This is a genomic window from Kitasatospora sp. NPDC032757, from assembly GCF_055579305.1.
Window position 1 is genome coordinate 115,343 of sequence record NZ_JBVINN010000009.1, and the last position, 56,925, is coordinate 172,267.

45 protein-coding genes and 3 pseudogenes (2 of these 48 only partly in view) are annotated in these 56,925 nt (G+C 72.2%); 23 read left to right on the forward strand and 25 right to left on the reverse strand.

The features are described from left to right. Positions 1-496 carry the 3' portion of a DUF6271 family protein gene (locus tag ACZ5WK_RS14235; RefSeq protein WP_465547615.1) on the forward strand. It extends 830 nt beyond the left edge of the window, so 496 of the gene's 1,326 nt are visible here — the last part of the coding sequence; its start codon lies beyond the left edge, outside the window; its stop codon occupies positions 494-496. Between the two features lie 165 nt (positions 497-661). Here the strand turns inward: ACZ5WK_RS14235 and ACZ5WK_RS14240 are convergent, their stop codons facing one another. Next, positions 662-2,149, reverse strand: a complete 1,488-nt coding sequence (locus ACZ5WK_RS14240) for an alpha/beta hydrolase family protein (protein ID WP_465547616.1) — start codon at positions 2,147-2,149, stop codon at positions 662-664. A 325-nt stretch (positions 2,150-2,474) separates the two neighbouring features. On the opposite strand from ACZ5WK_RS14240, the gene ACZ5WK_RS14245 reads away from it, so the two are divergent. The 11 genes from ACZ5WK_RS14245 to ACZ5WK_RS14295 all read left to right on the forward strand — a co-directional run bounded on the left by ACZ5WK_RS14245 (position 2,475) and on the right by ACZ5WK_RS14295 (position 21,367). After that, the gene (locus ACZ5WK_RS14245; RefSeq protein WP_465547617.1) at positions 2,475-3,764 is read left to right on the forward strand and encodes a sensor histidine kinase; all 1,290 of its coding nucleotides are present in this window, start codon (positions 2,475-2,477) and stop codon (positions 3,762-3,764) included. Beyond that, positions 3,761-4,423, forward strand: a complete 663-nt coding sequence (locus tag ACZ5WK_RS14250; RefSeq protein WP_465547618.1) for a response regulator — start codon at positions 3,761-3,763, stop codon at positions 4,421-4,423. The genes ACZ5WK_RS14245 and ACZ5WK_RS14250 overlap by 4 nt, the downstream gene beginning before the upstream one ends. 216 nt (positions 4,424-4,639) lie before the next feature. Next, a complete protein-coding gene (locus tag ACZ5WK_RS14255; RefSeq protein WP_465547619.1) occupies positions 4,640-5,827 on the forward strand; it encodes a cytochrome P450 family protein in 1,188 nt (395 codons plus the stop codon). Positions 5,828-6,253: 426 nt separating this feature from the next. Then, positions 6,254-6,661 carry a hypothetical protein gene (locus ACZ5WK_RS14260; protein ID WP_465547620.1) on the forward strand — a complete coding sequence of 136 codons (408 nt, stop codon included), beginning with the start codon at positions 6,254-6,256 and terminating at the stop codon, positions 6,659-6,661. Between the two features lie 811 nt (positions 6,662-7,472). Continuing rightward, positions 7,473-8,771, forward strand: a complete 1,299-nt coding sequence (locus ACZ5WK_RS14265; RefSeq protein WP_465547621.1) for an alpha/beta fold hydrolase — start codon at positions 7,473-7,475, stop codon at positions 8,769-8,771. After that, the gene (locus ACZ5WK_RS14270; protein WP_465547622.1) at positions 8,768-10,360 is read left to right on the forward strand and encodes an alpha/beta fold hydrolase; all 1,593 of its coding nucleotides are present in this window, start codon (positions 8,768-8,770) and stop codon (positions 10,358-10,360) included. The genes ACZ5WK_RS14265 and ACZ5WK_RS14270 overlap by 4 nt, the downstream gene beginning before the upstream one ends. A 340-nt stretch (positions 10,361-10,700) precedes the next feature. Continuing rightward, the gene (locus tag ACZ5WK_RS14275; RefSeq protein ID WP_465547623.1) at positions 10,701-11,027 is read left to right on the forward strand and encodes a MazG-like family protein; all 327 of its coding nucleotides are present in this window, start codon (positions 10,701-10,703) and stop codon (positions 11,025-11,027) included. A gap of 458 nt (positions 11,028-11,485) precedes the next feature. Then, positions 11,486-12,478 carry an XRE family transcriptional regulator gene (locus tag ACZ5WK_RS14280; RefSeq protein ID WP_465547624.1) on the forward strand — a complete coding sequence of 331 codons (993 nt, stop codon included), beginning with the start codon at positions 11,486-11,488 and terminating at the stop codon, positions 12,476-12,478. Between the two features lie 864 nt (positions 12,479-13,342). After that, a complete protein-coding gene (locus ACZ5WK_RS14285) occupies positions 13,343-13,816 on the forward strand; it encodes a hypothetical protein (protein ID WP_465547625.1) in 474 nt (157 codons plus the stop codon). Beyond that, entirely contained in the window at positions 13,813-18,954 is a 5,142-nt protein-coding gene (locus ACZ5WK_RS14290) for a tetratricopeptide repeat protein (RefSeq protein ID WP_465547626.1), read from the forward strand. Before ACZ5WK_RS14285 ends, ACZ5WK_RS14290 begins: the two co-directional genes overlap by 4 nt. 277 nt (positions 18,955-19,231) lie before the next feature. Beyond that, on the forward strand, positions 19,232-21,367 hold the full coding sequence (locus ACZ5WK_RS14295; RefSeq protein WP_465547627.1) for a SpoIIE family protein phosphatase: 2,136 nt from the start codon (positions 19,232-19,234) through the stop codon (positions 21,365-21,367). A gap of 115 nt (positions 21,368-21,482) precedes the next feature. On the opposite strand, the gene ACZ5WK_RS14300 is transcribed toward ACZ5WK_RS14295, so the two are convergent. The 5 genes and pseudogenes from ACZ5WK_RS14300 to ACZ5WK_RS14320 all read right to left on the reverse strand — a co-directional run. Next, complete coding sequence (locus tag ACZ5WK_RS14300; protein ID WP_465547677.1) at positions 21,483-21,740, reverse strand: hypothetical protein; 258 nt, start codon at positions 21,738-21,740, stop codon at positions 21,483-21,485. Between the two features lie 47 nt (positions 21,741-21,787). Continuing rightward, positions 21,788-21,844: pseudogene (locus ACZ5WK_RS14305) on the reverse strand (hypothetical protein); the annotation flags it as partial. Between the two features lie 240 nt (positions 21,845-22,084). After that, positions 22,085-22,738, reverse strand: a complete 654-nt coding sequence (locus ACZ5WK_RS14310) for an Rv1733c family protein (RefSeq protein WP_465547628.1) — start codon at positions 22,736-22,738, stop codon at positions 22,085-22,087. A 96-nt stretch (positions 22,739-22,834) separates the two neighbouring features. Next, a complete protein-coding gene (locus ACZ5WK_RS14315; protein WP_465547672.1) occupies positions 22,835-23,284 on the reverse strand; it encodes a pyridoxamine 5'-phosphate oxidase family protein in 450 nt (149 codons plus the stop codon). A 418-nt stretch (positions 23,285-23,702) separates the two neighbouring features. Continuing rightward, positions 23,703-23,820: pseudogene (locus ACZ5WK_RS14320) on the reverse strand (alcohol dehydrogenase); the annotation flags it as partial. Positions 23,821-24,219: 399 nt separating this feature from the next. On the opposite strand from ACZ5WK_RS14320, the gene ACZ5WK_RS14325 reads away from it, so the two are divergent. Continuing rightward, a complete protein-coding gene (locus ACZ5WK_RS14325; protein WP_465547673.1) occupies positions 24,220-25,221 on the forward strand; it encodes a zinc-dependent alcohol dehydrogenase family protein in 1,002 nt (333 codons plus the stop codon). A 71-nt stretch (positions 25,222-25,292) separates the two neighbouring features. Here the strand turns inward: ACZ5WK_RS14325 and ACZ5WK_RS14330 are convergent, their stop codons facing one another. From ACZ5WK_RS14330 to ACZ5WK_RS14355, 6 genes are all read right to left on the reverse strand, one after another. Further along, positions 25,293-27,032, reverse strand: coding sequence for a GAF domain-containing sensor histidine kinase (locus tag ACZ5WK_RS14330; RefSeq protein ID WP_465547629.1), 1,740 nt, complete (start codon positions 27,030-27,032; stop codon positions 25,293-25,295). 136 nt (positions 27,033-27,168) lie between these two features. Then, positions 27,169-29,787 (reverse strand): cation-translocating P-type ATPase, encoded by a 2,619-nt coding sequence (locus ACZ5WK_RS14335; protein WP_465547630.1) that lies wholly within the window; start codon positions 29,785-29,787, stop codon positions 27,169-27,171. 37 nt (positions 29,788-29,824) lie between these two features. Then, complete coding sequence (locus tag ACZ5WK_RS14340) at positions 29,825-30,496, reverse strand: DUF4389 domain-containing protein (protein WP_465547631.1); 672 nt, start codon at positions 30,494-30,496, stop codon at positions 29,825-29,827. A 184-nt stretch (positions 30,497-30,680) separates the two neighbouring features. Beyond that, complete coding sequence (locus tag ACZ5WK_RS14345; RefSeq protein ID WP_465547632.1) at positions 30,681-31,682, reverse strand: Acg family FMN-binding oxidoreductase; 1,002 nt, start codon at positions 31,680-31,682, stop codon at positions 30,681-30,683. A gap of 24 nt (positions 31,683-31,706) precedes the next feature. After that, complete coding sequence (locus tag ACZ5WK_RS14350) at positions 31,707-31,988, reverse strand: SHOCT domain-containing protein (protein ID WP_465547633.1); 282 nt, start codon at positions 31,986-31,988, stop codon at positions 31,707-31,709. 103 nt (positions 31,989-32,091) lie between these two features. After that, positions 32,092-32,790 carry a response regulator gene (locus ACZ5WK_RS14355; protein ID WP_465547634.1) on the reverse strand — a complete coding sequence of 233 codons (699 nt, stop codon included), beginning with the start codon at positions 32,788-32,790 and terminating at the stop codon, positions 32,092-32,094. A gap of 178 nt (positions 32,791-32,968) precedes the next feature. Between ACZ5WK_RS14355 and ACZ5WK_RS14360 the strand changes: the two genes are divergently transcribed. After that, complete coding sequence (locus tag ACZ5WK_RS14360) at positions 32,969-33,730, forward strand: MIP/aquaporin family protein (protein WP_465547635.1); 762 nt, start codon at positions 32,969-32,971, stop codon at positions 33,728-33,730. A gap of 78 nt (positions 33,731-33,808) precedes the next feature. On the opposite strand, the gene ACZ5WK_RS14365 is transcribed toward ACZ5WK_RS14360, so the two are convergent. The 3 genes from ACZ5WK_RS14365 to ACZ5WK_RS14375 are packed head-to-tail and all read right to left on the reverse strand — an operon-like array spanning position 33,809 to position 35,518. Then, positions 33,809-34,411 (reverse strand): CBS domain-containing protein, encoded by a 603-nt coding sequence (locus ACZ5WK_RS14365; RefSeq protein WP_465547636.1) that lies wholly within the window; start codon positions 34,409-34,411, stop codon positions 33,809-33,811. Beyond that, complete coding sequence (locus tag ACZ5WK_RS14370; protein ID WP_465547637.1) at positions 34,383-34,874, reverse strand: CBS domain-containing protein; 492 nt, start codon at positions 34,872-34,874, stop codon at positions 34,383-34,385. Before ACZ5WK_RS14370 ends, ACZ5WK_RS14365 begins: the two co-directional genes overlap by 29 nt. Then, positions 34,856-35,518 (reverse strand): OsmC family protein, encoded by a 663-nt coding sequence (locus ACZ5WK_RS14375; RefSeq protein ID WP_465547638.1) that lies wholly within the window; start codon positions 35,516-35,518, stop codon positions 34,856-34,858. The genes ACZ5WK_RS14370 and ACZ5WK_RS14375 overlap by 19 nt, the downstream gene beginning before the upstream one ends. 250 nt (positions 35,519-35,768) lie before the next feature. On the opposite strand from ACZ5WK_RS14375, the pseudogene ACZ5WK_RS14380 reads away from it, so the two are divergent. Beyond that, positions 35,769-36,194, forward strand: a pseudogene (locus ACZ5WK_RS14380) (PEP/pyruvate-binding domain-containing protein); the annotation flags it as partial. A 27-nt stretch (positions 36,195-36,221) separates the two neighbouring features. On the opposite strand, the gene ACZ5WK_RS14385 reads toward ACZ5WK_RS14380, so the two are convergent. From ACZ5WK_RS14385 to ACZ5WK_RS14395, 3 genes are read right to left on the reverse strand one after another with little or no spacing between them, the layout of a single operon-like run. Next, a complete protein-coding gene (locus ACZ5WK_RS14385) occupies positions 36,222-36,992 on the reverse strand; it encodes an ABC transporter permease subunit (RefSeq protein WP_465547639.1) in 771 nt (256 codons plus the stop codon). Positions 36,993-37,039: 47 nt separating this feature from the next. Beyond that, positions 37,040-37,960, reverse strand: coding sequence for an ABC transporter ATP-binding protein (locus tag ACZ5WK_RS14390; protein WP_465547640.1), 921 nt, complete (start codon positions 37,958-37,960; stop codon positions 37,040-37,042). A 25-nt stretch (positions 37,961-37,985) separates the two neighbouring features. Further along, positions 37,986-38,495, reverse strand: coding sequence for a flavodoxin domain-containing protein (locus ACZ5WK_RS14395; RefSeq protein WP_465547641.1), 510 nt, complete (start codon positions 38,493-38,495; stop codon positions 37,986-37,988). A 325-nt stretch (positions 38,496-38,820) separates the two neighbouring features. On the opposite strand from ACZ5WK_RS14395, the gene ACZ5WK_RS14400 reads away from it, so the two are divergent. Further along, positions 38,821-39,462: a PhoU domain-containing protein gene (locus ACZ5WK_RS14400; protein ID WP_465547642.1), complete on the forward strand. Its 642-nt coding sequence runs from the start codon at positions 38,821-38,823 to the stop codon at positions 39,460-39,462. 159 nt (positions 39,463-39,621) lie between these two features. Here the strand turns inward: ACZ5WK_RS14400 and ACZ5WK_RS14405 are convergent, their stop codons facing one another. Continuing rightward, positions 39,622-40,788 (reverse strand): Rossmann-fold NAD(P)-binding domain-containing protein, encoded by a 1,167-nt coding sequence (locus ACZ5WK_RS14405; RefSeq protein ID WP_465547643.1) that lies wholly within the window; start codon positions 40,786-40,788, stop codon positions 39,622-39,624. A 137-nt stretch (positions 40,789-40,925) separates the two neighbouring features. Between ACZ5WK_RS14405 and ACZ5WK_RS14410 the strand changes: the two genes are divergently transcribed. Further along, complete coding sequence (locus ACZ5WK_RS14410) at positions 40,926-44,543, forward strand: hydantoinase B/oxoprolinase family protein (protein ID WP_465547644.1); 3,618 nt, start codon at positions 40,926-40,928, stop codon at positions 44,541-44,543. A gap of 72 nt (positions 44,544-44,615) precedes the next feature. Here the strand turns inward: ACZ5WK_RS14410 and ACZ5WK_RS14415 are convergent, their stop codons facing one another. Further along, a complete protein-coding gene (locus tag ACZ5WK_RS14415; protein WP_465547645.1) occupies positions 44,616-45,473 on the reverse strand; it encodes a universal stress protein in 858 nt (285 codons plus the stop codon). A 299-nt stretch (positions 45,474-45,772) separates the two neighbouring features. Between ACZ5WK_RS14415 and ACZ5WK_RS14420 the strand changes: the two genes are divergently transcribed. Then, positions 45,773-46,651 (forward strand): universal stress protein, encoded by an 879-nt coding sequence (locus tag ACZ5WK_RS14420; RefSeq protein WP_465547646.1) that lies wholly within the window; start codon positions 45,773-45,775, stop codon positions 46,649-46,651. Continuing rightward, positions 46,648-49,587, forward strand: a complete 2,940-nt coding sequence (locus tag ACZ5WK_RS14425) for a cation-translocating P-type ATPase (RefSeq protein ID WP_465547647.1) — start codon at positions 46,648-46,650, stop codon at positions 49,585-49,587. The genes ACZ5WK_RS14420 and ACZ5WK_RS14425 overlap by 4 nt, the downstream gene beginning before the upstream one ends. Before the next feature lie 26 nt (positions 49,588-49,613). Here the strand turns inward: ACZ5WK_RS14425 and ACZ5WK_RS14430 are convergent, their stop codons facing one another. The 5 genes from ACZ5WK_RS14430 to ACZ5WK_RS14450 are packed head-to-tail and all read right to left on the reverse strand — an operon-like array spanning position 49,614 to position 54,231. Continuing rightward, on the reverse strand, positions 49,614-50,993 hold the full coding sequence (locus ACZ5WK_RS14430; RefSeq protein WP_465547648.1) for a Ni/Fe hydrogenase subunit alpha: 1,380 nt from the start codon (positions 50,991-50,993) through the stop codon (positions 49,614-49,616). After that, positions 50,990-51,778 (reverse strand): NADH-quinone oxidoreductase subunit B family protein, encoded by a 789-nt coding sequence (locus ACZ5WK_RS14435; RefSeq protein WP_465547649.1) that lies wholly within the window; start codon positions 51,776-51,778, stop codon positions 50,990-50,992. The genes ACZ5WK_RS14430 and ACZ5WK_RS14435 overlap by 4 nt, the downstream gene beginning before the upstream one ends. A 1-nt stretch (position 51,779) precedes the next feature. After that, positions 51,780-52,613, reverse strand: coding sequence for an FAD/NAD(P)-binding protein (locus ACZ5WK_RS14440; RefSeq protein ID WP_465547650.1), 834 nt, complete (start codon positions 52,611-52,613; stop codon positions 51,780-51,782). Continuing rightward, positions 52,610-53,080: a Crp/Fnr family transcriptional regulator gene (locus ACZ5WK_RS14445; RefSeq protein WP_465547651.1), complete on the reverse strand. Its 471-nt coding sequence runs from the start codon at positions 53,078-53,080 to the stop codon at positions 52,610-52,612. The genes ACZ5WK_RS14440 and ACZ5WK_RS14445 overlap by 4 nt, the downstream gene beginning before the upstream one ends. Further along, a complete protein-coding gene (locus tag ACZ5WK_RS14450) occupies positions 53,077-54,231 on the reverse strand; it encodes a 4Fe-4S dicluster domain-containing protein (RefSeq protein WP_465547652.1) in 1,155 nt (384 codons plus the stop codon). The genes ACZ5WK_RS14445 and ACZ5WK_RS14450 overlap by 4 nt, the downstream gene beginning before the upstream one ends. A 173-nt stretch (positions 54,232-54,404) precedes the next feature. Here ACZ5WK_RS14450 and ACZ5WK_RS14455 point away from each other — a divergent pair, with 173 nt between their 5' ends. The 4 genes from ACZ5WK_RS14455 to ACZ5WK_RS14470 all read left to right on the forward strand — a co-directional run. Beyond that, positions 54,405-54,908 carry a hydrogenase maturation protease gene (locus ACZ5WK_RS14455; RefSeq protein ID WP_465547653.1) on the forward strand — a complete coding sequence of 168 codons (504 nt, stop codon included), beginning with the start codon at positions 54,405-54,407 and terminating at the stop codon, positions 54,906-54,908. 232 nt (positions 54,909-55,140) lie between these two features. Further along, entirely contained in the window at positions 55,141-55,584 is a 444-nt protein-coding gene (locus ACZ5WK_RS14460; RefSeq protein ID WP_465547654.1) for a universal stress protein, read from the forward strand. A gap of 213 nt (positions 55,585-55,797) precedes the next feature. Then, positions 55,798-56,079 carry a dsRBD fold-containing protein gene (locus ACZ5WK_RS14465; protein WP_465547655.1) on the forward strand — a complete coding sequence of 94 codons (282 nt, stop codon included), beginning with the start codon at positions 55,798-55,800 and terminating at the stop codon, positions 56,077-56,079. A 69-nt stretch (positions 56,080-56,148) separates the two neighbouring features. Next, a protein-coding gene (locus ACZ5WK_RS14470) for an Acg family FMN-binding oxidoreductase (protein ID WP_465547656.1) crosses the window boundary here: on the forward strand, positions 56,149-56,925 show its 5' portion. Its footprint extends 240 nt past the window's final position; 777 of the gene's 1,017 nt are visible here — the first part of the coding sequence; its start codon is at positions 56,149-56,151; the stop codon falls past the right edge of the window.

Below are 56,925 nucleotides of genomic sequence, written 5' to 3' on the forward strand. Positions count from 1 at the left end.
CTACGCCCTGTTGCACGCCATGGTCCACGCCCGGCTGCCCGGCGTCGTCCACAACCGCCACATCGTCAACTACTACACGCCCGAGCGCCGCATCGGCGCCGGCTTCCTCTCCTACCAGATGCGCTTCGTCAAGTTCCTGCTCTCGATGCTGTACCTGTACCCGGTCTACGGCGGGATGATCGACCTCGGCCGCGGGATGCTGGACGAGCGGCACGGGCTGAAGGTCGAGCCGATCCTCGACCTGGTTCGGGGCAGCGTCGACTGGGACCGGGCCGGGAACGAGCACTGCCTGGACGTCCTGGACCGCTCCTACCGCAAGCTGGGCGGCAAGTACGCCGAACTCGCGGACGTGGTGGCCGGGAAGCGGCAGCAGCTCCTGGACGAGGCGCAGGAGGACGCCGGGCGCTGGGCGGTCCTGGTGGAGGCCTGGGCGGGGATGGTGGCCGCCGCCCGCGCAGAGGGCCTCCGCCCCGGCGTGGACGGGGCGGCCGGGTGAGCGAGGACTTCCTGATGCGGCGGCCGGCCGACGACGACCGGGACGCCGGGTCGCGCCGGAACACGACGCCTACGCGGCCGACGGCCTGTCGAATGGCCGGGAGGCACTGCAGTCCCGTGCTCTCGGCTCGCCGGAGACCTGTCGTGCCGGAGCAGCGCGGCACGGTCAGCTGTTGTCCGGGGGGTAGACGCTGAGGTCGCCGTAGGCGGGCAGGACGCCGGCCAGGTCGCCGGGTTTGCCTTGGAGAACGGCGTCCAGGAAGGCGAGAGTGGCTGCGGCGACGACGCGCGGGCTCTCGGTGCGGCCCAGGGAGCCGACTATCGAGGGCACGGGCGGCAGGTACAGGGGGCCGTCCATGAAAGTGAGATGTGCGGCGCCGGGGATGGTGAGCCGGTAGCTCGTCGCGGCGCCGGACTCGAGCACCTCGGTGAGGCGGGGTATGTAGCGCGGGTCCGTTCCCGGGGTGATGGCCTGGGTGAGCGCGAGCGTCGGCTGGCCGAGGGAGGGCGAGGTGGGGCCGTGGGGGTAGCCGTCCAGATCGATGACGGCGTCGAACCGGCGGTCCTGCCGGGCTGCCTGCAGGGCGGCAGCGCCACCCATGGAGTGGCCGGCCACCGCGACCCGGCCGGTGTCCAGGCGTCCGGTCAGCGGGCCGGCGATCTCACCTCGGTCCAGGCTTTCCAGCCGGGTGAGGACGAAGCCGAGGTCGGCGGCTCGAACCGCTGTCCAGCCGGCCGCCAGCTCGTCGTCCTTGTCCGGGTCGCCGGTGGAGGCGGTCTCGGTGTCGATGGTCCGGCCGTCGGCGAGGACGACGGCGGCGGAGTCGTACGGGTGGTCGAGGGCGGCGACCACGTAGCCGTGGCTGGCCAGTTCCTCCGCCCAGGCGGTGTTCTGGGTGCGCACTCCGCCCGACCCGGGAGAGAACAGCACGACGGGGAACCGTCCCCCCTTGCTGTCCACCGGGGCGTCGACGACCGCATGGGTGCGGGCACGCGGAACACCGTCGACCAGGAAGCCGGGCAGGCCGACTCCGCGGGCGAGGGCGTCGGAGACGGTGCGCGCCTCCTGCTCCGTGCGTCCGAGGTACTGGGCCCGCTGCGCGCCTGCGGGGCTCTTCTGGGCGGGGTACCAGAGCTGGACCACGACGGTGCGCCGGTCGTCCGGATCGGCGGTGAAGGTCTCGGGGCGGCGTGGGTCGGTCCACTGCACCACGCGGGTGCCGACCGCGAAGTCGCCCGACGGTTCGGGGAACACGGGCACGGGAAAGGCCCAGGCGGCCACCGGGCCCGTGGCGATCATGCCGATGCAGGCCACCGATCCCGGCAACGCCAGCCACCAGCGGGCCCGCCACGCCGGCCGGCCGGCACGGCGTCGCAGCACGGGGGCCAGGGCGAACGGCAACGCGAAGGCGGCGCCTGCCAGTACCGGCAGCATCTGCCAGCGGATCCCCGCCACACTCAGCACGAGCGCGGACAGCACGAGAACCGCCCCGGCCGCAGTCGTGACGCGTGGGCGGGCGGCGGGGGGAAGCCAGCGCGCCACCACCAGCGCGACGGCAGCCGGCACGGCAAGAAATTCCAGAGGGGACATGGACAGTCCCGCGATGATCTCGGTCACCCGGCCATACTCGGCGCCGGGGATGCGCTGCCACATCGATCCCGGGTCGCCATCGTGTGCAACCGGGGTCGCAATCCGTGGCAGGTCCCCGTACAACCGGGGTCGCAATCGAGCACGCCGGATCAGCGGCCGCCCTACGACCACGGGAGGTAGCGGGACTCCTCCTGCGGTCGTATCGCGGCACGGTGCCATCAGCCGGTGGACTCATGTGCTTCGCGGGCCCGCGGCCTACCGTGACAGGGCTGCGGTACGTGCCGGGCAGCGCGGAGGCGTACGTGCCCCGTACGCGACCGGGGCGCGGCTGTACGCGGTGGTGGCCCCGGCCGGGGCCGCCATGACGCTGAACCGACAGGGACGTGCGATGACCGAGGCGGCCGCGGAACCCGGCAGGGCCCACCGGGCACGCCACCGGGACCGGGACCGGTGGGCGAGGACAGCCTTACGACTGACGAGGTACGCCGGCCTGGCCTCCGCGCGAGCGGCGCGACCGGTGAGAGCCGCCCGGCGCTGGGGCCTCCGGCTGCCGCCCATGGTGTGGGACTCGCTGTTGCCGGCGCTGCTCCTCCTCAACGTCGTGACCACACGGGCGCCGCAAGAGCTGCCGGCGGCCGTGGCCCTCACCGCCGCCCTTGCGCTGCCCCTGGTGTGGCGGCGCCGGGCCCCACTCACGGTGTTCGGCGCCGTGGCAGCCGCGGCCTTCGGCCAGTGGCTGATGGACGTCCAACTGCCGGCGGACATCGCCTTGCTGGTGGCTCTCTACACGGCGGCCGCGAACTCGGGCCGGCGCTGCACGCTCGTCGCCGGTGCCGTCGTGGAGGCAGGGGTCCTGCTGGCCTGTCTGCGCTGGACGACGGAAGGCGCATTCCTGACCCCGTTCGTCGCGGTCACCGCGATGGTCGCCGCCGCCGCCGTCCTGGGTGTGAATGTGCGGACCACGCGCGCCTACCTCGGGGCCCTGGAGGAACGGGCCGCCCGCCTGGAGCAACAGCAGGACCAGCAGGCGCGACTGGCCGTCGCCGAGGAAAGGACACGCATCACCCGGGAGATGCACGACATCGTCACCCACAACCTGTCCGTCATGGTCGCGCTCACCGACGCCGCCGTCTACGCGCAGCACCGGTCACCCGACAAGGCCACCACCGCGATGCTCCAGGTCTCCGAGACGGGCCGGCAGGCCCTGACCGACATGCGGCGCTCGTTGGGCATTCTGCGGACCGACGAACCGGACGCGGAGCGCCACCCGTTGCCCGGCATCGCTCAACTGGAGACCCTCGCCGACCAGATGTGCGCCGCCGGGCTGCCGACCCGCCTCGAGGTCCACGGCGGCCACACCCACATACCCGCCACCGCACAACTCACCGTCTACCGCCTGGTACAGGAAGCCTTGACCAACGCCCTCAAACACACACCCACCGGCACACGCGCGAAGGTCCGGATACGGTGCTCAACCGAGTCCGTCACCGTGGACGTCACCGACGGCGGCCCCTGCCCACCACTTCCCGCCGCCACACCATCCGGCCACGGCATCCCCGGCATGCGCGAGCGCTCGGCCGCCTACGGGGGGACGTTGCAGGCCGGCCCCCTTCCGGGCGGCGGCTGGGCAGTCCGTACCCGCCTCTCCCTCGGCAGCGGCGGAGCGGCGTCCGCATGACGATCCGCATCCTGATCGCCGACGACGAAGCGCTGCTCCGCATGGCCTTCAGCACGGTCCTGGAGGCCCAGCCCGACATGGCACCGGTCGGCGAAGCCGCGGACGGCATCCAGGCCGTACGCCTCGCCCGGGAGCTGCGCCCCGATGTCGTCCTCATGGACGTCCGGATGCCCGGGACCGACGGGATCGAGGCGACCCGACAGGTCATCGGGGTCTCCCCGCAGAGCAGGGTGCTGATCCTCACCACCTTCGACCTGGACGAATACGCCTTCGCCGGACTCAACGCCGGAGCGTCGGGCTTCCTGCTGAAGAACACCAGGCCCGAGGAGCTGCTCACCGCGATACGCAGCGTCGCCGCGGGCGACGCGGTGGTCTCCCCGCGGATCACCCGCCGCCTGCTGGAGCACCTGCGCCCGCACATCCCCGACGGCAGCAGCGCCGACCGCGACGAGCGGCTGAGCCGGCTCAGCGCCCGTGAACGCGAGGTGCTCGTCCAGGTGGGCTGCGGCCTGTCCAACACCGAGATCGCGGCCACCCTGTATCTCGCGGAGGCGACCGTGAAGTCCCATCTGGGGCGAATCCTGCAAAAGCTCGAACTCCGCGACCGGATACAGGCCGTGGTCTTCGCCTACGAAAGCCGCCTCATCCACCCGGCCTGACGCCGCCGGAGGCCTCGGGGCTCCCCTCCGCCCCGTGCGCCACATCCGCGCCGACCCGGCAGCAGGCGACCGGCGAGTCCGCCCGCGCGGGGGCCTCCGCGCCGAGGTGCGCTGTGGCTACGCTCGGTCTCTCAGCACTACACGACCGATGACATCGTCCGCACCGCCGTGGCTGCCCAGCGGCAGACGGCATGTGTAGCGGCATAGGGACCGACCATGACCTCCTCCCCCTTCGCCGACCCGGCGTTCCACTCCGACCGCTACCCCACCTACGCCGCCCTGCGCGCGGCCTCTCCCGTCCTGCAAGTGTCGTTGGACGGCGGTGCCACCACCGCGACGGTCGTCACCGGCTACGACGAGGCTCGGCAGGCATTCACCGCCCCGCTGTCGAAGGACACCGGCGCGTACTTCGCCGACAGACCGCCCCTGCGGTCCCTGCATCCAGCCGTCGCACGCACCATGCTCGCAACCGACCCGCCAGAGCACACCCGGCTCCGGCAGCTGGTGACCAAGGCGTTCACGCCGGCCCGGGTCGACGGTCTGCGCCCCTACATCCGTTCGCTCGCCGAGCAGCTCGTGGGGATGTGGGAGCCCGGCACCGAGGTCGACCTCGTCGAGGAGCTGGCCGGCCCCCTGCCGGTCACCGTCATCTGCCAGCTCCTGGGAGTTCCCCCGGTCGACCGTCCCTCGATCCGCTCCTGGTCGACCGACTTGTTCGCCACCGGCGACCACCAGCGGATCGACGCTGCGTCCCACGCCGTGGCCGGCTACATGTCGGAGCTGATCAGCATCAAACGCACGCGCCCGGACAGCTCGCTGCTCTCCGACCTGATCGCGGTCCACGACGAGGACGCCGACCGGCTCGGCGAGGACGAGCTGCTCTCCCTCGCCGTGCTGCTGCTGGTCGCCGGCCACGAGACCACCACCGCGGCGATCGGCAACGCCGTGCTGGCGCTGCTCCAGCACCCGGCCGAGCTGGAGCACCTGCACACCAACCCGCACTGCATCCGGACCGCCGTCGACGAGCTGCTCCGGTACGACTCCGCGGTCAGCATCGCCACGTGGCGGTGGGCACCCGACGAGGTGGATCTCAGCGGCACCGCGGTGCCCGCCGGCAGTCCGGTCTTCGTGTGCCCGGGCGCGGCCAACCGCGACCCCGGGAGGTTCCCCGACCCCGGCCGGCTTGACCTCGGCCGCGCGAACGCCGCCAGTCATCTGGCCTTCGGCCACGGGATCCACCGCTGCCTCGGTGCACCGCTGGCCCACGCGGAGGTCGAGATCGTGCTCGGCGTCCTCCTGGAGCGCTTCCCCCGTCTGCAACTGACGTCCCCTGCCGACCGGCTCGTCTGGCGGCAGTCCCGGCTGGTCCGCGGCCTCGTCGCCCTGCCGGTGAGCCTCTGCTGACTCCGCGTGGCGGTCCGGGTGGCGCTTGCGGCGCAGCTCACCGGAACCGGGGCGGCGGACGGGCGGGCACGCCCGGCACAGCAGATCTGGATCAAGCGCGCCCTGATTCGCGAGGCCCTCCGGACGGCGGCCGTGGGCCATCTCGTCGACAATGGCCGGCCGATTCCCGCAACTTCCCCCCCTTTTTTCCGGCGGACGGATTTTGCACGGCGAACCATATACGGATGCGATTGACGTCCGATATACACGGCGTTCACGCGACACCGGGAACACGAGATCAGGGCGACTCCGCGCCACATCACCGTGTCATTTCAGACGTCTGCCAACTCTCCTGACGCCCCGCCTGGAAAAGGACCGCACTATGGGGTGCGGGAACTCCCCGCAATCACCTCACCCTGTCCGATGCGACCACTGGAGAACATCGTCATGCGATCAGCCGTCCGCACGAAATTCACCCGATTCCTGGCCGTCCCCGCCCTTGCCACGGCTGGTGCGATCCTCGCGACCGCGCCCGCGCACGCCGCGACCATCTCGATAGGCGTCAACGGCGCGACCGTCGCGGATGCCGGCCGGACGCTGAACGTCTCCGTGACCTACCGGTGCCTCACGGACTTCCAGTGGGCCGCCATCACCGTGCAGGCCGCACAATCCACCGTGTCCGGCCGGGACTCGGTCCACGTCCCCTGCACCGGCGCTCTGGCGACCGCGACCGTTCCGGTGAGCAGCACCGCACCCGATGGCGCGTGGACCAGGTCCGCGGTGAACCTTTCGGTGTACATCGCCGACGGCGAGCTCAATCGCACCAGGACCACGGCCACGGTCGTCGCCAACTGACCGTGAACCAATGACCCGGTCAGCCCGACACCGTATCGGGTTGACCGGCTCGGGTTCGAGGGCCTGCAGTCCCGCGCTGCAGCAGGTGATCCAAGGCGGCCGGTCCCTCAAGGGCAGCGGGGTCCGCGTGCCGGCCGCCAGACTCGGACAAGCTGTGCTCGAACGGGTGGACGGGGCGGTGTCCAAAGAGCCCGCCCTGCCACGCCTCCGGTGAGAGTGCCCGGGTCCACACCCGGTGAGGACCGCACCGAGCAGCCGAACCACGTCGCCCCGGCAGGGGACGGACCGCGGGGTGATGCCGGGCTGCGCCGAGTGGCGTCCTGAATGGTGGACCTCTCCCCACGAACGCAGGCTGGCTTACGCAGCGCCCGCACCGACCATGCGGAGGCGGGCGGAGCCACCCGGCGTCGTTCCCGACGGGGCGACCGGGGACGACGGCGAGAGGGATCACATGGCGGAACAGGACATCAGTCAGGGTTGCCTGCCGACCGTTCGCGGGATCGGCAGGTCCGCGCGAAGACGGATGCGGCACAGGTGCGCACGGGGGCGTTCCCGGGGCGCGCCCACCGGGGTGGCGCTCGTCGCTGCCGGGCTGGCCTTCCTGGGGGCGGTCGTCGGCCCGACACCGAGTAGTGCCATGTCACCACCGGTCCGTGAGCCCCTGTCAGGAGCTCCGGCGCGGTTCGTGCCCGGTCCCTGCCCGGACACGCCCGAACCGGTCCCCGGGCGGTGCGGGCTCCTGGAGGTACCCGAGAACCGTGAGCGACACGGTGGGCGGACCATCCGGCTGGCCGTCGCGATCATCCCGGCGGTGTCCGCGACGCCGGCCGGGGAGCCGGTGGTGTTCATGGAGGGCGGTCCCGGCGGCGACGCGTTCGGGAGCATTCCCTTCCTGATCGGCGCCGGCGTGAACCAGGACCACGATCTGATCGTCATGGCCCAACGCGGCACCCTCCACTCGGAGCCGAACCTCGCCTGCCCGGAGATCGACCGGTTCTACGCGGGCGCCGTGGGGCTGCCCTTCAACGCGCCCTCCACCGGGGAACTCCTGGTCCGGGCGACGAAGGAGTGCCGGGACCGCCTGACCGCCGGCGGAGTCGAGCTGAGCGCCTACAACACCACCGAGAACGCCGCGGACTTCGCCGACCTGCGCAAGGCGCTGGGCATCGAGCAGTGGAACGTCTACGGGTACTCCTACGGCACCGACCTCGCCCTCACCTACCTGCGCCTGCACCCCGAGGGGATCCGCTCGGTGGCGATCGACTCGGTCGCACCCCCGCCGGTCGTGAACCTCCCCTGGACCTGGGACAGCTTCCGGGAGGGGCTCGACGAGGTGTTCGCGGCCTGCGAGGCCCAGCCCGCCTGCAAGAACCGCTACCCAGGCCTCCCCCGGACCGTCACCGAGCAGGTCCGGCGGCTGGAGGAACACCCCCTGACGCTGACGGCGCAGCCCCCCGGAGGCGGAAACCCGGTGACGGTCGTCCTCGACGGGGGCGCGCTGGTGGACCTGCTGGTCGCCAGGGCCATCCCGTTCGCCGACCTGCCCGCCGCCCTGGACGAACTCGCCCACGGGAATCCCGAGCCCTTCGCGCGCGCCCGCGCCGCGGGTGCGACCCCCGCCGTCGGCGAATTTGCCTACGGGCTGAAGGAGTCGGTGGCCTGCAGCGAGTGGGTGCCGGGCTATTCGCAGGCCGACGTGCTGGAGGCCGGGCGCCGCAACTTCTCCGGGTGGCCGGACGCGGTCCTGGCCCAGGCGCCGCAGCTCCCCTTCCAGTACGACGTGTGCCGGGTCTGGAACGTCCCGGACCGCACAGCCGTCCAGCGGGTGACCACCTTCAGCGACGTGCCGACGCTCGTCATCTCCGGAACCTTCGACTCGAAGACCGGGGCGAGTTGGGGCCAGTACGCGGCCCGCACGCTGTCCCGCTCGACCGTCGTGCGGATTCCCGGAATCGGCCACTGGGTGGTCCCCCAGTCGTGCTGCGCACAGGGCGTCCTTGCTTCCTTCCTGGCGCATCCGACCGCGCCCGACACCGACTGCGTGGCAGACCTCGCGCCCGCACCGTTCACCATCACCCCCGCCCCGGCCCCCGCCCCGGAGAGAACATGATGTCCATCCGCCCGCCCCACCACCGGCGCATCGTGCGACGACTCCGGACCACGCTGGCCGGGGCCACGGCCGCCGGCCTGCTCGTCGGCCTCGCCGCGCTGCCCGCCCAGGCCGAGGACGGCTCGGAGGCGCCGCTCGGCACGGTCGCCCGGACGGCCGGCCACGCCCACTTCGAGCCGGGCCCCTGCCCGCGGACGGCGGATCCGATCCCCGCTCTGGAGAAGGCCCGCTGCGGAACGCTCACCGTGCCCGAGGACCGTTCCCGGCACAACGGGCGAAAGATCACCCTCGGAGTCGCGATCATCCCCGCGGTCACGCACAGAGCAGCACCCGACCCGATCGTGTGGCTCGCCGGCGGGCCCGGCGACGACGCGGTCTCCGAGATCCCGCTGGCGCTCAACGGCAGCCTGAACCGCGACCGCGACGTGATCTTCATGTCCCAGCGCGGGACCTACTCGGCCGACCCACAGCTCACCTGCCCGAACATCGACGAGTTCAACGCACGCGCCCTCGGCCTCGTCTACGGCGCACCGTCCACCGGGCGCCTGCACGTCGAGGCGACGCGGGAATGCCACGACACGCTGGTGAACCGCGGGGCCGACCTCAGTGCCTACGACGGCACCGAGAGCGCCGCCGACTACGCCGAGCTGCGCGTCGCACTGGGCATCACGCAGTGGAACGTGTTCGGCATCTCCTACGGCACCGACCTGGCCCTCCAGTACATGCGCCTGCACCCGGAGGGCATCCGCTCGGTCGGCATCGACGGCGTCCTGCCGCCGTCCCTGGCCGGCGGGGCCGTGACCTGGAAAGCCGCACGGGAAGGCTTCGACGGCCTGTTCGCAGCCTGCGCGGAGCAGCCCGCCTGCGACACCCGCTATCCGGACCTGAAGGCCACCTTCGAGCGCCTCGTCAGCGAGCTCGAAGCCCAACCCGTCACCACCACCGTCACCGTCCCGGGCCACCCGGAGCCGGTGAAGGTCGTGCTGGACGGCGGGGCCCTGGTGAACTGGCTGGTCTCCGCCACCCACGTGGCGGCCGGAGTGCCCCGCTCCGTCGATGACCTGGCCCACGGCAACCCGCAGCGGATCGCCGAGCAGTGGGCGGGTGGCAAGCTGAGCCCGCAGGCCATCGGGAGGGTTTCCCACGGGCTCTCCTACGGCGTCTTCTGCCGCGAATGGACACCGTTCGAGAGCCAGGACGACGTGATCCGGGCGGGGCACCGCGCATTCCCGTCGTTCCCCCGGTCGGTGCTGGCCAACGCTCCGATGCTCGCCTGGCTCCACGACGACTGCCGGGCCTGGGACGTCCCGGCGGCACCACGCTCGATCCGGGACGTGACGCACAGCGACATCCCGACCCTCGTCCTGTCGGGCGGGTTCGACGCCCAGACCGCACCGAGCAGCGGGCCGTACGCCGCCCGCACGCTGAGCCGGTCCACCGAGGTCACCGTCCCCTACGTCGCCCACGTGGTCTTCGCCGACTCGCCGTGTGCGCAGGAGATCACCCGCTCGTTCTTCGACACTCCGACCGCGCCCGACACGGAATGCCTCGCATGTCCCCAGCCGCCTGACTTCGAGATCGGGTCGTAAGGCCGACTGTCCAACCGGTTCAGGAGGAATCCCCACGCGGGAAGACTGCTGAAGATGTCGGGTTCCGGCCCCGCCGCGTGGCCGGCGGGGCCGGACTCGCTTCGTCCCGATGAGGGAATGCCTCTCGACGTACCTCACCACGACGTCGTCAACGGCGGTGACCGTGGCCGTGCTCGAAGACACCTGGCCGGCGACCGGCGACAGCGCGGCGACCGGCGACCGGCGACCGGGGACCGCGAACTCCCGGCATCCGGCATCCGGCGGAAATCGAAAAGACCCGGGCTCGCCGGGAACCGCCCGGCTTGATCGACCCATTCGAACAGGGGCAGGATCCTCACTCATGGAAGAGACCTGGAAGATCGTCAACTCCCTTGCAACAAAGCTTGATTCACACTTCGACCGCAGCGACGAGCAGCGGTGGACCGTGCAGGCGCTGAAGCTCCAGGAGGAAGCCGGAGAGGTCGCCGAGGCCGTCATCGGGGCACTCGGCGCCAACCCCCGCAAGGGTCACTCGCACGACTGGGACGACGTGCGCAAGGAGACCTGCGACGTGGCCCTGTCCGCCCTGGTGATGCTCGCCCGGATGGGCGGCGACGCCCGCAGGTTCTTCGAAGAGCACATCCGCTCGGTCGCCGCCCGCGACACGAAGGACGGCACCGCGGCCTGAGCGCCCAAGTGCAGGTCGTCGGCACGGGTTCGCGCTGCCGACGGCCGCCGGGCATCGACGAGCCGCCCAAGGACCGAACCGGGTGAGCCGCCGGAGGCCGACCTGCGGCAACAGGCCTCCGGCGGACCCGGCATACCCGGAGATCGAGGAGCCCTTCCGATGATCGACTTCGACGTACTGACCGACCAGGCCTTCCGCGAGGGCATCGAGCCCTCGACCGGGCCGCCCGCAAGCACGGGCTCCGCTCCGGCGCGGACAAGACGGCCGTCAGCCGGTGGGAGAACTGGCGTAAGCAGCCGAACCTGGACTCCCAGATCCTGATCGCGGAAGCCTTCGACGTTCCGATCGCCGACATGGAGCTGTTCGGGTGGCCCGATTGGCTGCCCGGTCGCGAGGTTCCGCTGCCACTGGGATCGGCGTACACCGTCCAAGCACTTCGAGATGCACAGAGAGCCGCCATGGACCGCCGCAGCTTCATGACCTTCAGCGCCGTCTCGCTGGCCGGCCTCGCCGCCCAGTGGGCCACGATCGAGCCCGATCGCCTGACGTCCGCCCTCGACGGCAGGACGGCCGTGGACCCCGGGCTCGTGGACTGGCTGGAGGAAACCAGCGCGAAGCTGACGACGCTGTCCACCGAACAGCGCCAGCACACAATCAAGCTGATGGACGCTCATCTCGCCACCGTCACCGACCTGATCGAGGGCGGCGGCCACGCCGAGCCCGTCGCCAAGCGGCTGCACCTCGTGGCCGCGTCACTGGCCACCACCTGCGGCTGGCACCGCTTCGACCAGGGCAAGCACTTCGCCGCGGGAAAGCTCTGGGCGGGGGCCTTGCAAGCCGCCAACGCCGCAGGTGACCGCGACTTCGGCGCCGGTGTGCTCTCCGACTTCGCCTACCAGTCGAACTGGATCGGCCAACCGAACATCTCGGTGGACCAGCTCGGCCACGCACTGTCCGGTACCAAGCACCCCACCGCCCGGTCGCTGCTGTTCCTCCGGCGGGCCAGGGCCTACGCCGCGCTCGGCGAACGCTCCGCGTGCTACCGCGACCTGTCCGACGCCGAGACTGCACTGTCGACGCGGGCCAGCGACCCCGCGCCAGGCTGGTGCGCGTGGATGAGCCCCGCGGACCTCGCGGTCGACTCCGGCCAGTGCCTGCTCGATCTCGGCCGGGCCGACGAGGCGCACGTCAGGATCGCCGAGGGCCTGGCCCTCCTGCCCACGGCCCGGGACAAGACGCGTGGCATCTTCCTGACCTACCAGGCCAAGGGCTTCCTGCAATCCAACGACGTCGAGCAGGCTCTCGCCGTCACCACCGAATCCCTCGATCTGGCCACCCGCATCGGCGCCGAGCGGTGCGTCAGCCTGGTCCGCGAACTCGCGCCGGCGTTCAAGCCGTACCGCCAGGTTGACGGCGTCGCCGATCTCATCGAGCGCGTCCGGGCTGCGTGACGGATGCTCAGATCAGAGTCGCGGTAACCAGCGGCCCGGAGAGGATGATCCGAGCTGCCGTCGCCAGGAGGCTGCCAAGCGCCAGTCTGCGAAGCCCGGCCCCATGCGGGTCGCGGGGCCGGGCTTCGCGCCGCTATCAGCGAGACGTGCTGGATGTACTCGCAGGGGCGCACGTCTTGGGGGTGGCGTCGTGGTGGTGTCCGGCGAGCCAGAGCCCGGCGAGGAGTCCTGCGATCGCCAGGACCTTGTGCCGGTTCTGCTTCCACCATGACGGTGATCCGGCTGCCATGAAGCGCAGTTGCGTGTACTCAGGATGCTCGCGGGGCGGTGTGTCCTTGAACAATCCCATCTCTGGTGAACCTCCTCTCCCCCTTGGGAGGTTCATGACCATACGGCGCTCTCTGCCTTGATCGCAGACATTTAATCCCGCCTCACCATCCCCGGCTGGCCGGTCCGGACGGGTAGCCGGGCCGCACCGGCGGCGGCGCCGGGTTCCGCCTTGGCCTGCTCCAGTTCGAGCGACAGTCCGGCGATGATCCGGCGCATCACCTCGGACCTCGACCGGCTGGCCGGCATGACCGCGCCCGCTCCGACCCGACGACGCCGACCGGCCGCTGCGCAGCGCGGCGGGCCTCTACGAGCTGTCAGCGCGTTGATTCCTGCCTGGGTGATCCAACGTCGGCGGACGCCACCCGGGGAGCCAGGTGGATGCCGCCGACGTCCGAAGCATTCCCGCTACAGCGGTTCCGACGGACAGTCAGAATCCCTTCGCCGAAGGGCCATCGTCGAGGCATGATGGACGGGAACGCGATGCTGGCGGCGGTCCGGAGCGGGCGCCGTGGAGGAACGAGCCGGAGGCTTCTGGTGTCCGACCCAGTGACGGCCCTTGCGATGACCGGTGCGACGACCCTTGTCGCGGCGATGGCCACCAGTACCTGGCAGATGGCCAGAACCAGGGCCGTCGCGTTGTTCCGGCGCCGGGGTGACTCCGAGCAGAACGTCGAGGCGCAGCTGGAGCGCAGCCTGGCTCGTGTGGAGAGGGCGGAAGCGGCAGAGGCCGTCCGCGAGGCGGAGGTCGCCCGGTGGCGGGACGACCTTGTCGACCTGCTGCGCGACCGTCCTGACACCGAGAGCGGTCTCAGGGATTTGATCCAAGAGGTCCAGCCGTTGCTCCCGGCGGTCCGGCACCAGTGGGTGCAGCACGTCGTCGCGCGCGACGGCGGCTCGGCGTACGGTGCGCTCGGCCCCGGCAGCACCGTCAACGTCCACTACCACCCCGGGGTTGTGAGTCCGCCGCCCGCACCGCCTCAGGGAACGGCGGTGGACCACAGCCGATGAAGCCTTCGCCCCCGGGATCCGGGCATCCGGGGGAACCCGCGGACGCGCGGCAGGCGGTGCGGGCGGACAACGGTTTCGCCTACGGTGCGATCGGTGCGGACATCCATGTCTTCGGCGATGGTGTTCCGCTGTACCTCCTGGAGAACTGGCATCCGCCGGAACCGGTGGACCCGGAATTCCTGCGGGAGCTGCCCAGTCGTATGCTCAATGCCCGCTTCGCCGTCGTCGGCTTCACCGGGCGCGAAGCGGAACTCGCCGATCTGTGCCGGTGGCGTGAGACAGGACCGCGAATGGCTGTGCGGTGGTTGCATGCTCCCGGAGGCCAAGGCAAGACCCGCTTGGCGTCCGAGTTCGCGCGGGACTCGCTCGACCATGGCTGGAAGGTCGTTACGGCCACCCACGGTCCGGGCACCGTCTATCCGCCTCCGGGAAGCCAGGATCTGGGTCTTGACGGCGTGTGCGGTCTACTGCTGCTCGTGGACTACGCCGACCGTTGGCCGCTGACGCATCTGACCTGGCTGTTGAGCAACGCCGTGCTCCATCGGCCGACGGTGCGCACACGTGTCCTGATGCTGGCCCGCAGTGCCGATCTGTGGCCCGCCGTACGGGGCGCGCTCGCCAACTATCAGACGGCCGTCTCGGCTCACGTCCTGCCCTCTCTTCCGGACGGCGGTGGCGAGTCGGACCGACGTGCCGAGATGTTCGCCGCGGCCCGCGACAGCTTCGCCGCCCGGTACGCCATCCCGGCTTCCAGCATCTCGTTACCGGGCTTTCTGGACCAGCCGGAGTTCGGACTGACCTTGGCGGTGCACATGGCCGCCCTTGTTGCGGTCGACGCCCGGGACAGCGGTCATCGCCCGCCCAGCGATGCCGCGGGACTGACGGTCTACCTCCTGGACCGCGAACACCTGCACTGGCAGCGGTTGTACGGCGACGCCACCCATGAACTCGATCCCACAGGGCGGACGTTCCGCACGTCACCCGAGGTGATGAATCGAACGGTGTTCGCCGCTGCCCTCACAGGCCCGCTGGACCGGCCCGCCGGCACCGCAGTGCTCCAGGAGCCGCCGCTCCGGACGGCCTCCCAGGGCATCACCGCCGAGCAGATCATCACCGATCATGCCGCCTGCTACCCACCGGCCCGCCCTCTCTCACAGACGGTGTTGGAACCTCTCTACCCCGACCGCCTCGCGGAGGACTTCCTCGCGCTGACCTTCCCCGGTCATCCGGTGGATTATCCGGCGCAAGGGTGGGCCGGACCGGTCGCCACCGTGCTGCTGAACCGCGAAGGGAACGCCGCTCCCGCTCCGTGGGTGCCCCGCGCGGTCACGTTCCTCGCCGCCGCGGCGGAGCGTTGGCCCCACCTCGGTCCCGGGTATCTGTATCCCCTGCTGGAGGAGGACCCGGGGCTCGCCGTCGCCGCCGGCGGCGCGGCTCTCACGGCACTCGCCGCTCTCGATGGCATCAGGCCCGAACTGCTGGAAGCCGTCGAAGAGCACTTCCCCGGACATCGGCATGTCGACCTCGACACGGGAATCGCCGCGGTCGCCAGGCGCCTTGCGCAGCACCGTCTCGCAGGATCCCAGGACCCGGCGAGCCGGGTCGACGTCCTGATCGGTCTCAGCCTGCGCCTGTCCAACGCGGGGTGGCGAGAGGAAGCCCTGTCCGCGGCACAGGAAGCGACCGCCCTGTCCCGGCACCTTGCCGAGACCCAGGGCCGCTCCATCCTCGATCCCGGCTACCTCAGGACGTCCGCCGTTCATGCGGCGAGACTGGCAAGCGCACTGCGGAACCTCGGTACGAGCTTGTCACGGCTCGGGCGGCGCGAGGAAGCACTGACCGCGACCCAGGAGGCCGTGGAACTCCTCCGGGTTTTGGCGTCGCTGGACCCCGACGACTTCGAGCCGGCTCTGGCCGAGGTCCTGAGCAACCTCAACGCGCATCTGGCGTGGGCCGGACGGCCTGAGGAGGGACTGGCCGCGGCCGAGGAGGCCGTCACGGTGCACAGACTCCTGGTGGACGGCAATCCCGACGCGGACGGCAAGGGTCTGGCTGGTGCTCTGGGCAACCTCGCCGCCGGGCTGGCCGATGTCGCCCGGCATGAGGACGCCCTGACCGCCACCCGGGAGGCGGTTGCCCTGTGGCGCCGCCTGGCGTCCGGCAACGCGCCGGCCTACGAACCGGATCTCGCGGCATCTCTGCACAACCTCGCGATCGCTCTGAAGGACACGGGGCGCCCGGCGGAAGCCCTCGCGGTGGCGCGGGAGGCCACGGCACTGCAACGCCGGCTGGCCGAAGTCAACCCGACGGCCCACCGTCGGAACCTTCCTTCAGCGCTTGTCACGCTCGGGTTCGCTCTGGTGGCGACCGGTTGCAGCCATGAGGCAGTGTCCGTGGCAGAGGAGGCCGTGGCCCTCGCGCGGCGCCTCGTCGAAGAAGAGCCCGACGCCCTCACGGAGGCCCTCGTCAACTCGATGAGCTTCATGAGCCTGGCGTTGAACGCGGCGAATCGTTTCCAGGAGGCCGTGACAGCGGCCGAGGAGGCCGTGGCGGTGCGCCGGCGAATGGTTGCGGAACGTCCCGAGGCCAACGCCGCGCCACTCGCCGATGTGTTGGTCCGTCTCGCCGAGTGGCTAGGGACGGTGCATCGCCACCGGGAGGCGGTACGAGCGGCCGAGGAGGCCGTGGCTGTCGGACGGCGCCTGGCCGCCACCAATCCGCCGGCTCATGCGGCGAGGCTCGCCACCGCACTGGTCACCCTCAGCAGCAGTCTGCTCAACGCCGGGGACCAGCCGCAGGACGTCACTGCCGCAGCAGAGGAGGCGGTAGCGCTGCTACGGCCTGCGCTCTTCACCGACCCGATGTCCATCGGGAAACTCGCCGCCGCGCTGCTCACTTCCGCGAATGCCCTCACATTCGCCGGAAACCCGCGAGAGGCCATCGCACGGGCCGAGGAAGCGGTCGGCATCCTGAGTCGACTGGCCGCATCCGATCCGGCCGTCTACGCCACCACCCTGGCGGGAGCACTGCGCGACCTGGCGACCTGTGCGGCCCAGGCACACGAGTGGGAGAAGGCACTCTGCTCCGCCGAGGAAGCCGTTTCCTTGTACCGACAGCACGCCCCGGCGGCACCAGGTCATGAACTGGACCTGGCAGCCGCCCTGCGCGAGCTGAGCACCGCCTGTCTGAACGTCGGGTCCCAAGGCCGGGCACTCGTCTTGGTCGAGGAAGCCGTCGCCCTGCTGCGGCGCCTCGCCGAGTCGGAGCCGGCGGCGGTTGCCCCCCGTCTCGCCGGAGTGCTGATCAGCCAGCTGGGCTCCGCATTGACCGCTATGGGCCGACATGAGGAGGCCCTCGCGGCGACCGAGGAGGGCGTCACGATCCTTCGTTGGCTGTCGGAGGCCGATGAGGAGGCGCACCGTCCGGCTCTTGGCATCGCCTTGTACAACCTGAGCAACGACCTGGCGGCGACGGGACGGCTGCAGGAGTCCCTGGCGGTATGCGAGGACAGCGTGCTGCTTCTCTCGCAATTGGTCGAAACCAATCCGGTCATCCATGAGCCCGACCTGGCCAACGCGCTGAACAACCTCAGCAACAGGCTGGCGGAGCAAGGCCGGGACCGGGACGCCCTGTCCGCGGCCGAAGGAGCGGTACTGCTCTACCGAAAGGTCGCCGAGAGGGGCTCGCCGTATCACCAGCAGCGCCTCGCGATCACCCTGTACAACGTCGGCCTGCGCCTGTCCCACGCGGGGCAGCAGGAGAAATCCCTGACCACGTCCATGGAGAGTCTGGCGCTGCTCAGGCGGCTGGCTGAGGACGCCCCGGAGACGAACGAACCCCATCTGGCCATGGTGCTGCTGCGGCTCGGCACACTCTTGTCAGAGCTCGGACAATCCGAGGCATCGCTGCGCCTGACGCAGGAATCAGTGCTGATATACCGCCATCTGGCCCAGCAGGATCCCGCCACGCATCTCGAATCCCTCGCCATCGCGCTCAACAACCTCGGCGCCGACCTCCTCGAATTGGGAAACGCGCAGGACGCCGTCACGGAGACACAACTGGCCGCGCAGATCCTCCGCCGGCTGGCGGGCAGCGACCCGGCCGGTTTCGGTCCCGTGCTCAGTGCCACGCTGCACGGCCTAGCCGCACGGTTGTGGGCGGCGGGACGGCCTGCGGACGCGCTGAGCGTGACCGTCGAGGCGAGCGCATTGAGGCGGCGGCTGGTGGCAGGCGACCCGGCCGGCGAGGCGGACCTCGCCGACAACCTGCAGATTCTCGCCACGAAGCTGGCTGAGCTCAAACGCCGCGACGAAGCCTCGGCGATCGCCGAAGAGGCCGCGGACCTGCTGGAGAGGCTGGCCCGCTACGATCCCGTCACCTACGAACCGGACCTGGCCGGGGCTCTGCACCTGCTCGGCGACTGTCGTCGCAAAGCAGGCGAACGGGGTGCGGCCCGCGACGCCTTCGGGCAGGCGGTGGCGATCCGTCGACGTCTCGCGCGGTCCGATCCGGCGAAGTACCAGCCTGTGCTGGCCTTCTCGCTGCATGACCTGGGAGCGATATCGGCCGTCGTCGGGGACCTGGAGAGGGCCCGGGCCGATCTGGGGGAGGCGGTGGCAATCCGCCGGGGACTCGCCAACTTCCATCCAGCGGGCCATGAACCTGACCTCGCCTTTTCGCTGGCCGCCCTGGGAGGTGTCCTGGGGACGCTGGAGAGGTTCGACGAAGCCTTGGCAGTCGCGGACGAAGCGGTGGCCGTGCGGCAACGGCTCGCCGAGGAGGACGCGGCGTACTTCGAGGACGCGCTTGCCGGGCTCTTGTCCGCTCTCGGTTTCAATCTGGCCAGGGCGCGTCCGGGGCAGTGTGCGCGCGCCCTCGCGATCACAGAGGAGGCGGTGTCCGCGTACAGGCGCCTGGCGGAACAACACCCTTCGGCCTATCTGCCCGACCTGGCCCAGACGCTGCACGACCTCGGCAATCTCTTCTGGCAGATGCGGCAACCCGACAAGGCCGCAGTGGTGACAGGGGAAGCAGTCGCCATCTGGCGCCGCCTGAATGACTCGGGGCAGAAGTCCGAGCGCCGGCTTGCCGCGGCACTCCGCGACCTCGCAACCTTCCGTGACCGGATGAAAGGCTAGTACTGCAGCGGTGGGAAACACAGGCAGTCGATAACAGCCCGGCTGTGCTCCCGGTCCGTCCGGTCAAGGAGGCCTGAACCACGGCTCGCGCGTCGATGCCGAGCCGGCGGCCCGTGGATAGACTGACCAGGCGTTCCAGGAACGGACCCGGCGCGGGCAGCGGAGCATTCGGCGCCCCGTTGTCGCACGTGCACGCCACTCCCCGTGACCGTACGGCGGCGGCGAGCCTGTCGCGGATGATCCGGCAGCGGGCCATCGATCGGACGGGAGCCCTGCCATGGCGAACACGTCCAGGTCTCCGGGCGGCTACGACCCCGAGATCACCCGCCCCGTGTCCGCCCGTGCTGCCTCGCCGCCGTCGGGCTCCCCCGGTGACAGCGAGCCGACCGCGGCCAACGACCGGCTGGCGCTCAACGGCATGGGCAGCTTCGACTGGGACCTCGACCGGGGCACCTACCACCTCGACGACGTGGGCCTGGAAGTGTTCGACCTACGGGCCGACGAGTTCGACGGAGTGCCCGCGTCACTCTCCGCCAGGGTGCTGCCGACGGACAGCGAGCGGCTCGACGAGGCCGTGTCGCTCGCGCTGCGGGAGGGACACCTGACCTTCGCGTCCTACTTCCGCCTGGTCTGCCGCGACGGAACGCTGCGCTGGGCGCACACGCAGGGGCGCATCCTGCGCGACCCGCAGGCGCACCCGTACCGCATCGTCGGCATCGTCCGCAACGCCGAGGAGGAGCTGGCCCACGCCGAGGGGATGCGGACGCTCGCCGCCGACCGGCGCCGCCAGACCGACTCCGTGCGCGCCACCACCGAAGCCCTCGCCCGCGCCGTCACCGTCCGCGACGTGACCAACGTGCTGACCGACAGCGAAGGGCTGCGACGCTTCGGGGCGGACGGGCTCGCCCTCGGGCTGGTGGACGGGGGCGTCATGCGCCTCGTCGCCGTGACCGAGCAGCCGTCGGCGGAGCTCAGGGCCCAGGACGACCTGTCGCTGACCCACCTGGGGGACGGGCTGCCGCTGTCCGAGGCCGTGCTCACCCGGCGCGCGCGATTCGTCAGCACCAGGGAGGAGCTCACCACCCGCTACCCCCGCCTTCTGCCCTACGCCGAGGAGATGGGGATCGAGGCGGCGGCCTTCCTGCCCCTGGCCGCCCAGGCCCGCGCCCTCGGCGCGCTGGGCCTGTTCTACCGGGACAGGCACCACTTCAGCACCGAGGACCGGAACATCTGCATCGCGCTCAGCAGCGCCGTCGCGCAGTCCCTGCAACGCGCCATGCTCTTCGACCAGGAACGCGAATTCGCGACCACGCTCCAGACCACCATGCTGCCGCGCCGCATCCCCGAGATCAGCGGCGGCGCGGTGGCCGTCCGCTACCGCGCCGGCCGCAGCGGACGCGAGGTGGGCGGGGACTGGTACGACGTCATCCCTCTGCCGGGTCGGCGGGTGGGTCTCGTGGTCGGCGACGTGGAGGGGCATGACAGCCACGCCGCCGCCATCATGGGCCAGTTGAGGATCGCCCTGCGGGCCTACGCCACCGAGGGGCACACTCCCGCCACGGTCATGGCCCGCGCGTCCAGGTTCCTCGCCGATCTCGACACCGAGCGGTCCGCGACCTGCATCTACGTCGACGCCGACCTGGAGACCGGAACACTGCGCCTGGTGCGGGCCGGCCACCTCGAACCACTCGTGCGGCACAGCACCGGCCGTACCAGCTGGGCCAGCGTCCGCGGTGGCCTGCCGCTCGGCGTGGCGACGGTGTTCGGCCAGGACGGCTACCCCGAGACCCGTCTCGACCTCAACCCCGCGGACACCCTGCTTCTGTGCACCGACGGCATGGTCGAACACCCCGGCCAGGACATCGCGGACGGCATCGAAGCCCTCGCCGCCGCCATGCGCGCCGGCCCGCTCGACACCGAGGCGCTCGCCGAGCACCTCTGCGCCGGCCACCCCAACCGCCTCGACAGCAGCGACGACATGGCGCTCCTGCTGCTGCACCGCGCGGCCGTGTCCGGCACCCACGCCACCCGGCAGATGACCCAGCACGTCCACCAGGCCGATCCGGAAGGGCTGGCGGAGACCCGGGCCATGCTCCGGCAGGCTCTGGCCGCGTGGGGTGCGGCCGACCTCCAGTCCGACATCGAGCTCACCGCGGACGAACTGATCACCAACGCCCTGGTCCACACCGACGGGGGCGCACTGCTCACCATAGAACTACGGGCCGGGACCGCCCCCTGCATCCGCCTGGAGATCCGGGACCGCTCCAGCGTCCTGCCGCGCCGCCGGACCCCCGGCGAGACCGCCACCTCCGGCCGCGGCCTGCTGCTGGTGGAGGCGCTCACGGGGAGCTGGGGCGTGGAGCCACTCGGCAGCGGCAAGAACGTCTGGTGCGAATTCCCGCTGGCGTGTTGACGATCCGACGGCAGTTCACGTGTCCGGCCCCTCCTCGATCCACGGGGCTACGTCCGGGAATGCCCTCGACCTGCGGAGGCTCCCGTGTGCGCATGGCCCGGGCGGCGATGGCCGCTCAGGGATTGATGGCGATCCCCAGGCGCTTCAACTTGGCCAGTCTTTCCACGACCCTCTGCATCCCGACGACCTGGGTGCTCCGCTGCTCCAGCTCCTGGGCGGAGGAGGGAATGCCGGACGCCACCGCGTAGTTCTTGCTCTGCGAGGAGAAGCAGTACACGCCGATGACCTGGTGGCCGTCCTCGGCCACGATGGCGGCGCCGCATTCCCCTTGGGCGACGGCGAGGGGCTCGGCGGCCCCGGCTCCTCCACACAACCGCGGTTTCCGCAGGCGCAGTCGGGGCCTTCCGGCTCGATCGGCAGACAGCCGAACTCGACGGCCAGTCCACCCGCGCCGGCGTGGAGGACCCCATGGAACATCAGCGCGCCGCCGACGCCGCGACCGACCGAGATCACCGCGAAGGAGTCGCCCCCGGCACGGCGGCCCCGGCAGCGGTGATGCGCCGGTCGCCCCACCTGCCGCCGGCTCCTCGCGGGTGAGGCAGAGCTGTCGGGATCGCGGCGCGATGCGCTCGGCGACGTATCCCTGAGCGGGCGGGGCCGGTGACGAGGGAAGGCGTCGCTGATCGCTCCGGACCGCGGGCGGCTTCGCGCCGGCCATCACTGGTCGCCGGCCTCCGGGCGACGGCGCGGGTGGCCGGACCACTCGGGTTCGACGCCCTCCCACTCCGTTTCCCAGGCTGCGGTCGTCTTCCGGTTGATCCTGCGGCACCCGAGCGCGTAACCCGCGAGGGCGGCGCCCGACAGCCCGGCCATGGCACCGGTCCCGATCAAGACGGCCGTCGTGGCGATCTCCGTGCCCGGCCGGGTCGGGGATGCCGGCCGCCCCTGGTCATCGACCCAGACGGCGACCGCTGTTCCCACGCCGGCGTCCGGACCGACCTCAACCGGCCCACTGCCGCGCACGGCTGCCGGGAACTGCCAGACCGCCTGCGCGTGGTATCGCCCCGCCCCGGTGAGTTCACCGGGGCCGTCCGGTACCGCCGCTGTGACGGTGGTCGCGGTGGTCCGGTGGCGGTGCTGTCCCTCATCCCGTGCCTGACGCTGGTCGGCCCGCAGAACGAGGAGGGCCGTCAGCAGCGCGCAGGCGAGGGAGACCACCAAGGCGACCATGAGGGCCAGGAAGAGGCGGCTGCGTTGAACGTCGTCGTGACGGCTCAGCGGGTTCGAATCCCGGCCTGCTGCTCTCCGGACGTGTCGTCGGAGGGTGGTCCGGGTGGCGTGCCCTGCGGCTCTGGGATGTCCGGGTGCCATGGTGGCTCCTCCTCGCCGGGGACTGCCGGGGACGACGGGCTTGCCCCCGCCCCCTGGTGGCCGGGGCGAGCGTGTGCCCCAGTGGTGCCGGTCGGGTCAGGGTCCGAACCTTTGGCCGGTCACGAGTTCCGGGTGGATGGTCAAGTAGCCCCTGGCCGGTTGGTGTCCCCACCGGCGGGGGCCCCGGTGGTGCAGGTCCGCGACCATGACCGGGTCGGTCACCAGGTGGGAGCGGCCGACGATGAGCACGGTCCACCCTCGAAGCGTCTGCTCGTCGAAGTGGTCGGCCTGGAATCCGACCACCTCTCCGTCCATCACGTCTGCCCGCCAGCTCGCAGGTACGGGGATGACCAGCTCGCCATGCCCGTCCAGGGTGAAACAGGACGGAGTGACAGCGGGCATCGCATCATCGGTGTGGATGAGACGCCCGATCGCTGTCTGCCGGAGCAGGTCCAGGCTCTGTGCCCGCGTGCACTCGCCGGCTCCGTCGCCATCCGCCGACCGGGTCTCCGGGATACCGCCATGCGGGCTGTCAGAGTGAACCATCGGGTCCACCTCCGAGGGCTTCAGCCGCCGGTCCACGGGCAGAAGCCTCCCTGTCACCGGGGAGCTCAAGCTCCTCGGACCGATGGGAACCTCTCCAACCGGCCGGGAAGTGACCTGTCGCGAGTGCACCAGATCCTGTCGGCCCCGGGGGCAGGCCACCGAGGGAGTTCCTGCGCATGGCGCCGACCTCCTCCGGTGAGTTCATGGGCGGGTGTTCCCGCCCACTGGCCAGCGTGCGCGCCTCCGTCGCCTCGCTACGGGGGCCACTCGGGCCGCAGGGTGTGCCGAACGGCCCCATTTCCTTCTCTCCTTCCCGTCCTTGATCCCGGGAGATCGACAACCTCATGAGTCGCCCCTCATGAGTCACCAGGGGCGCGGCAGGCCGTTCCGGCTCTGATCAGGCGCTGAACGGGACGCCGTCGAGACGGGCGGCGTCGAGGTCGACGGCGATGATCCGGCCGCGTGTAGAGCCTGGCGGTGGTGATCGCTGCGAGTCCGACCGGTCCGGCGCCGACGACCGCCACGGCCTCGCCGGGGGCGGTCGATGATCAGCCGATCCCCCACTGCCGCTTTCAGGCTGGCCTCCTGTCTGCCCGTGTCTGCCCGGGCGCCCGGCAACACAGGCCCGGAGTGCGGCATCCGGGCGAACCGGGTCGGGCCGGATCCGCAGGGCATCCACGAAGCCCCGGCCGCCCGACCTGCCGGACACGGCCCGGCTGCCTCCACCGTCCTCCGCGGCGTGCCGCCGGGCCCTGGGGCTTTCAGGCCCGATCGAGGGCCGTTCGGCCCTGATCCGCCGGGGCCCGGTGCGGTGGACGATGGGATGAGTGGTGAGTCTCGCGCCGTGCCGGCCGTCCTGGTGGGTTCACCGGAACCGGCGGGGGGGCGCGGGGAAGGAGCCGAAGATGCCATCGTCCGACGGCGGCCCGATCCGCATGGTGGCCTGGGTTGTGGAACGTCCGGGCCCGATGGCGTCGGGTCCGCTGAGACGGGTGGAGCGGACGGCTCCGGAGCCGGGGCCGTGGGAGCTGCTGATCGAGGTGTCCGCCTGCGGTGTGTGCCGGACGGACCTCCACCTCGCCGAGGGCGACCTCCGGCCTCGTACGCCGCGGTGCACACCGGGCCACGAAATCGTGGGCCGTGTCGTTCGCGGCGGCCCCGAAGTGCAGGGCTTCTCCCCCGGTGACCGGGTGGGCGTGGCCTGGCTGGCGCGGGCCTGCGGCGAGTGCCGCTACTGCCGGGCCGGCCGGGAGAACCTCTGCCCCCGCTCCCGCTACACGGGCTGGGACATCCACGGCGGCTACGCCCGGTACACGGTGGTCGACGCCCGCTTCGCCTACCGGCTGCCGGAGGGGCCGCCCGACGAGGAACTGGCGCCGCTGCTGTGTGCGGGGATCATCGGCTATCGAGCTCTGGAGCGGGCCGAGCTGCCGTCCGGCGGCAGGCTGGGGATCTACGGATTCGGGGCGTCCGCCCATCTGACCGCGCAGCTCGCCCTCGCCAGGGGCGCCGTGGTGCACGTCCTGACACGGGCCGAGGAGGCCCGGCGGCTGGCGTCGGAGCTGGGCGCGGCCTCCGTCGGCGGCGCGTACGAGTCCCCGCCGGAACCGCTGGATGCGGCGATCCTCTTCGCGCCGGTCGGCGACCTGGTGCCGGTGGCCCTGTCCGCCCTGGACCGCGGTGGAACGCTGGCGGTGGCCGGAATCCACCTCACCGACATCCCGGTGCTCGACTACCAGCGGCATCTCTTCCAGGAGCGGACCCTTCGCAGTGTCACCGCCAACACCCGCGAGGACGGCCAGGCCTATCTGACAGAGGCCGCGCTCCACCGTCCGGTCGTCCACGTGCAGCGGTACGCCATGGACCGTGCCGATCAGGCACTGGCGGACCTGGCAGCCGATCGGGTCACCGGCGCCGCCGTCCTGCTCGCGGACTGACACTGCGTGAGAGTCCAGGTCCGGCGTCGCGTGGGGCTCGACGCCGCCGACCGCACCGACCACTGTGCGGATCAGCTCGATGGCGTCCGGCTTTCCGGCGGCGGAAGCGGCACCCGCCACACCAGCCGGGTCCCACCGTCGGGGCCTGCACCGGCCCGGAAGCTCCCACCGAGGCGCCGCGCCCGCTCCGAGAGGTTGGCGAGCCCGCGGCGCGGTCCGCCCGACGGGAGGCCGACACCGTCGTCGGTGACCGTCAGGTTCAGCTCGCCGTCCGCTCTCAGGTCCACCTCGACCCTGTGGGCGCCCGAGTGACGGACGGCGTTCGACAGGGCCTCCTCCAGGACGGCGACCAGCTCGTCGGCGACCGGCGGGGGCACCCGGAGATCCAGCAGGCCGTCCATCCTCAACCCGGGAGCGAAGCCGAGGCCGGCGGCGGCCCGGTCGACCGCGGCGAGCACCCTGCCGCGCAGCCCGCGGGCGGCGGGTCCCTGCTCCCTCGCCCGCAGTCCGAAGATGCTGGAGCGGATCGTCCGCACCGTTTCGTCGAGGTCGTCGATGGCCCGCAGCACCCGCTCCGACGCCTCGGGGTGCTCGATGAAGCGGATCGCGCCCTGCAGGGTCATCCCGGTGGCGAAGAGCCGCTGGATCGCCAGGTCGTGCAGGTCCCGGGCGATCCGGTCGCGCTCCTCCAGGAGCGCGACCTGCTCGGAGTCCCGGCGGCGCTCGGCCAGCTCCATCGCCACGGCGGCCTGCCCCGCGAAACCTGCCAGCGGGGTGGACTCCTCCGGCTCGAAAGCGGGCCTGCCCGTTGCCCGGGCCAGCATCAGCACACCGCGGACTCCTCCGGCCGTCGTGCCGATGGGTATGGCCACCGCCGGGCCGAGCCCGGCCCATCGGGGTGGCCCGGCCGTGATCCTCGGGTCCTTCTGCACGTCGGGGGTGGTGACCAGCCCGCCGGTCTCGACGGCGGCGCCCACGAAGGACCCCTTTCTCGGCAGGACGAGCCCCCGGTGCGCGTCGGCGTCAAGTCCGACGGCGACCCGCACTTCGAGGCTGCGGTCGTCAGGAAGGGGCAGCGCCACGACGGTCAGGTCCGCGCCGGCGATGTCGGCCGCCCGCGCGATCAGCAGGTCGAGCACCTCCTGCTGCGAGCCGCCCGCCAGCAGGCTGTTGGTGACCTCCGCGTTCGCCGCCAGCCAGCGCTCGCGCAGCCTCGCCCGCGTGTACAGCTGGGCGTTGTCGATCGCCACGCCGGCCGCCACCGCCAGGGTCGCGAGGACGGATTCGTCCTCGGCGTCGAACTGCGCTCCGCCGCGCTTCTCGGTCAGGTAGAGGTTGCCGTAGACCTTGTCGCGGACTCGGATCGGCACCCCCAGGAAGCTGTGCATCGGCGGATGGTGCTCCGGCACGCCGTACGAGGTCGGATGGTCGGAGATCTCTGCCAGGCGCAGCGGCTCGGGATGGCGGATCAGCTCGCCCAGGAGGCCGTGCCCGCGCGGGAACGGGCCGATGCGCTCGATCTGCTCCCGGTCGATGCCGACGGGGATGAACTGCGACAGCCGCTGGTCCTCACCGATGACGCCCAGCGCCCCGTACTGCGCGTCCACGAGCGTGACCGCGGCCTCCACGATGTGCTGGAGCACCTGGCTGAGGTCGAGGCCACGGCCGACGACGAGGACCGCCTCCAGGAGACTGTGGATCCGGTTCCTGGTGCCGTACGCGGTGTCCAGACGCGACTGCAAGGCGCTCAGGAGCTCGTCGAGTCTCGGCTGCGCGGAGCCGGTGGGGCCCGGTTCCGAGGATGAGCCCACCGCATAGCTCCGTTCGCAGGTGTCACGGCTTCCGCTGCCCCCGGGTCCAAGGCTAGAGCGGGCGCTCCGGGCTGTCCCTCCGACCTGATGCCCCCGGGTGGTGACCCCCGGGGCATGCCGAACCACGTGGAACGACTCAGCCGGCGGTGTGGCCTGCGCGGCGCCCCGATCGTGTGCTCAGGCGGGCTGCCGCGAATCCGACGGGCGCCGCCATGGCGGCTGCGGCCAGGTCCGGCCACGCCAGCGGCTCCGTTTCCAGAACCGTACGGAGGAAGGGAAGATAGAGCGCCGCGCAGGCCAGTCCCGCCGAGCCCAGGACGGCGGCGGGCAGGAAGAGGTTCTCGCGCGTGAACAGTCGGTCACGCAGCCCGAGCACCACGCCGAGTTGCGCCGCCAGCAGTGCGACGAACAGAACGCTCTGCCACGGGCGCCCCGTCTCATGGGCCCAGATGCCGGCCGCGAGGCTCACCGCGGTGACCACTGCTCCCAGCATCAGGACGTGCTGCCAGAGTCCGGCGCCGAGCACGTGCTCGTGCGGCGGACGCGGGGGTCTGCTCATGGTGTGCGGGGACACCGGCTCGGCTCCCGTCGCGACACCGGTCAGGCCGTGGGTGAGCAGGTTGATCCACAGGATCTGGCCGGCCCGCAGCGGCAGGGCGAGGCCGACGGCGGGGCCGAGGAGCATGACGAGGATCTCGGCGGCGCCCCCGGCGAGTCCGTAGATCAGGAAGCGGCGGATGTTGTCGTAGACCCGGCGGCCCTCCTCGACGGCTGCGACGACGCTGGTCAGCTCGTCGTCGGCGAGGACGAGGTCGGCGGCCTGTCTGGCCACCTCCGTCCCGCGCCGTCCCATGGCGACGCCGATGTCGGCCTGTCGCAGGGCGGGGCCGTCGTTGACGCCGTCGCCGGTCATGGCGGTGACGTCGCCCCGGTCCTGCCAGGCCTGGATGATGTCGAGCTTCTGCTGGGGGTCGGTGCGGGCGAACACCCGCACGGTGGTCGGGTCCGCGACGCCGCCCGCCGCCAGGGCAGGGCCGGTGGCCACGTCGGCGGGTGGGGCGTCGGCGTCGAGCAGGCCGACCCGGACGGCGAGCGCGTGGGCCGTGGCGGGGTGGTCGCCGGTGATCAGGACCGTGGTGATGCCGGCCCGGTGGCAGGCGGCCAGGGTGGCGGGAACGGCGGGTTTGGGCGGGTCGCTGATCGCGGTCAGGCCCAGGAGCCGAAGACCGGCCTCGGCGTCTTCGGCCCGCGCCGGCAGGCCGGGAAGGTGAGCGGTGGCGACGGCGAGGACGCGGTAGCCGTCCGCGGCGAGGCGGCCGGCCTCCCGGTGGGCGCGATCGAACAGGTGCGGTGGTTCGTCGAGCAGGGTGGCGTCGAGGACCGTTTCGGGGGCGCCCTTCAGGCAGACCTGGACCCGGCCCGAAGGCTCGCGGTGCAGGGTGGTCATGCGTTTGCGGATGCTGTCGAAGGGGGCTTCGCCGCACCGCGGCCGCTCCCGCAGGAGCCGGTCGTGGTCGCAGCCGGCTTTCGCGGCGGCGGCCAGCAGCGCTGCCTCGGTCGGGTCGCCGAGTGCGGTCCACCGGCCGTCCCCGTCGTGGGCGCCCGCCCCGGGGGGCCGTAGCACGGCGTCGTTGCACAATGCCGCCACGGCCAGCAGGTCCTGGACGGGGCGCAGGTCGGCCGGCTCGGCCGGGTGGCCGTCGACCAGGATCTCGCCGCGCGGCTCGTAGCCGCCGCCGGTGAGCGCGGCCGTCCCGTGGGGCGTCCAGATCCGTTCGACGACCATGCGCCCTTCGGTGAGGGTGCCGGTCTTGTCGGTGGCGAGCACGGTCACCGATCCGAGGGTCTCCACGGCCGGGAGTCTGCGGACGACGGCGTTGCGGGCGGCCATGCGACGCGCACCGAGGGCGAGTGCCAGGGTGACGACGGCGGGGAGCGACTCGGGGACGGCCGCCACCGCGAGGCTGATGGCCGTCACCCCCATGACGGCGGGCGGCTGGCCGCGGGCCAGGCCGAGGGCGAAGACCACGACACACAGACAGATGGCCACCAGTGCCAGGACTTTGCCGAGGTCGGCCAGGCGTCGCTGCAGCGGGGTGGGCTCGGATCTCGGGTGGAGGAGGGCTGCGATGCGGCCGAGGGCACTGTCCGCTCCGGTGGCCGTGACGGTGGCGACCGCCCGGCCGCGCACGACGACCGTGCCCGCCCGGACGTGCCGGGCGTTCGACTGTGTGCTGTGGAGGTCCTTGTCGACCGGAACGGATTCGCCGGTCAGCATCGACTCGTCGACGAGCAGGGCGGATGCCTGGTCGAGCACCGCGTCCGCCGGGACGATGTCGCCCTCGCCGAGCAGCACCACGTCGCCCGGCACGACGGTGGCGGAGGGCACCGCGCGTTCCGTTCCGGCCCGCAGGACCCGAGCGGTGGGGGCGGTCATCGCCGACAGGGCGGCGACCGCGTTGTCGGCACGGATCTCCTGGATCACCCCTACCGTGGTGTTGACCACGATCACCAGGGCGATGACAACGGCGTCCGGGTGGTCCCCGATCGCCAGAGTGAGCGCAACGGCTGCCAGCAGGACCATGATCAGCGGGTCGCGCAGCTGGACGGCCACCCTCGACCACAGCGGCACCCGGGGCGCTGACCGGATTTCGTTGGGTCCGTGCCGCGCCAGCCGCCGGGCGGCCTCGGTCTCCTCCAGACCCCGTGGCCTCAGGTCGGAGGGCGGCGTGGTGCCGGGAGGAGACGCGGTCACGAGGGTGTCCGGTCCCGGCCGGTACGGTGGCCGACCGTCACCGTGGCCCTGCCGTGTCGGGAATGCCGGGTTCGGAGCCGCCCTGGTCGAGGCGGAACGGCGGGTAGTCGTCGGTCATCAGTGCGGCGTAGGCGGCCACCCTCAGCACCCAGCGGTCCAGTCCGACGACGAGATCGAAGATCCCGAGCGGGTAGCGGCCGGTCACGGCCAGGGCGAGCCCGGCGAACAGCACCAGCAGACCCACGAGACCCCCGCCGACCCAGCTCTCCCGGCTTCCACCTCCGCCTACGAAGATCGCCACGAGGGCGTACTGGGGCAGCGCCAGCAGCCACCACTTGACCAGCACCAGGCCGCGCGACAACTGCTCGGGGTAGGCGATGTCCAGGCGCGCGGGGTAGTCCGGCTCCTCGGCCAGGCTGAACGGCGGGTACCGGTCGGTGCCCAGTGCCCCGTACGCGTAGTAGGACACGCGCCACGACCACCGCAGCACGCCGAGATTGAAGTCGAAGACCGGGCGCGGGTAGCGGCCGGTGAAGAGGATCGCGAAGAAGGCGACCACGCTGAGGAGGACGAAGACGATCCAGAGGAAGAACAGGACGATCCAGTGCGGGATCGCCAGGATCCACTTCACCAGCCACAACCAGCGTGACAGTGGCAGGTCGAGCCGCGCATCGACGCGCACCGGCTGCCCGGTTGCCGAGAAGGTCATGCGGATCATCTCCTTCGGATGCCGCCGGAGTCATGGTTGTCATGACCGTCCTGCGACTCGCAGCGCCCTTCGGCAGCGCAGGGCCCGGCGGTGCGGGGCGTTTCGCCCACCGGATCCGGACCGGTGAGCTCGTGGAGCGGGGGTGGAGTTGCCCTCCGCCGGGTGGCTCGTCCGCCGGACCCGCTCATGGCCGGCCGAGGCCACGGTCTTCGGGGTCCAGGACGTCGGAAACGGCAAGGCGGGGGGTTGGCGCGCCTTCCGGCCCGTAGCCGAGGCGGATCAGCACCTGCGCGTGGCCCGGGCCCTCCTGCGGGTCGCGGGCGACCCAGCGCAGCTCCGGCCATTCCATGGCCTGGTGCAGCAGTGACGCCCGGACCAGGTGCAGGGTCGCGACCAGCAGCACGTGCTCCAGCGCGATGCCGGCGCGGAGCCAGTCCACCGGCGCGTCGCCTCGGGTGGCGAGTACGGCGATGCACGGCTCCGTCTCGAACGGAGCCGGTGGCAGGGGCTCTACGGGGTGGACGGCGGAGAAGTCCCGCATCGGCATCCGCCCGGCGCTGTCCTGCGGACCGAGCGCGGCGAAGGGGATCCCGTACGCGGGAGCATCGGGCCCCTGGATCCAGCTACGGCTCTCCGCACTGCGGTCGGGATCCGTGGTGTTGCGGCGCTCGGCCTCAGCGGTCAGCTGCAGCAGCCGGCTTCGCTCCTCACCGGCCGGGAAGCGCAGCAGTGCTTCCTCCGCCAGCGCCGTCTCGGCGAGTTGACCGAGCACCGCAGCAGGGATCGGCGGCCCGGTGAACGGGGTCCGGACCGTGTGCCGTCGCCAGATCGCGCCGTAGAGTTCCGTGGTACTGGCGAGATGGGCGCAGGAGAGCTCGTTCAGCTCGATCGCGGCCAGAAGGCCGGGTTCGGCGGAGTCGGGCAACAGCCGGACCAGCGGCGCCCAGCCCATCCGGCGGGCGGCGATGCGGAGGTTGAGGATCGCGGCTCCCACGGAGATGTGCAGTGCACGCTCGTCCGGGTCCGTGACCGGGAGCGAGCGTTCCCGGAGCGCGCGTACCTGGAGTGTCGAGGTGTCCGGGTCCAGCCGGAAGTGCCAGGGCTGGGTGTTGTGGATGGACGGTGCGGCGACCGCGGCGGAGAGCAGGTTCTCCAGCGCGGCGGCGTCGAGGGCCAACGTGTCCATGGCGTTCTCCCTGGTTCGGCGGGTTCAGCCGGATACCGGCCCGCCGGGGCCGGATCTCAGGGTGTCGAGGCGGTGGCGGTACTCGTCGGCGTCGATCTCGCCCCTGGCGAAGCGCTCGGCGAGCAGTTGTTCCGGCGACATCGGCGTGGACGCTTGCCCGTCGGGCGGGCCTTGCCGGGGCAGGTGGCCGAGGTGACGGGTCAGGGCGACCGCGACGACGACCAGCAGTCCCAGGAAAAGCAGGATGCCGATGGCCATGAAGCCGAAGCCCCAACCACCCATGTCATGGTCGTTCCAGTACCTCATCGCAGGCTCCCGGTCGTGAGGGCGAGGCTGTTGCCTCACTCCCCACGGTGCGCCCGAACACGGGAACCTGGCTTGGGCCGACCGGCTCAACATGCCCGGCCGATCAGGGTCGGTGCGGCCGGGTCGGGTGCTGCCCGGTGTCGGCGTGGGCGGCGATCACGGCTGCCTGGAGCCGGCGTTCGACGCCGAGTTTGGCGAGCAGCCGCGACACGTGGTTCTTCACGGTCTTCTCGGCGAGGTAGAGGTCCTGGCCGATCTCCCGGTTGGTCTTCCCCTCTCCCACCAGTGCCAGGATCTCCCGCTCGCGCGGGGTCAGCTGGGACAGAGCAGCCTCGGAGTCGGACTCGTCGGGGTGGCGCAGGCTCTCCATCAGCTTGCGGGTGGTGGCCGGATCCAGCATCGACTGCCCCGACGCCACCGTACGCACCGCGGCGACCAGGTCGGCGCCCTTGACCTGCTTCAGCACGTATCCGGCGGCACCGGCCATGATCGCGTCCAGCAGGGCCTCGTCGTCGTCGAAGGAGGTCAGCATCAGGCACACCAGCTCGGGCATCCGGTCACGCAGCTCCCGGCAGACGGTCACCCCGTCGCCGTCCGGAAGCCGCACGTCCAGCACCGCGACCTGGGGCCGCAGGGCGGGCACCCGGGCCAGCGCCTGCGCGCAGGTACCGCCCTCGCCGACGACCTCGATGTCGGGTTCGGCCTCCAGCAGGTCCCGCACCCCGCGCCGCACCACCTCGTGGTCGTCCAGCAGGAACACCCGCAGGGGCTGCCCGTGCTCGCGGGCCTCGGTCTCGTCCATCGATCGTCTCCTGAACCGGACGGCGGACACCTGCCTCGATTGTCGCCGCGGCCCGGCCCTGCCGCAGAGGACACCGGGAACGTACGCATCCGAGTGCTCGCCGAGGTGGCCCGATGGGCCCTGGCCGACCGATGCGCGCACGGCGCACCGTGGAGGAAGCACCGGGAAGGTGGGACGGATGACCACGAGCCAGCGGTCCGGGTGGCGGCGGTTGAGCGCCGAGGGCGTGGGGACGTTCTTCCTGGTCCTGGTCGCCGCCGGCGCGGGCGTGGTCGACAGCGCCACCGGCGGTCAGGTGGGCCGGCCGGCTGCCGTGGTCGCCCCGGGGCTGATGGTGCTGGCGCTGATCTACACACTGGGCGAGACCTCCGGGGCCCATCTCAATCCCGCGGTGACCATGGCCTTCGCCGCACGCGGGCACTTCCCGTGGCGGCGCGTTCCGGCGTACGTCGCCGCGCAGCTGGCGGGGGCGATCGCGGCGGCCGGTGTGCTGCGCGCGCTGTTCGGGACGGCCGGGCAGGTCGGGGCCAGCCGCCCCGGGGCAGGTATCGGTGTCGGTACCGTGTTCGCGCTGGAGGTCCTGCTGAGCCTCGGACTGATGACGGTCATCCTCGGCACGTCCTCCGGGGCCCGGAACATCGGCCACAACGCGGCGATCGCCATCGGCGGCTACATCGCCCTGGCCGGACTGTGGGCGGGCCCCGTCAGCGGAGCGTCCATGAACCCGGCCAGGAGCCTGGCACCGGTGCTGGTGGGCGGACACGGCGGCCCCCTGTGGATCTACCTGCTCGGACCGCTCCTCGGCGCGGCCCTCGCGGTGCCGCTGGCCTGGGTCCTGCGCGGCGGTCCCAGCACCGAGGCCACCCGAGCGGCTCAGGGCACCGACGACATGGAGCCGCGCAACGAGCACCCCTTCGATCCCGACAACCGGTCGAGATGAGTGCCGGCCGGGCGTCGGGGCCGCGGAGTGCCGCCGCCGGTGGGGGCACATACACGGCATGGCCGCCGCCCAAGGACGTCAGGCAGGGGCGACAGCCCTGACGTCGACCTCCACCACTCCGGGGACGGCCCGGACCAGACGCTCCAGGACGGGGAGGGTCGAGGCATCGGACAGAGTGCCGGTCAGGGTGATCCTGCCCTCCTCCGCCCGGACGTCGACTGTCGCGGCCTGCGTGGGGTGGAGCGCTGCGAGGAGTTCGAACTTCACCTGGCCGGCGAGATCCTCGTCGGTCCGCAGGTGGATCTTGAGCAGGTCGCCGCGGCTCACGATGCCGACCAGGAAGCCTTCCTCGTCGACCACGGGGAGCCGCTTGAGGTGGCCGCGGGCCATGGCCCGGGCGGCTTCCGCCGTCGGGCTGTCCGCGTGCACGGTGACGGCCGGATCCGACATCATCTGGCCGGCGGTGAACCCCTCGACGCGTTCGGGTTCCCGGTCCTGGGTCGTCAGCAGGTCTGCCTCGGAGACGACGCCGATCACCCGGCCGTCACCGGCGAGGACGGGCACGGCGCTGACCTTCCACTGCTGGAGTGTGTCCAGGACCTCTCGGAAGGTCGCATCGCGGCCCACGGCGACGACGGCGTGGGTCATCACCTCACCGACGGTGTTCCACTGGCGCGTCATGGCGTGCTCCTGAGGGGATCGGGGGGTGTGCTGCGGGGCCGGCGCGGCCTTCCCGGAGAGCGCTGAAGGAGACCGGCCCCAGCAGGTCGGAAAGGCGCTGCAGGACGTCGAGGAGGAGGTCGTCGACGGCGAGGAGCCCGACCAGCCGGTGCCCGTCCAGCACGGGCAGTCGCCGCACCCCGGTTCGACGGAAGGCCCGGTAGGCGGCCTCCGGATCGTCGGTCACGTCCACCGTGACGGCGGGGGCGGACATGAGCTCGGACACCGGTGTCTCCGGGTCGGTGCCCGGGGCCAGCACCCGGACGACCAGGTCGCGGTCGGTGAGGATGCCGTGGAGGGCGTCACGGTCGGCGACCAGCACGCAGCCGACCGCCTCCTCGTCCATGCGGCGGGCTGCCTGCCGTGCGGTGGCGTGTGGCAGCACGGCGACAGGCGGGGTGATCATCAGGTCGGCGACTCGCATCGCTCCTGCTCCAGGGTCATCGAGATCTCGGGCGGGTGCTGGAGGGTCGTGTGGACGGTGCAGTGCCTGACGACGGCGAGCAGCACCTCCGCGCGCTCGGGCGGCAGGGCGGGGACCGTCACACCGACAGTGACCGCCGCGACCCGGGCGGGCCCGCCGGAGGCCATGGTGTGCTCGGCGGTGACCCGCAAGCCCTCCCGAGGGACACGGTGGCGGTCGAGGTAGCGTCCGGCGTAGTGCGCGGCGCAGCCGGCAAGGCCGGCGACCACGAGTTCCACCGGCGTCGGCCCCGTGTCCGTTCCACCGGCGGCCACGGGTTGATCGACTGTCAGGAGACGTCTCCTGGTCCTGATGGAGTACGCGTCCTCGCGAACGGCGACGGCTTCCGTGTGGCCGGCCACGCCGGACCGCGGCCGGTCGAGCGCGTCGGCCTGCCGCATGAGCAGCGTGGCCAGTTCCCTGGCCTCGGCGGGCGTCAGCGGCGCCCACACCTCGTTGCGGTCGTACGGCTCGCAGGCGGTGTCGAGGACGATGCGCCCCAGGCCGAGTGGCAGCACCCCGGGGGCGTACCGGGAGACCGCGAGGGTCCGGCCGCACCGGGTGTTCATCAGGCACTGCTCGTAAGGGACCTCGATGGTCGACATGGTGCGCCTCCCTCGGAATTCCTCCTGGTCTCCAGGAGAGCGTCCGACTCCGGGGTGAGGCCAGGGCTGCCCGGTACCGAGGGGGTGGGCCGGTCGGCCCTGGCAGGCGAGGCACCCCGGTGGTGTGCCGGAGATGGCGGGCGATGCACCGTGTCGGGGATCTGAGACCGCTCGGCAATGCCGTCACGGCGCCGCTCCGTTTCGCGCTTCACCTGGCTGTCCGCCTCCGTACTGAACCCTGGGAGCAGCGATGCGCCGTGTGATCCGGCACGCCGGCCTTCGGCGTGAGGATGTCGGCGTGGTCGGGCAAGAACTCCTCTCCGGGCGCGCTGATCGGACGCCTCGTGCCGGAGGGCGTCCCGGTGCCGGACGGGTCTGCCACGACGTCGGACGCCTACTGGGAGTTCCTGGCCACCGGCGGGCCGGGCGGACGGATCGTTCGCACGTCGACCGGTTGCACGCGGGCGCGGAGCTCGCCGAGGTCGGCGCCGCGGTACGCGCTGCCGTGCTGGCCACCGCCCTGCCGACCGAGTCGGAGCGGGAGCCGACCGCAGGATACGAGCAACTGGCGCACGGGGCGGGACGGACCGACCCCGACGTGGCGGTGCGCAGCAGTGCGACCGCGGAGGATCTTCCCGAGGCGCGCTTCGCCGGGCAGCAGGAGACGTTCCCGAACGTCCGGGGGTCGAGGGCACCTGACACATCAGGGAGCGAGATCCCGACGGGCCAGGAGCCCGAAGGCCGCCGCGATCCCGGTCAGACCGACTGCGGCGAGCACGCCCACGGAGATCCACGGCACGGCGCCGTGGGCGAGCGCGTCACCCGGCGTGTAGTAGTGGAACGGGCTGAGGTAACGCAGCGGAGCGGCCTTCGACCAGGCGAGCGCGATGAAGTTCACGGCGAACCCGACCGCGCCGAACGCGATCGTGGCACCGACCACCTGGGACCGGCGACGGCCCGCCGCGGACACGGCCAGTGCCGGGCCGGTGAGGCACAGCGTGAAGGCGCAGCCCAGCAGCCCGGCCGCAAACACGCCGCTGATCGGGACAGCCCGGTGCAGCTGCGGGGACAGTGTGACCCCGACCGCCATGGTGAGAGTGGCCGCGATGTTGAGCAGCACCGAGGCGGCCGCCACTGCCGCCGTCCGTTCGGCCAGCAGCCGGTTGCGGGAGACGGGCCGGGCCATCAGGAGCTCGATCGTCCCCGACTCCACGTCGGCCGCGACGGCCGCCGCCGCCAGCGAGCCGATGGCGGTCAGCTGGATCGCGATCCAGAACGGGTGGGCGAGCCCGGCGCCGAGCAGCCCGGGGTAGCTGGCGATCGACACGTCCCCGCTGGAGCCGCTGAACGCCCGGAACGCGCTCGGCGGTGTGCGTCCGCCGCCGGCGAAGAGCTGGGCCGGGGAGAGCGTGTCGGCGATGACCACGATGAGGGTCTCGAACACGACCACGCCCAGGACCAGGGCGACCAGCATCCGCCGACGCCGGTACAGAGCCAGCCTGAGCAGTGGGAAGCGGCTCCTCACGGCCGTGGCCCCGCGTCGGCGTCCCGGTAGAGGTCGAGGAACGCCTCCTCAAGGCCTGCCTCCTCCACCGCCAGGTCGGCTACCGGCAGGGCCAGCAGGCCGCGTAGCGCGCCCACCACCTCGCGGGGCGGCACCAGGAGTTCGACCTGGTCGCCCTTCCAGCGCGGCGACCACTGCTCCGCCCCGCCGAGCGGGCGCGGCCCGCGGCCGTCGGTGAAGGTCAGCCGGATCTTCCGTGCCCGTGCCTCACGCAACGCCGCGACGCTCTGCACGGTCACCAGCCTCCCGTCCCGGATGATCGCCACCCGGCCGCAGGTCCGCTGCACCTCTGGCAGGACGTGGCTGGAGAGCAGCACGGTGCGACCTGTCGCCTGCACCTCGGCCAGTAGTTCGAAGAAGGTCTCCTGGACCAGCGGGTCCAGGCCCTCCGTCGGTTCGTCCAGCACCACGAGATCGGGATCGTGCTGGAGCGCCTGGACCAGGCCGAGCTTCTGCTTCATACCGCGCGAGTACTCCTGCACGGTTCGGCCCAGCACGGACGCCGACAGGGCGAGGCGCTCGCTCAGCTCTTCCCGGCGGGGTGTGGGGGCGCCCTGCAGATCTGCGAGCAGCTGGAGGGTCTGGTGTCCGGTCAGTTCGGGGTAGAGGCGCAGCTCGCCGGGCAGATAGCCGAGTGCGGGGGCGAGTCGGCGGTGGTCCGTGACGGGGTCCAGGCCCAGCGCTCGGATCCGCCCCGCGGTGGGCCGTAGCAGGCCGATCAGGCAGCGCAGCGTGGTGGTCTTGCCGGCCCCGTTCGGCCCGAGGAAGCCGAAGACCTCGCCGGCGGCCACGGTGAGGTCGAGCTGCTCGACGCCGACCGTCCGCCCGTAGCGCTTGGTCAGCGAGGCGATCTCGATCGCCGGCTCCGAGGCGGGCATGAACGCGCTCCTTCCCTCCTCGGTGTCACGCCGAGCCCTGGGAGCGCAGCTCGTTCCCGATCTCGTGGGCCCAGGTCTGGATGTGCTCCGGGTTCCGGAAGTCGCCGCCCTTGCCGTGCCTGACCAGGGTGCGGGCGATCCAGCCGGGGGTTTCGGAGGTGAGGCTGCCGCCGAAGGTGACATGCCCGCGGGCGTGCAGGTGCGCCATCGCCTTGGCCGCGCCGGGCACCGGCGGGATCTCGTGCTGCTCGGCGGAGCTGTCCACCGGACCGCTGCTGAACAGCCAGACCGGGCGGTGGGCCAGTGCCTCGGCATTGCGATCGGCGCAGCTCAGGGCGTCGCGCTGCCAGTGGCCTGCGTAGAGCGAGCTGCCGAGGATGACGGCGTCGAACGGCGTCACGTCCTGGACGTCCGAGGCGGGGACGACGTCCGTGTCGAACCCGTCCTGCTCCAACGTGCGACCGATCTCCCGGGCGATGCCGGTGGTGGCGCCGTGCTTGCTGCCGTAGGCCACCAGGATCCTCTGCTTCTTCATCGCGGTCCTCCTGTGAGTGCCTGATGTGGCTGCTGGCCGGTACGGCCGACAGGTCCAGGGTGGTCCCGCGCAGGGCACCGGGGCCAGGGCCGCTCGCCCTGTTCCCGGGGCCGGCCGGCCCTGGCCATCAGGTCGTGCTCGCATCGCCGGCCCCGGGCGTGGACCTGTCCTCCACCTTGCCGCCCGCGGGAGCGGTGTGAGACTTGAAGGGAGGCATGGGACACGGCGTACGCTCTGGCGGTCGACGCCCTCCCTCCCGGCAGGGACCCCACCGCGCGAATGCGGTCGGCGAGGGGGCTGGTGTCCCCGGAGCAGGAGGTGGCGGATGTCCGAGACCGGCCAGTGCCGGTCAGGCCGGCTGCTCGGAGACCTGGCCGCGATGATCCGGCTCGCGCACAAGGCGCTGGGCGAAGCCACTGCTGCCTTGCTCGACACGGCCGACACGGCCGCCGAGAACGCGACGGCCGCCGAGAAGGCGCTGCGGGAGCTCCGCGAGGAGATCGAGGACGACGCTTCGGCCGTGCTGCCGGACGGTTCGCCGACGGCTGACGTGCACGCGATCGTCGTCGGCGTCCACGTCGGCACCGACGTGGAATGCCTGGCGGCCCTTGCCCGGCAGCTGGTCGAGCTCGCCTGGGCACGGCAGTCGGGGCAGCCCTTGCCGGCACGGCTGCGGCTCCCCTTGCGGGGCATGGGCAACCTCGCCCTGAACATGGTCGGCAAGGCGGGTGACGTGCTGGAATCCACAGAATCCGAGACCGTCGCCGACCTTCTCGGAGACATGCACGAGATCGCCCAGCGCCAGCGGCTGCTGTATGACCAGATGCTCTCCGAAGCCGACCAGGCCGATCCCGGTGACGTCGCCGACGCGACGCTGCTGAGCTGTTGCTACGAGCGGTGCGCGAGCCACGCCGTATCCATGGCCCGCCACGCGGCCTTCTTCGCCGGCTCCGTGCCGACCGGCTGAACGACAACCGGGACCACGGCCCGGCTGTCCCGATGCCCGCTCCTGAGCCGCGATCGTCGCCCGTGCTCGGCGGCCCTGCGGGAAGCGGCCGGGCCTCGAGGCGGCGCAGGTGAGTGGATGGTGGCGGCCGGATCGGGCGGGAGAAGGCGGCCCGTCGGGTCAGGGCAGACCGGCCACGGCGATCGCGTCGAGGATCAGCTGCCAGGTGGGAGCGTGCAGAACGCTGCCGTGGTGGGTCACCACGACTGCGGCCTGGAGGGGGTCGGCCGGATCGATCGTCAGGGATCCCCCGTGCGTCAGGCGTTCGAGCAACGCGGCGACGTTGTGAGCGTAGGCGGTCGACGCGGTCGTCGGGACCTGTGCCGCAAGGTTGCCCGCACCGATCACCGTGACCCGGTCACCGACCAGGGTTGCGGTGTCCGGATCGGCGGACTCGACGTTCCCGCCCGGTGGTCCGGCCGTCAGGTCGACGACGACCGAACCGGGACGCATGGCCCGGACGGCCCGGGTGGTGATCAGGGTCGGCGCGGGCCGGCCGGGGGGCTCGACCGCCGCGATGACGATGTCGAAGAGGGGGAGCACCGCAGCCAGGCCCCGGCGCAGCGCGGCCCGCTCGGTGTCGAGCGCCCGGACGAATTCCGCATCGTCGGCGGCCGGCCGGAGACCGGGGAGATCGAGGAGGGTGCCGCCCAGGGCGGTGATCTCCTCCCGTGGACGGCGACGTAGGTCGTGGGCACGGACGACCGCGCCGAGGCGGCGGGCTGTGTCGATCGCTTGCAGCCCGGCGGCTCCGGCTCCCACGACCAGTACCCGTACGGGTGCGAAGACCGCCGCGGCCGAGCCCCACGGCGACAGGCAGCGGCTCAGGAGACCTGCCGCGAGGAGGACTGCCCGGTAGCCGGCGATCCTGGCCTGGGACGCGCCGGCGTCCACCGGGTACGCGCCACTCAGCGCGTGCGGGACCAGGTCGAGGCTGATCGCGGTGACCCCCTCGTCCGCCCAGCGGCGGACCAGGAAGGGGATCCGGGTGGGCCGCAGGAGCGCCACCAGCGTCTGCCCGCTCCGGAACGGGCCGGGGAGCCCGACGTTGGGGGCCTGGACGCCGACGAGGACGTCCGCGCGGCGGAACAGTTCGCCGCGCGAGACGATGTCGGCGCCGGCCCTGGTGTAGTCGTCGTCGGGGAACCAGGCCGCTTCGCCGGCGCCGCTCTCGACCATGACGTCCAGGCCGAGGGCTCTGACGGTACTGACGAGGCCGGGGACGAGCGCGACCCGCCGCTCACCCGGTGCCGTTTCCCGGTAGACGCCGACCGTGGTGGCCACCATGACCCGTCACCTCCGTCCGGAGGAAGCCGACACATCCCCAGTATGTCGCGTTTGCGGTGCTTGATCGCCCGGCCGGATACTCGACCACGACACGCTGCGGAAACGGCCATCGCGCCGGGCGGCGGAGGGAGCCGGGCGTGGAACACAGGGGCTGGCAGTTCTGGGTCGACCGTGGGGGCACCTTCACCGACGTCGTCGGGCTGAGCCCGGACGGCCGGTTGATGACGCACAAGCTGCTGTCGCACGCCCCGGGGCGCCCCCAGGGCTCGGCCGGGAGCGGCGGTCCCACCCGTGATCCCGCGGTGGCGGGGATCCGCGCCCTGCTCGGCCTGCCCGCGGACCGGCCACTGGCCGAGGCCCGGATCGACGTGGTGCGGATGGGCACGACGGTGGCCACCAACGCCCTGCTGGAACGCAAAGGCGAGCGGACCGCCCTGGTGATCACCCGCGGCTTCGGCGACGCGCTGCGCATCGGCGACCAGAACCGGCCACGCATCTTCGACCGTCGGATCACCCTGCCCGAGCCACTCTACGAGCGCGTGATCGAGGTCGACGAGCGGATCACCGCCGAGGGCGCCGTGATGCGCGCACCGGATCTCGACCGGCTGCGCGAGGACCTGCGGCGCGTCCATGAGGACGGCATCCGCTCGGTGGCGGTGGTCTGCCTGCACAGCTACCTCCACCCCGCGCACGAACAGGCCATCGGCCGCCTCGCCGAGCAGCTCGGCTTCCCGCAGGTGTCGCTCTCCAGCGAGGCGAGCCCGCTGATGAAGCTGGTTCCGCGCGGCGACACCGCCGTGGTCGACGCCTACCTGTCTCCGGTGCTGCGCCGCTACGTCACGCAGGTCGCCGAGGAACTGCGGGGCGTGCGCCTGATGTTCATGCAGTCCAACGGCGGCCTCGCGGAGGCGGGCCACTTCCGCGGCAAGGACGCGATCCTCTCGGGTCCGGCCGGCGGCATTGTCGGAATGGTGCGGATGTCGCAACTCGCCGGCTTCGAACAGGTCATCGGCTTCGACATGGGCGGCACCTCCACCGACGTGTCGCACTTCGCCGGTGAGTACGAGCGGGTGTCCACGAGCCAGGTGGCCGGGGTGCGGCTGCGCGCACCGATGCTGGCCATCCGTACCGTGGCGGCCGGCGGCGGTTCCGTCCTGCGCTTCGACGGCAGCCGGCTGAGGGTCGGGCCCGACTCGGCGGGCGCGGACCCGGGCCCGGCGTCCTACCGTGCCGGCGGCCCGCTGACCGTCACCGATGCCAACGTGATGCTCGGCCGCATCCAGCCCGCGCACTTCCCGCACGTGTTCGGACCGTCCGGCGACCAGCCGCTCGACGGTGACCTGGTGCGCCGGCGGTTCACCGAGCTCGCCGCCGAGATCCGGGCGCGCACCGGTGACCGGCGCTCGCCCGAGCAGGTCGCCGAGGGCTACCTCCAGATCGCGGTGGTGAACATCGCCAACGCCGTCAAGCGGATCTCCGTGCAGCAGGGCCGTGACGTCACCCGGTACGTGCTGACCACGTTCGGCGGTGCGGGCGGCCAGCACGCCTGCGCGGTCGCCGACTCGCTGGGCATCCGCAGCGTACTCGTGCCCCCCATGGCCGGGGTGCTCTCCGCACTCGGCATCGGCCTCGCCGACACCACGGTCATGCGCGAACAGTCCGTGGAGAGCCCGCTCGAACCGACTGCGATGCAGCGGGTCCAGGCCGTCGCGGACGACCTCGAAGCGACGGCGCGCGCGGAGCTGCTCGACGAGGGGACACCACCCGAGCGGATCCGGGTGACCCGCCGCGCGCAGCTGCGCTACGACGGTACCGACACCACCATCTCGGTCGAACTGGCGGAGCCGGATGCCATGGCCGCCGCGTTCGAGACGAGCCACCGCGCCACCTACTCGTTCCTGATGGATCGTCCGATCGTCATCGGGGCCCTCTCGGTCGAGGCGACCGGGCTCACCGAACAACCGGACCTGGGCCGCCTCGACGGACCGGGCTCCACCAGCGAGGCAGGGGCTGTACGGCTGTACACGTGCGGGGCCTGGCGCGAGGCCCCGTTGCTGGAGCGGTCGGCGATGCGGCCCGGTGACACCGTGACCGGGCCGGCGGTCATCGCCGAGGCCGGCGCGACCACGGTGGTGGACGAGGGGTGGCAGGCGACGATGACGCCGGTCGGTCACCTGCTGGCGGAGCGGGTGGCCGCACGCGCCGAGGCCGGCGTCGGGACCGAGGCCGACCCTGTGCTGCTGGAGATCTTCAACAACCTCTTCATGGCCATCGCCCAACAGATGGGCGCACGGCTGGAGTCGACGGCGCAGTCGGTCAACATCAAGGAGCGGCTGGACTTCTCGTGCGCGCTCTTCGACCCGGACGGGAACCTCATCGCCAACGCCCCGCACATCCCGGTGCACCTGGGATCCATGGGCACCACCGTCAAGGAGGTGATCCGCCGCCGCGCCGGAGCGCTGAAGCCCGGCGACGCGTACGCGGTCAACGACCCGTACCACGGCGGCACCCACCTGCCCGACATCACCGTGGTGACACCGGTGTTCGACGCAGCTGACCGGCGGATCCTCTTCTTCGTCGCCTCCCGCGGCCACCACGCCGAGATCGGTGGGCTCACTCCCGGCTCGATGCCGGCCGACAGCGGGGAGATCCACGAGGAGGGCGTCCTCTTCGACACCTGGCTGCTGGTCGAGAACGGCAGGCTCCGCGAGGCCGAGACGCTACAGCTGCTCACCGAGGCGCCCTATCCCTCCCGCGACCCGGCAACCAACCTCGCCGACCTGCGGGCGCAGATCGCCGCCAACCGGAAGGGAGTCGACGAGGTCACCAGGATGATCGACCACTTCGGTCTGGACGTCGTGCAGGCCTACATGCGGCACGTGCAGGACAACGCCGAGGAGGCGGTCCGCCGCGTCATCGACTCCCTCGACGACGGCGCCTACCGCTACGAGACGGACTCCGGCGCGGTGATCGCGGTACGGATCTCCGTCGACCGTGAACGGCGCTGCGCCACCGTTGACTTCACCGGCACCTCACCGCAGCTCGACACCAACCTCAATGCACCGTCCTCCGTGGTCACCGCAGCCGTGCTCTACGTCTTCCGCACCCTGGTCGCCGACGACATTCCGCTCAACGACGGCTGCCTGCGCCCGCTGCGCATCGTCATCCCGGCCGGCTCGATGCTCGCACCCGTCTACCCGGCCGCCGTGGTCGCGGGGAACGTCGAGACCTCACAGGCGATCACCGGCGCGCTCTACGCGGCTCTGGGGGCCCAGGCCGAGGGATCCGGCACGATGAACAACGTCAGCTTCGGCAACGAGCACCACCAGTACTACGAGACGGTCGCCTCCGGCTCCGGAGCAGGCGACGGATTCGACGGGGCCAGTGTGGTGCAGACGCACATGACCAACTCCCGGCTGACCGACCCCGAGGTACTCGAATGGCGTCTGCCCGTCCTTCTGGAGGAGTTCGCAGTCCGGCACGGCAGCGGCGGCGCGGGGCGGTGGCACGGAGGCGACGGAGCGGTCCGCCGGATCCGGTTCCGCGAGCCGATGACGGTGAGCCTCCTGTCCGGACACCGGCGGGTAGCACCCTACGGCCTGGCCGGCGGATCGCCCGGCGCCCTCGGAGCCAACCGGGTGCAGCGCGCCGACGGCAGCGTCCTGCGCCTGGAGGGCTGCGACCGCGCCGAGCTCGAGGCAGGAGACGTACTGGTGGTCGAAACCCCCGGCGGGGGTGGCTACGGCACCGGTTGAAGGCGCCCGGCTCGTTTCCCGCTCCTCCGAGACCGGGAGGCCCCTGCATCGGTCCCGGCCCGACGACCCGGCTCATCCCACCGGCACCACCGCGACCGGGCAGTGCGCGTGCTGTACGACGGCCTGGCTCACCGAGCCGAGCCGCCGCATGGGCCCGCGTACCGTGCCGTGGCGGCCAACCACCACCAGCTGATGGGCTTCGGAGAGAGTCACCAGTAGCTTTGCCGCGCCGGAGCGCACCGCGACCTCAGTCACCACGACATCGGGGTACTGCCGGCGCCTGCCCGCCAGTGCCTCGGCGAGCAGCCGCTCCCGCTCGGAGGCGACGTGCTCCTCCTCGTACACGGCCGGGAACGCGTGACCCGGCCCGCTGACCAGGGGATAGCTCCAGGCATGGACGGCCTGCAGCGGAAGGTGCCGCCTGCTTGCGGTCTCGAAGGCGAAGGTGAGGACGTCGTCGCTGTCGCTCTCCCCGTCCACGCCCACCAGCACACCGCCGCCCGTCGCGCGGAGGTCCGGGGAGTGAACCACGACCACCGGGCACAGAGCGTGAGCCGAGACGTACAGGCTCGTCGAGCCGACGAGCAGCCGTGAGAACCCGCCCGAACCGCGCGAGCCGAGTACGAGCAGGTCCGCCTCCTCCGACACGGCGATCAGGGCGTCGCGGGCGTAGTCGTCGACCAGCTGAGTGGTGACCGTGAGGCCCGGACGGTGCAGCCCAGCCTGTTCACGCGCCGCTCCGAGCGCCTCCTCGCCGGCGTCCCGGGTGAGCCTGGTCTCCTGCCCGGCCGGCGCGTTCAGCGTCTCGCCGAGCCAGGCGTGCAGGACGTGCAGGGGGACACGACGCAGACCGGCCTCGTCCGAGGCCCAGTCGACGGCGTCGTGACTGGCGTCCGTACCGTCGATTCCCACAATGACCGGGTATCTCATGGCCTGCTCCTCCGAAGTCCGGGATTCCGCGACGAGTGGAGCACCCGCCGGCTGAGATCGATCACCTCGTGCATCTCCCGGCCGAACCGCCGGTGTCTCGATCCCCTCCCACGCTGCACTCCTCCCGCCCGGTCCGCCAGCGAAGTCCTCCGGGGGCTCAGCGGGGCGGGGATCACCGGACCGGGGCACTCGGCCATCGCCTTGGGGCCGCTCGGCCCTGCCACCCTCGTGTCGTGCGCGCCTACGGTACGGAGAGGGCCCACGATTCGGGCCGCCCCGTGATCATCGGTGGAGGAGCCATGGCGTCCGCCAGCATTCGTCGTCCGATCGTCCTCGGCGTGGACGCCAGGGGCCCTGGTCAGCTCGCGACGGCCTGGGCCTGCGACGAGGCGGCTCGCCGCGAACTGCCCCTGCTGCTGGTCAATGCCGTCCCACAGCCGGGCTCTGATCTGCGTGGCTTCGAGAAGCGCTACCGCGAGGAGCTCCGCAACAACGGGCGCCAGATGCTCGACAAGGCTGCAGCATTCGCCGGCGAACGGCACCCCGGCCTGGAGGTGAACAGCACCCTGACGGACGGCAACCCGGGCCAGGTGCTGTGCCGGGAGTCGCGGCACGCCGAGCTCGTTGTACTCGGCTCGCGCCGGCTTTCCCGCACGGAAGAACTCCTCAGCACCTACTCGGTCGCCGTCCCGGTCAGTGCCCAGGCCACCTGCCCGGTGGTCGTCGTGCGCGAACCCGAGCACATCACCCAGGACCCGCCCTACCTCGTGGTCGGAGTGGACGGCAGCCCGTCGTCGGCCGCTGCGGTCGACGTCGCCTTCGACCTCGCGGCCCGGCGGGGAGCAGCCCTGCGCGCCATCTGGGTGTGGCAGTCGCAGCTGATCGCCCGGGTCGACGAACATGCGGCCGTCCGGACGCTGCGGAGGCTGCTGACCGAGACCACTGCCGGTCGTGCCGACCGGTACCCCGACGTGAGACTGACCCACGAGGTGATCCGCGGCCACCCGGTGGAGGAACTGGCCAAGGCCTCGGAGCACGCCCTCGCCGTCGTGGTCGGGCGTCGCGGACACGGCGGATTCACCGGCATGCGGCTCGGCTCCGTGCCGCACGGCCTCCTGCACCACGCCCACTGTCCGATCGTCACCGTGCCCCGGCCGGCCGGCGAGCCGAGCGCATGAGGTCCGACGGTCCTGGCACTGCACCACAGGCCGCGCTCCAGGAGCCCGGCCTCCGCGACGCTCCTGACCCGCGCGAGCCGGTCGCCCTGCTCTTCCGGGACCTACGCACCTCCGGCCGGGGCCTGCCGGAACGCGAGGCGGCCCGCCGTCTGGCCGTGTACGGCCCCAACACCCTCGCCCGCCGCGGCGGGCGGCGCTGGCCCCGCGAGCTCGCGCAGCAGTTCACCCACCCCCTCGCCCTGCTTCTGGCGCTCGCCGCGGTCCTCGCCTTCGTCAGCGGGGCGCCGGCGCTGGCCGTGGCGATCGTGGCCGTGATCCTGCTGAATGCCACGCTCGCCTTCGCCCAGGAGCAGCAGGCGGAGAATGCGGTGGAGGCACTGGCCTCCTTCCTGCCGGAGCAGGCGACCGTGGTCCGCGAGGGCGTGCGGCAGGAGGTGGCGGCCACGTCACTGGTCCCCGGGGACGTGCTGGTGGTCGAGGAGGGAGAGCGGATCTCCGCCGACGCCCGGTTGCTGTCCGGGGGTGTGGAGGTGGACCTCTCGGCGCTGACGGGTGAGTCGGTGCCGGTGTTCCGCTCGGCGGAGCTGGTGGACGTCGAGGGATCGCTGCTGGACGCCCGTGACCTGCTGTTCTCCGGGACGGCCTGTACCGGTGGACAGGCCCAGGCGGTGGTCACCGCCACCGGGATGCACACCGAGCTGGGCAGGATCGCGGCACTGAGCCAGCGCACCCGGCGCGAGGAGAGCCCGCTGGAGCGCCAGGTCAAGCGGGCCGCCCGGCTGATCGCGCTGGTGGCGATCGGCGTGGGGCTGGCCTTCCTGCCGATCGGCCTCGCCGCCGGGCTGTCGCTCGCCGCCGCGGTGAGCTTCGCGATCGGTCTGCTCGTCGCCAACGTCCCCGAGGGTCTGCTCCCGACCATCACGCTGTCGCTGGCCTCCGGAGTCCGCGACCTGGCCCGGCGCGGGGCCGTGGTCAAGCGCCTCTCCGCCGTCGAGACGCTCGGTTCCACCACGGTCGTCTGTACCGACAAGACCGGGACGCTGACCGAGAACCGGATGCTGGCCACGGCGGTCTGGACGCCGCACGGCGAGTGCGCCGTCGACGCCCCGGTGGATGCGCCGTCCGAGATCCGGGTGCTCACCGCGGCCGCGGCGGCCTGCACGACGGCCCACCCGGACGCCGGTCACGGCGACCCCACCGAACTTGCCCTGCTCGATCTGGCCGGCCGGCTCGGAGTGGCGTGCCCACCCGAGCAGCGCGACCTCGACCGGCGGGCGCTGTTCCGGTTCGATCCCCGGATCAAGCTGATGACGACGGCGGATGCCGAGGACGGCACGGTCGTCCTGCACACCAAGGGCGCACCCGAGGAGGTCCTCGCCCACGCCGACCGGCTGCTCGACCACGGTTCGCAGCGGCCTCTCACACCGGCCGACCGGACCGAGGTGGTCCACGCCGTCAGCACCCTGGCCGCCCGGGGGCTGCGGGTGCTCGCCGTGGCCCGGCGACCCCTGCCCCCCGGCCAGGCACCCCCCGAGCGGCGTGAGGAGGCCGAGCAGAACCTGTGCCTGATCGGCCTGATCGCGATGGCCGACCCGGCCCGGCCCGAGGTCGCCGGCGCCATCACGCTCGCGCACCGCGCCGGGATCACGGTCCACGTCGTCACCGGGGACAACGGCCTGACCGCCGCCGCCATCGCCGGTCAGGCCGGCATCGGCCACCGCGGTTCCCGGATCGTCACCGGCACCGAACTGACGGCCATGGGCGACCGGGAGCTGGACACACTGCTCGCCCGCGGGGAGGAGGTGATCTTCGCCCGCACCTCCCCCGAGGCCAAGCTCCGGATCGCCGACGCCCTGCGGGCCGAGGGCCACACCGTCGCGATGACCGGCGACGGGGTCAACGACGCGCCCGCCCTGCGGAGCGCCGACATCGGCGTCGCCATGGGGCGCTCCGGCACCGACGTCGCCCGCGAGTCCGCCACCATGGTGCTCACCGACGACAACTTCGCCACGATCATCGCGGCCGTCGAGGCCGGCCGGCGGACGTACGACAACATCCGCAAGTTCATCGTCTACATCTTCGCCCACGCCGTCCCCGAGGTGGTGCCGTTCCTGGTCTTCGCCCTCGCGGGCGGCGCCGTCCCGCTCCCGCTCACGGTGATGCAGATCCTGGCCGTCGACCTCGGCACCGACACCCTCCCCGCGCTCGCGCTCGGCCGCGAACGCGCCGAACCCGGGCTGATGGACCGGCCACCCCGCCCGCGCGGCGAGAAGGTGATCCAGCGCTCGATGCTGGCCCGGGCCTGGGGCTTCCTCGGCCTGATCTCGGCCTGCCTGGTGATGGGCGGCTTCCTGCTCACCCTGACCCTGGGCGGCTGGCACCCCGGCGACCCCACCGGCCCCGGCACCGCCCTGCACCTGACGTACCAGCAGGCCACCACGGTCACCTGGCTCGGCATCGTCGCCTGCCAGATCGGCACCGCCTTCGCCGCCCGCACAGAGCGCGCCTCGCTGCGCTCCATCGGCGTCCTCAGCAACCGCCAGTTGCTCGTCGGCATCGGGTTCTCGCTCCTGTTCGCCGCCGTGATCGTCTACCTCCCGCCGTTGCACCGCGTGTTCGGCACCGCCTCGCTCAGCCCCGCCCAGCTGGCGATCGTGACACCGTTCCCCTTCGTCGTCTGGGGCGCGGACGAGCTGCGCAGAGCCCTGGTACGGCGCCGCACGCCCGCGCCCGTGGCGCCCGCGCACATCGCGCCCGAGCCGCCGCGGCCCCCCGCCGAGGTCTACGGGCATCACCCGGTTGCCGTCCTGCTCGCCCGCCACGGCTGGAGCGCCCACCAGCTCCATCGCGCGCTGGGCGTCACCGAGCGCGCCGCCGAGGAGATCGTCGCCCATGCCCACCGGATCGCCGCCGGGCACGGCCGTCGGACGCTGTGACCCGGCGGGGGGCGGTCCGAGTACGGTCAAGCGCCGCCGCCGGTCCGGTCGACGGTGAGGTCGAGGAAGTGGGTGGAGCAGGAGATGCACGGGTCGTGGTTGCGGATGGCCCGTTCGCACAGCGTGGTCAGCTCGGCGTCGGTGGGCTCCCCCGCCCGCAGGCGTCCCTGCACGGTGCGGCGGAGGTCCTCCTCGATCGCGTCCTGGTTCTGCGCGGTCGGCGGGACCAGCACCGCATCGGTGACGGTCCCCCGGGCATCGAGCGTGTAGCGGTGGTGGAGCAGGCCGCGTGGCGCCTCGGTCGCCCCGTGACCGGTGCCGGCACGTGGGGGCACCTCCACGTACGGGCGCGGCGGAGGTTCGTAGGCGTCGATGAGGCGCAGGGCCTCGTCGACGGCGTAGAGCACCTCGATCGCCCGGACGACGATGCTGCGGTAGGGGTTGCGGCAGACGACGCCCTGCCGGGGGTCGCCGAGTCCGGCGTCCTGAGCGGCCTGGAGGGCGATCGGCGAGAGCAGGCGTCCGCTGATGGCGTACCGGGCGAGCGGGCCGGTCAGGTGGCGGCGGCCGTCCAGCCGGGCGTGCAGGGCGGTGGAGTGCGGGACCTGGCTCTCGACGACGTGGTCGCCGAACTCGCGGACTCCGAAGGTGCGGGTGGGCAGCGGGCGCCGGCTCGTGGCGGGCACTCCGGCGGTGTGCGGGGCGGCCATGACGGTCGGCGTGCCCGATTCGATGGCGTAGACGCCGGGTTCGGCCAGGGCGAGCAGGTCGTGGTCACACCCTGCGTCGGGGAAGTCGAATCCGGCCACCCAGCGCACGGTCAGCGCGGCGTCGTCGCGGGCCCTGCGCAACCGCTCGGCCAGCGGCTGCAGTTCGGATCTGCTCGGCACGCGGTGGAAGCCGCCGAGGCGGACGTTGACCGGATGGATGGCCCGGCCGCCGAGCTGCTCGATGATCGCGTTGCCGGTCTGCTTCAGCCGCAGTCCGCGCTCGACGTCGGCGCGTCTGGCCCGGGCCAGTTCGACGACGTTGTCACAGCCGTGGAAGTCCGGTGCGTGCAGGAGGTGGACGTGCAGGGTGTGGCTCTCGATCCATTCGCCGCAGTAGATCAGCCGCCGCAGCGCGGCCAGTTGGCCGTCCACGGCGACGCCGCAGGCGTCCTCGATCGCGCGGCAGGCGCTCAGCTGGTAGGCGATCGGGCAGATCCCGCAGATCCGCGAGGTGATGTCGGGCGGTTCGGTGTAGGAGCGTCCGCGCAGGAACGCCTCGAAGAAGCGCGGGGGTTCGTAGATGGCCAGTCGGGCCTCGGCGACCTCGTCGCCCTGGACCCGCAGGTACAGCGAGCCCTCGCCCTCGACGCGGGCGAGCGATCCGACGTGCAGCACCCTGGAGCCGCGGTGGGTCACCCTTCCAGTTCCTTCCGTACGGCCGCGTCGAACTCGGGGGCGGCGGTGTTGAAGGTGCGCAGCACCCGCACCACGTCGAGGGTGTCCATGCCGTCGCGGCGCAGCAACGGGACGAAGGACGGGAAGTTGGTGGAGTTGCTCGGGCCGAAGCAGCCGTAGCAACCGCGTCCGAACGTGGGGCAGATGGCGCCGCAGCCGGCGTGGGTGACCGGGCCGAGGCACGGGGTGCCGTGGGCGACCGTCACGCAGACCGTGCCGCGCTGCTTGCACTCGAAGCAGACGCTGTGGGCGGGGACGTCCGGCGTGCGTCCGGCCAGGTGGGCGGTGATGACCTCCAGGAGCTGACGGCGGTCGACGGGGCAGCCGTGCAGTTCGAAGTCGACGGGCACGTGCGCGCTGATCGGGGTGGAGGTGGCGAGCGTGGCGATGTAGTCGGGACGGGCGTAGACGGCGGCCTGGAACTCGGCGACGTCCGCGTAGTTGCGCAGCGCCTGGACGCCGCCGGCGGTGGCGCAGGCGCCGATGGTCACCAGGCGGTCCGAGACGGCGCGGATGTGGTGGATCCGGTCGACGTCCTGCGGGGTGGTCACCGACCCCTCGACCAGCGACAGGTCGTACGGACCCGGTCCGCTCGCACTGGAGGCCTCCAGGAAGTGTGCGATCTCGACCCGGTCGGCGAGGCCGAGGAGTTCGTCCTCGCAGTCCAGCAGGGTGAGTTGGCAGCCGTCGCAGGAGGCGAACTTCCAGACTGCGAGGCTCGGGCGCCGGCCGGTCTCGGCCTTCATGTCACAACTCTCTTACCGCAAGGAGTGGTCGGGCGGTGGTCCAGGTGACGACGGGGCCGTCGCGGCACAGCAGGAGGGGGCCGAGCTGGCAGTGCCCGCAGTGACCGGTGCCGCAGTGCATGGTGCGCTCCAGCGAGACCCTGATCCGGTCCGGGCCGACGCCACGGTGGGTGAGCTCCGCCGCGGTGGCGCGGATCATCGGCTCGGGGCCGCAGATGAACGCCGTCGCCGTCCGCGGATCGAAGGCAGCCCGGTCGAGCAGGGTCGTGACGACACCGACCTCCCCCTTCCACAGCGTGTCGGGACGGTCCACGGTGGTCAGCACCCGGGCCTGCGCCTGCCATGCCCGTGTCTCCCCGGTGTAGAGCAGGTCGCGGGGGGTTCGGGCACCGATGAGGACGTTCAGCCGTCCGTACGCCTCCGGCGCGGCGAGGGCGGAGCGGACCAGCGGGCGCAGCGGCGCCAGGCCGATGCCGCCGGCCACGACCAGCAGGTCGCGGCCGGTCGCCGCGGGCAGGTCCCAGCCGGTGCCGAACGGGCCGCGCACCCCGACCGTCGCACCGGCCCTCACCCCGTGCAGCGCGGCGGAGATCGCACCGACGGCCCGGACGGTGTGCGTCAGCCGGTGTCCGTCGATTCCGCTGACCGACAGGGGGATGTCGCCGACGCCGAACGCGTACACCATCGCGAACTGCCCGGGCGCGAAGGGCGGCAGGGCCGAGCGGACGGGTTCCAGAACGATCGTGGCCATGTCCGGTGTCTCGGCCTCGCGGACGGCCACCCGGTACGGGAACGGAGCCCCGGCAGAAAGGGCCACCGTGGCGGGAGTCGTCATGCCGCCGGTCCGCCGGGCTCGGCGCCGGGCGGCCCGTAGAGGTCCAGCAGGCGCGTGCGGGTCGCCTTCAGCCTGCGAGCGATCACCGCCGCAACGCCGTGGGTCACCGCCAGGCCGAACGCCGGGTCCCCCGCGCAGGCGAGGCGGACGCGCTCGGCGTCGAACTCGGCGGCGAGCACGGTGCCACGGACCTGCGCCCCCAGATGCCACCGGTAGGGCTCGAACAGCCAGGACCAGCCGAGCAGATCGCCTTCGCCGAGAGTCTCCACGACGGCCGCCCGCCGGCCCGGGACGTGGACGTCCAGTGCGACAAGCCCGGAACGGATGATCCAGAACCGGTCCGCGACGCCGTCCTCCTCGAAGATGCGGGTGCCGGCGGGGAACGAGACGTCGTGGCCGAGGGCGGCCAACCGGTCGCGGCGGCCGGGCGGCAGGGCATCGAGGAAGCCCCGGTACGCGAGCGTCACGACGGGTCCTCCGCCCCGGCAGGCCCGATTTCGCGTTCCCGGTCGAGCGCGTGGGCCTCCTCGGTGATGTCGATGCCGACCGGGCACCACACGATGCAGCGGCCGCAGCCGACGCACCCCGAGCTGCCGAACTGGTCGAACCAGGTGCCGAGCTTGTGGGTGGCCCACTGCCGGTAGCGGCTGCGCGGCGACTCGCGGACCGGGCCGGTCGGCAGGTGGGAGAAGTCGAGGTCGAAGCAGGACTCCCAGCGCCGCCAGCGCTCGGCGTGGTCGCCGGTCAGGTCCGTGACGTCCTCGGTACTGGTGCAGAAGCAGGTCGGGCAGACCATGGTGCAGTTGCCACAGGTCAGGCAGCGGGCGGCGACGTCGTCCCAGCGTTCGGCCGTGAGGGTCTCGCGCATCAGCACCTGGAGGTCCACCGGCGGCATGCTGCGGCCCATCCGGTCCGCAGCCCCGGCTACGCGGTCGCGGGCCGCTGTCCGGGTGGCGGCGTCGGCGGGGCTGCGTGGGAGCTCGGCCAGTACCGCCTCGCCCTCCTCACTCCCCGCGCGCACCAGGAAGCGGTGGCCCTCGGTGTCCACCACCTCGGTCAGCGCCAGGTCGTAGCCGGGCCCCGCGGCCGGCCCGGTCCCCATCGACACGCAGAAGCAGGTGGCGCCCGGCTCGGTGCACTCCACCGCCACCAGGAAGGCACGCTCACGGCGTCCCCGGTAGGTGGGATCGGTGTACCGGCCGCCGGACAGCACCCGGTCCTGGATCGCGATGGCCCGCAGGTCGCAGGGGCGGACGCCGAGGAACGCGTAGGCCGGAGGCGCGGTGTCGTCCACGACCGGCACCAGGTCGCCGCCGGCGCCACGGTCGGCGCTCCACTCTCGCACCCGCGCCGGGTGCAGGAAGGTCTTCCACGACTGCGGTCCCGCACTGTGCGCGAACGCGGCACCGTCCTCGCGGGCGCGGAGGCGATACGTTCCGGCCTCCAGCTCGACCCCCCAGCCGTAGGGCAGGTCCGCTCCGCCGGAGATCTCGGCGAGCACGATCGCGCCGTCACGGACGGTCGGGCCGACGACCGTACGGCCGCGACCGGCGAGGACCGCGATCAGCGTGTCCAGGCCGTCCTTGTCGATCACCGCGGAACTGCTGCCGTCCGTCACCGCTGAACCTCCCCGGACCGATGCCGTCGTGCTGCCCAGTATGTGGAGCGCATCGCCTCCGGGCGCGGGGAGACGATGCCGGTGTAGTCCAAGTGGCTCCGTCCCCGCCTCGTACGGGCCCCCGCGGCGTCTGCGCAGCTTGGCGGGCCCCGCGGGCGGGAAGGGCAGGCCGGGTGAACAGCAGTGCCCGGATCACCGTGATCGGCGTCGGCAACGAGTACCGGCGGGACGACGGCGTCGGCTGGGCCGTCGTCGGCCGGCTCGCGGAACGCGTCGGGAAGCATCCGTTGCCGGGTGGTGCCGTCCTGGTGGTGTGCGATGGCGACCCGGCCCGGCTGATCTCCCACTGGGACGGGGCGGACCTCGCCGTCGTCGTGGACGCCGCGCACGCGCACCCCGGGCAGCCCGGCCGGGTGCACCGCCTGGAGCTGGCCGACGGGCGGCTCGCACGGGCCGACGGCGCGACGAGCTCCCACGGGCTCGGGCTCGGCGATGCCGTGGAACTCGCCCGTGAGCTGAACCGCCTGCCACGCGTGCTGGTCGTCTACGCCGTGGAGGGAGCGGACTGCTCCCCCGGGACAGGTCTGTCGGCACCGGTCCAGGCCGCCGTGGAGAGCCTCGCCGAGCAGATCGCGGAGCAGATCGCGCAGCACCACAGCAGCGTCAACGGCCGCTGAGACCACCCGTGAGGCGGCCGTCCGGGCCTCACCGGCCGTCCGATGGGGCCCGGACGGCCCTGGCAGAGGCGCCGAGGCAGGTGGACAGTGTGAGCAGAGGCCCGCGAGGAGGAGTGAGGACCGTGCAGCACCGCACCGTCAGCAGCGTGATGACCCACGGGGTCGTCGCCCCGTCCCGGACGTACAGCTGCGAACCGATCCGCCCCTCTGCCGTCCGAGAGCGAGGCACGCGATGGACACGGTTTCCCCAGCGGCACACCGGATCGTCGTAGGGGTGGACGGCTCTCCGTCGTCCGAAGAGGCGCTGCGGTGGGCGGTCACTCAAGCACGGCTGACCGGCACCACGGTGGATGCGGTGATCTGCTGGCGCTTCCCGACGATGTACGGGCGGGCTCCGATGTCGGTGGACCGGGAGCTCGGCCATGTCGCCGAGAAAGTGCTGGACCAGGCGGTCGCCCATGCCCTCGGAAAGGTCCGGCCGGTGGAGGTGCGCGAGGCGGCTGTGCTGGGCAACGCCGCCGAAGTGCTGGCGGAGCGTTCACGGGGAGCCGAGTTGCTCGTGGTCGGCAGCCGAGGGCACGGCGGATTCACCGGCGCTCTCCTGGGGTCGGTGGGCCAGTACTGCGTTCAACACTCGGCGTGCCCGGTCGTCGTGATCCACGGCGACGCGCACTGACCAGCGGATCGGCAACCGCGACGGCCCCCTCGGGCCGGCCGTCGGCGGAAACCCGATGAGAACGCCGGCACGTGCGCGTCCGGGCCGTACGGCAGGTATTCGGGGCCGGTGGGCCCAAGCCTCGGGCACCTCGCTCGGAGCAGGATGGAAGCGAGACCGGAACCAGCAGGCGGGTGCCGTGGCCCGGAGTGCGACCGAAGGGACGTGGTGGTCATGACCACCAGCAGCAGCACCGAGCAGCACCGGACGAAGCAGTGGACGCTGCATCTGCAACTGTTCGAGGAGGGCGACGTCACCCGGGTGCACGCCGTTCTCGACACCGGCGACAACACGCTCCGCAGCAGCGCCACCGCACGGCGCAGCCCGGGCGACCCACTCGTCCCCGAGGTCGGTGACGAGTTCGCCGCCGGGCGCGCCTTGGTCGATCTCGGCCACCAGTTGCTGCGCGCGGGAACGGCCGACGCCGCAGCGTTCGACCCGGCCCTTCGCCCGTGACATCTCGTCTGACACCGCATCGGCCCTCCACGAGTGACGTGTGAGAGCCGGAACAGGGAGCTGTTCACCATGACCGAGCAAGCCATGACCCCGGATCAGCTGCGTTTTCTGGTCTCCGCGGCAGGCGCAGCGCCGTCTCTGCACAACAGCCAGCCGTGGCGCTTCGCGCCCATGCCCGACTCACTCGGTCTGCAGGTGTACACCGACCCGGATCGCAGGGTGCCGCTCACCGACCCGGACGGCCGGGCCCTGCACATCTCGGTCGGCGCGGCCCTGTTCAATCTGCGGGTCGCCGCGCTCCGGCTGGGCCGCGCCCCAGAGGTGCGGCTGCTCCCCGAAGGCGCCGAGCCGAACCTGGTGGCCACGGTCCGCCTCGCCCGGCCCGCCCCCTCATCGCCGCCGTACGGAACGGACCTCTTCGAGGCCATCGGGCTGCGCCACTCCAGCCGCCAGCCGTTCGCCAACCGGGACGTGCCCGAGGCGGTCCTCGGAGAGCTGACCGCGGCGGCTCTCGACGAAGGAGCGGTGCTGTCCCCCCTGGAGGAGGCTGCCGTACGCCGGGTCCTCGCCCTGACCGGCGACGCCGAACGCCGCACCGGCACCGACCTGGCACGGATGGCCGAGACCCGCAGCTGGCTGCGGTTGGAGGCACCTGCCGCGGACGGGATCCCTGCCGCGGCGCTGGGCCCGCAGGACCATGACGCCCGCGTGCCCATGCGCGGCTTCACCGGACGCACGCAGCCCGGGGAGCCGTCTCAGCGCTTCGAGGCACTGCCCCAGCTGGCCACCCTCACCACCCACGGCGACCAGCCGGCCGACTGGCTCCGCGCAGGGGAGGCCCTGCAA

Bases quoted from the DNA above. Each gene is read 5' to 3' on its own strand.
- ACZ5WK_RS14440 (WP_465547650.1), bottom strand. From the start codon at position 52,613: ATGACGACTCCCGCCACGGTGGCCCTTTCTGCCGGGGCTCCGTTCCCG.
- ACZ5WK_RS14310 (WP_465547628.1), bottom strand. From the start codon at position 22,738: ATGGCACCCGGACATCCCAGAGCCGCAGGGCACGCCACCCGGACCACC.
- ACZ5WK_RS14460 (WP_465547654.1), top strand. From the start codon at position 55,141: ATGGACACGGTTTCCCCAGCGGCACACCGGATCGTCGTAGGGGTGGAC.
- ACZ5WK_RS14400 (WP_465547642.1), top strand. From the start codon at position 38,821: ATGTCCGAGACCGGCCAGTGCCGGTCAGGCCGGCTGCTCGGAGACCTG.
- ACZ5WK_RS14390 (WP_465547640.1), bottom strand. From the start codon at position 37,960: ATGCCCGCCTCGGAGCCGGCGATCGAGATCGCCTCGCTGACCAAGCGC.
- ACZ5WK_RS14295 (WP_465547627.1), top strand. From the start codon at position 19,232: ATGGCGAACACGTCCAGGTCTCCGGGCGGCTACGACCCCGAGATCACC.
- ACZ5WK_RS14405 (WP_465547643.1), bottom strand. From the start codon at position 40,788: ATGGTGGCCACCACGGTCGGCGTCTACCGGGAAACGGCACCGGGTGAG.
- ACZ5WK_RS14370 (WP_465547637.1), bottom strand. From the start codon at position 34,874: ATGCGAGTCGCCGACCTGATGATCACCCCGCCTGTCGCCGTGCTGCCA.
- ACZ5WK_RS14315 (WP_465547672.1), bottom strand. From the start codon at position 23,284: ATGGTTCACTCTGACAGCCCGCATGGCGGTATCCCGGAGACCCGGTCG.
- ACZ5WK_RS14240 (WP_465547616.1), bottom strand. From the start codon at position 2,149: ATGTGGCAGCGCATCCCCGGCGCCGAGTATGGCCGGGTGACCGAGATC.
- ACZ5WK_RS14415 (WP_465547645.1), bottom strand. From the start codon at position 45,473: ATGAGATACCCGGTCATTGTGGGAATCGACGGTACGGACGCCAGTCAC.
- ACZ5WK_RS14245 (WP_465547617.1), top strand. From the start codon at position 2,475: ATGACCGAGGCGGCCGCGGAACCCGGCAGGGCCCACCGGGCACGCCAC.
- ACZ5WK_RS14385 (WP_465547639.1), bottom strand. From the start codon at position 36,992: ATGCTGGTCGCCCTGGTCCTGGGCGTGGTCGTGTTCGAGACCCTCATC.
- ACZ5WK_RS14355 (WP_465547634.1), bottom strand. From the start codon at position 32,790: ATGGACGAGACCGAGGCCCGCGAGCACGGGCAGCCCCTGCGGGTGTTC.
- ACZ5WK_RS14290 (WP_465547626.1), top strand. From the start codon at position 13,813: ATGAAGCCTTCGCCCCCGGGATCCGGGCATCCGGGGGAACCCGCGGAC.
- ACZ5WK_RS14350 (WP_465547633.1), bottom strand. From the start codon at position 31,988: ATGAGGTACTGGAACGACCATGACATGGGTGGTTGGGGCTTCGGCTTC.
- ACZ5WK_RS14420 (WP_465547646.1), top strand. From the start codon at position 45,773: ATGGCGTCCGCCAGCATTCGTCGTCCGATCGTCCTCGGCGTGGACGCC.
- ACZ5WK_RS14260 (WP_465547620.1), top strand. From the start codon at position 6,254: ATGCGATCAGCCGTCCGCACGAAATTCACCCGATTCCTGGCCGTCCCC.
- ACZ5WK_RS14375 (WP_465547638.1), bottom strand. From the start codon at position 35,518: ATGTCGACCATCGAGGTCCCTTACGAGCAGTGCCTGATGAACACCCGG.
- ACZ5WK_RS14270 (WP_465547622.1), top strand. From the start codon at position 8,768: ATGATGTCCATCCGCCCGCCCCACCACCGGCGCATCGTGCGACGACTC.
- ACZ5WK_RS14280 (WP_465547624.1), top strand. From the start codon at position 11,486: ATGGACCGCCGCAGCTTCATGACCTTCAGCGCCGTCTCGCTGGCCGGC.
- ACZ5WK_RS14425 (WP_465547647.1), top strand. From the start codon at position 46,648: ATGAGGTCCGACGGTCCTGGCACTGCACCACAGGCCGCGCTCCAGGAG.
- ACZ5WK_RS14255 (WP_465547619.1), top strand. From the start codon at position 4,640: ATGACCTCCTCCCCCTTCGCCGACCCGGCGTTCCACTCCGACCGCTAC.
- ACZ5WK_RS14340 (WP_465547631.1), bottom strand. From the start codon at position 30,496: ATGACCTTCTCGGCAACCGGGCAGCCGGTGCGCGTCGATGCGCGGCTC.
- ACZ5WK_RS14360 (WP_465547635.1), top strand. From the start codon at position 32,969: ATGACCACGAGCCAGCGGTCCGGGTGGCGGCGGTTGAGCGCCGAGGGC.
- ACZ5WK_RS14465 (WP_465547655.1), top strand. From the start codon at position 55,798: ATGACCACCAGCAGCAGCACCGAGCAGCACCGGACGAAGCAGTGGACG.
- ACZ5WK_RS14435 (WP_465547649.1), bottom strand. From the start codon at position 51,778: ATGAAGGCCGAGACCGGCCGGCGCCCGAGCCTCGCAGTCTGGAAGTTC.
- ACZ5WK_RS14250 (WP_465547618.1), top strand. From the start codon at position 3,761: ATGACGATCCGCATCCTGATCGCCGACGACGAAGCGCTGCTCCGCATG.
- ACZ5WK_RS14325 (WP_465547673.1), top strand. From the start codon at position 24,220: ATGGTGGCCTGGGTTGTGGAACGTCCGGGCCCGATGGCGTCGGGTCCG.
- ACZ5WK_RS14345 (WP_465547632.1), bottom strand. From the start codon at position 31,682: ATGGACACGTTGGCCCTCGACGCCGCCGCGCTGGAGAACCTGCTCTCC.
- ACZ5WK_RS14365 (WP_465547636.1), bottom strand. From the start codon at position 34,411: ATGACGCGCCAGTGGAACACCGTCGGTGAGGTGATGACCCACGCCGTC.
- ACZ5WK_RS14395 (WP_465547641.1), bottom strand. From the start codon at position 38,495: ATGAAGAAGCAGAGGATCCTGGTGGCCTACGGCAGCAAGCACGGCGCC.
- ACZ5WK_RS14275 (WP_465547623.1), top strand. From the start codon at position 10,701: ATGGAAGAGACCTGGAAGATCGTCAACTCCCTTGCAACAAAGCTTGAT.